The organism is Mycoplasma zalophi, assembly GCF_018914005.1.
GTDB classification, from domain to species: Bacteria; Bacillota_I; Bacilli_A; order Mycoplasmatales; family Metamycoplasmataceae; genus Metamycoplasma; species Metamycoplasma zalophi_A.
This window is the reverse complement of sequence record NZ_JAHMHI010000001.1, coordinates 576,717-634,387: the sequence shown is the minus strand read 5'-3', so window position 1 is coordinate 634,387 and position 57,671 is coordinate 576,717. Positions and strand designations below refer to the sequence as shown.

The following is a 57,671-nucleotide window of genomic DNA, read 5'->3' as shown; positions in this document are numbered from 1 at the left end:
AAGATTTAAATCATACACTAGAAATAGTTCATTCACTTGCAAAATGAAAAAGACAAGCATTAGCAAATTACAACTTTAAAATGCACACAGGTTTATATTGTGATATGAATGCAATAAGAAGAGAAGAAAAATTAGATTTCTTGCATAGTATATATGTAGACCAATGAGATTGAGAATTGATTATTGCAAGAGAAGAAAGAAATAAAATAACATTGCAAAAAATAGCAAAAGATATTTTTGAATGTCTAAAAACAACTGAGAAAAAAATTAGATCTGAATACTCTCAATTATCTAAAAAACTTCCTAAAAACTTATTTATTATTTCTTCATCTGAATTACAAAATTTATATCCTCATTTATCACCTGAAGATCGTGAATATGAAATAGTAAAAAAACATAAAGCAGTATTTATAACAGAAATAGGTTATCCTTTAGCTGATAAAAAACCTCATTCATTACGTGCAAAAGATTATGATGATTGAACACTTAATGGAGATTTAATTGTTTATCATGCACCTAATGATTGTGCTTTAGAAATTTCAAGTATGGGAATAAGAGTAGATGATATAGCGATGCTAAATCAATATAAAACAAGCAAACAAGAAATTGAAAGTATCAGTGAATATCATAAAAATATTATTAATTCAAAACTCCCTTACACAGTTGGTGGTGGAATAGGGCAAAGTAGAATTGCGATGTTTTTATTAGAAAAGCAACATATCGGAGAGGTTCAGGTAAGTATTTGATCCGATGAATACAGACAAAACCTACAAACTAAGGGAATTAATTTACTATAAATAATTATAAAAAATGCCAAACAAAGGCATTTTTATTTATTTTTTATAATTATTAATTTACTATTTTTAAATATATTTACTGAAATATACTCAAAAAACACTGAAAAAAAATTTTTTTGTAAATTTAATTACTTTTTAGTATAATTTTGTAAATAATTTTTAAATGCTTTAAATTCGTTAATTTTTACAATTTATTTTTTGTTTTTAAAGTTTAAAAATTATTTTAAAAATATAAATTACTAATATAAAAAAGGAACTATATGAAAAAACATAAGTTTTTTATTTTGTTATTGCCTTTGTCAATGACTATACCGTTTATAGCGATTTCTTGTACTCAAAATAATCCAAATTTACAAGAATCAAAAAAAAGCGATAAGACAAATAAAAATCAATTAAAACAAAAAAATAACAAACAAATTATTATACCACAACAACCAAAAACAAACAATACAATAAACTCAACAGATAAAAATAATAAAAGCCCACAAAATACTCAAAATCAAACAAAAAATACTAAAATGGGCAAATCTAAAACACCAAATTCAAATAGTAATTTAAAACAAACCCCAAAACTAGATCAAAATCAAAATTTAAATAATAATTTAAATCAACCACAACAACCTAAGCAAGATTCAAATTCAAATAATCAAAATAATGGGCATATCGATAAAATGGCAAGTGATAAACAATTAGACAAACCTAAAAAACAGGAAAATTCTACACAGCAAACTGGGCCAGAAAATTCTTTATCAAATAAATCCGAAAATAAATTACCCAAACCGAACATTGAAAATGATAAAAATACTCAAGAATCTCCAAGTACACAAAAAGAAAGTACAGAATCTTCAAATCCAGATAATGTTCAAAAACAACCCCAAGAACCAAAAACTAAAGAAAATACAACTCAAAAAGATAAAAAACAAATAAGTGATGAAAAAAATAAAACACAAAATTTAAATCAACAAAAAGGGGAGTCAATAAATCAAAATGTTAATGGCTTTCAAAATGGCGAATTTAAAGTGGACTACATTTATGCAAATGCAAAGAATTTAGTATTTACAATAAAAGGTGTTAATTCAAACGAAAACTATAAAAATTATGAGTTTTATTTATCGGTTGCAAAACCAGGTACAGGTTTTTGACCTATTAAAGCCATTGTAAATGCAAAAGAAGATTATGCTAGTATAACAATAACTAAATTAGATTCAATACTAAAACATAAAGATTCAGAAGATTTAATAATTACACTTTCATATAAACCACAAAATGGTCAATCACAAAAAATTGAATGACCAGGACATAGATTAATAGTTAAGGGGCAAAGAATTGTAGTTGAAAAAACAAACTAATTAAGAATTTAATTGCAAAAAATTTTTAATTATGTTATAATAATCTAGCAAAACATTCAGAGTTGCGTAGCTTAGCAGCGATGACGCATGCCAACCTGTTAATTCAAGGTGGATAGCAAGGGATCAAAATTTTGATTCAACATGTATTACAAATCTAAATATGTAATGTACCTCTCTTTTTCGTTTAATAAGAAAAAGAGAGTTTTTTTATTTAAAAAAGTAATAAAAAAAGCCATTGTTATGGCTTTTTTTAAACTTAACTTAAAATCTTAAATTGTTTAAAAAGTACATTAGAGTTAAATTGATTTTTTAATAAAATAACTAACTTTACTTGATCTGTTTTTTCAACATTAAATGCTAAAATAGTATCATGAGGGCGTTCTAATGATGGTAAACTAAAAGTTACTCTATCGCCTAATTCTTGTGAAAATAAGTTATAAATATAAGAAGAATCATCTAATTTTGTGTCATCAATTTGTTGTAATACTTCTGATATAGATATATTTTCTTTTAATTTAAAAATTAAATTATTTACGTAATTATCAAGAAACTCTTTTTGTAATCTTTTGTCATTTTCTGAAAATAATCTAAACTCACCTTTTGCTATTGTATTATTGCCTTCTTCTTTTCCTTCAATGTATCCACCTTGAATATGCATAACTTTTATATTTAATGCAAACTGTTTAGTTTTTGAATTAAAAACAGGTTTAATAATTAATTTATGCCCGGGTTGCATTTTGTTTATATCCATTAATTTCGAAGAAACGATATTTGATATTTCAGAATCTTTTAGGGTTTTATAAATATCATTATTATTTTCTTTATATTTTTGTTGAAATAATTTTAAAAATTCTTCATATGAAGTTTGTGTATCGTTTTTTATATTTAATTCAAATGAATCATAAATTTGTTGAATTTGACTTAAAGGCAAATCACTTACATTAGTTTCTTGATTTGATGTGTCTTTAGCACAAGATACAGAAGGTATTACAACCAAAGAAACCGCTGAAATTGAGGTTAATAAAATTCACTTTTTTTTATTTTTTGTCACTCTCTGTCCTTTCAATTAAAATCAATATATCTTGTAAATATTCTAAATTGTAATATGAAGCTGGCTTAATTATGTATTTTTGTAGTAAATTTTTTGAATAATTATTAAGTGAAACATAATTACCGACTCCTATTGTGTAGCTAAGCGCATTTGCTATCTCATTTATTAAATTAACAATAGTAAAAGTTATGTTTCTTTTTGAATAATTTGTAATAAATGATAATAACATACTATTAAATTTTTCTATATTTCAACTAAAACTATTTGTGTTAAATTTTTGAATAAATTGTTCAAAATTTTCAAAATCTGAATACTTAAATTCATCAAACATTTTATTTGTATAAGAATAATTGCTAAATCCAAATTCTGTTTGTAAGTTTCTTATGAATTGATTAATTTCTGGATATGCTTTTGTATTTTTTACAACATCTCAAATATATATTAATTGCAATAAATTTTTGTAATTGTTTTGAGTTAAATATTTATATAAAAAACCGTTTGTATCTGTTGTAGAAATTTGGAAATTATTTTCATTATAAATACTATTTTGATTTTTAAAATATAAATTATATTGATCATCATTTTCAATTAATTTTATTTCTACTTCAAGCCTTGTGTCTAAATTTTTAAAGGTATTTTTAATAAAATTGGTTAGCTTTGAAACTGAATAAAGACCTTGTCTGTTATCCAATGGAATTGTTCAATTTACATTATCTTGGTCTTTATTAAGATTAAAATAATTATCTAAAATTGGTTTTAAAATTTGTTTAATTTGGTAAAAATCAACAGATTCTAAAGCTTTATTGTAATTTGTTATGTTATCTAATTGTTTAGCTTTTTGTTTATTTTCAAAACTTGTTGTTTTATTGATTTTTTGTAAATTGTTATTAAAAATTATTTGTTTTGATAATTGTTGCGCTGCATCAATTAAATTTTTATAATTAGTATTTTCATTATCATTAGCAGATATAAAAATTCCACTTGGTGCTTGTGAAAGATAAACATCGGCATTTTTTAAACTGCTTAAAACATAAGGATTTATTACATTATTAATTAAACTTCTAAAAACAACAGTGTCTTTTGTAACTGTTTGTTTAATCAGATAATCATTTTTTAATTCATTTTTATTTAATCCGAAATATAACTCACTAAATGCATTATTAAAAAACAATGTATCAGAATGAGGAAATAAATTGATAATTAAAGGAATTTGATTATTATACATTTCATAGTTTTTAAAATAATTAAGATTGTAATTTTCAAAATTATTCATAATATCTTGTTTTTGTAACTCATCTAAATTATTAAAATTAAGACTACTATTTAAATTTTGATTAAAAGCGTTAAATGCCTGAATATTAAAAGTTTGTGAATTAATTGGTAAAACATTAAATTTGAAATTAATTTCATTTAACCGGTATTGATTTTGTCAGTTTGTATTATTAATATAATGTTTATTTTTATATAGTTTTATATTATCTAATGTATTATTTGTTACAAAATAATAACTAGAATAAAATAAATCTTGATATGTCTTGCCATATTCATATAAAAAATCATAGTTTTTTAAATCACTTGAATAAAAATCTAAGCTAAATTTAAAACTTGGAATAGCATCCGTTACATTATCTAATAAAAATAAATTTCTAAAAACATCTGACCAATCTGAAGTTAAAAAGCTTCCATCTGTTTCTAATTCAAAAGTAAGTGGTGTGTCACTTTTTACAAATTTTGGATCTAAAAATGAATTTATATTAATATTATTAGATTTTAAGTATTCTAAAATATCATCTTGATTGAAATGATTTAGATTTTGGGTAACTTGTATATCTTGTGAAATTAAACTAGGATTTTTTAATATTTTTTGCCTACTTGTTTTAGATAACATAATTGATCTTAAAAATCCTAGTTTAAAATCCTGAATTTTAACATTTTCATTTGTTTTATTACCTTGTGAATCTAATCAAGGATTTTTATTATCTAAAACAAATATTTCAATTTTTTTTGCATTTTTTAAAGCTTTTTTAAATGTTTTACTATTAATTGAACGAGGGTCATCACTTTCAATAAATTTATATAAATTATCATATCCAGTAGTTGGATTATCTTCTTCAATAAAAGTATCAGGGTTAACAGGATCTCCGCTTGGTAATTTATCAAACGATACGTCTTTAATTGTATCTTTATCAAAAACTGAAATTTCTTCTTGCATAGCATCATTTTCATCACTATTTCAAGTTATTTGTATTCTTGAAGCTTGCTCAAATTTTAAAAACATTTTTGAAGGCTTTAAAATTTTGTTATTTACAAAATCAATTACAGGTTTGTCTTGTGATACTATTCTAAATAGTTTAGTAGAAATTAAATTATTAATTTTTTTAGAAATATTATTTTTGTTATAAATTGAAAAATTGCTGCTGTCATTAGGAAAATTATATGTTTCAATATATTGATCATTAGTTTCTAAAAAATTATTAATTTTACAACTAACTGCAAAAAGCCCCACAATAGGAGCTGATAATAATATGCTACTTAAAAATATTTTTTTTAACTTCATGGTAATATCCCTTGAATTTCTATAGACTCACCTGAAATTGTTGGTGGTTGTAAATGTGTATGGAATGAAAGCATTACAAGTGTTAAGATAACACTTGTCGCAAAATAAGCAAAGGTAGTATAAAGGACTTTGACAGAAGAGTTTCTATTGTGAATAAATTCAGGCACTAATTCAAAAATAGCAGTAAAAACTATAATTACTCCACCGATAATTTGAAGTGATGGTATAACTCATTTTTGATAATCTAAATACTTACCTAAAAATGCTCCAAAAAACAAAATTGGAATTATTAATAACATTGTATATAAATTATATCTTATTGCTTTTCATTTAGTTTGACCGTACTGAGTTTGGCGATAATAAATAATAATATTTTCAACTAAAATATGGATGTTAAATGTAACTATTAAACCGATATTAGGGTTTGTATAATTTATACTCGTCATTTGATAAACGCTTAAACCTAAAACAAGTCCATCTATTATTCTATGAATTAATAGCATTAAAATAGCTATTCAAGCAGCTTTAGGATTATCTATATCTGTAAAAGAAATAATATGATCTGAATGTCCGTGTTCTTCATGAGATTCATGAATATGTCCTTTATGTTTTTTAATAGAAATGTATCTTCAAAGAATAACTAAAGTTAAACCAATTAAAGCGCTTATCCCAACAATAACCGCCATATATAATTGTTCTTTAGTAACATCACCATTCGTTAATATTAATCCACCATTTTCACCACTTGTATGAAGTCAGGTTTCCAGACTTAAAACAGCTTCTTTAATAAAACCTGCTGAACCAATTATTAAAAACATTCCAGTGCTAAATGCATAAAGATAAATCATTTTGTGTTTAGAAAATTTTGGTTTAATTGCACTTAGTACTAGTGACACAACAACAGGAGCCGCAAGTAATATAAATGAATAAATTAATAAGTTTATTAAAATCGTTAATTCAAGATTATTATTAAAATCAATTTCCTTAAAAAACATAACTCTCCTTTATATAATTTTTGACAATAACTTACAATATTTTACCAAATTTTTTTTAATTATATTATAATAATAATTGCAAAATTAATAGTTGCAAAAATTATAGCAAGGAAATATCATGTGGAAAAAAAATAAGTTATTTTTAGGTTATATTTTACCATTATCTAGCATCGGTGTCTTTGCTTGTATGTCATGTAATCCAGTAAATAAAGATGCTAAAGATATAGATGAGTCAATAATAGATAAAAATTTATTAATGTCATTTAATAACAAACAAATCAATATTTTAAATGATTTTTATCCTTTTTTAAATAAAGAAATAAAAAATTTAAATAATGATAATACTTTTTACAATATTATTGAACAAACAAAACCTAAAACAAATGATTTAGGAATTGAAATAGGACAAGAAAAAATTATTGATGCGATAAAAACTCAAGATGCACAAAAAATAGACATAAATGATTTTTTTATACAATTTGATAAAAATATAGTTAAAACCACAAAAAACTACTTACCATGAATCACAAATACTTTGCCAACTGTTTATAATATAAAATACTCTGAAATAGGTTTAAAACCATTTCCAGATATTCAAACATTAATTTATAAAATAATAGATGACATGGAAAATGGAACATGAGCAAGTGTAACTAATTTAAAATTTTTTGACGGTTATTTTTATAACCTAAATACAATTAGATTACAATCATGATTAAATAATCCCTTGCAAAAAAAAATTTTAGAAACCCTTTTACTAACATATATAAATTATTTTAATACTGACGTTTATAGAGTAAATATTAAAATTAATCAAGATGATTTTTTAGAAGATAAAAATGATAATATGATTAGTTTTTCTTTAGAATGTTTTGATAAAGATAACAATAATTTATTATCAGAAGAAAACAAAAATAAAAAATTTTATTTATTTGGCTTTAAAAATTATTTAAATGATCCTAAGTTTGGAGTATTTGAAAATATTGATGATCTAAAACTCTTTAATGAATATTTAGTTAGTCCAATTTTAAAATTTAAGCTTAATAACATTTATTCAGTTAGTGATATAAATAGTTTTGTAAGTGATTTATATAGCCCAGAGTTTGTAAGTGCTGACGGTTTAAATTATTTTTTAAACACACATAGTGATTTAATTGAATTAGAGGTTCCAGAATACAAAAAGACCACTGACAAAGCATATCGATTTGTTTCAAGTGAAATTGCTGAATTTTTTGGAACACGGCAATTGTTAAAAATTAAAATCGAAGTTATTCATCAAGATAATTCAAAAGAATATTTCTGATGAATAAGTAGTGATTTTGATGATCATGGTCACAAAATGAAACCACTAATTAATAAAATAAAAAACCAATTAATATTTGAAAGTTTCAATCCCGAACTAGAAAAATTTAATTTACAAAATGATACATTTCAATTAAAAGTAAACAATCAAGATAAAAGAGATTTTACAGGTATAAATGCAAATGAATTTTTTGAATCAGACTTATTTAAAAGTATTTTAAAATCAATTGATCAATCAGCAATTAAACACATTAAAATGCCTTACAATTTGAGTTTATGAAATAATAATATTAAAAGTAATTTTGAAGCAGGATGATTAACATATGATTCAGAAGCATTTAAATACTTTCAAACATGATTAAATTTATTTGTTTTACAGTATGCAATAAATACAAAGAAAGATGACATTAACACAATGTTAAATCATATAAGAGTGGAAATTGCTGATACACCATATTCAGCGGGTCAAGTTGCTTTAAAATTTCACTTTATTGCTTATGAAAATTCAAAAGAAATAGAATTACTCAATGAAAAAAATCAAAATAAAATAATTTTATGAAATGGTTTTAAGGGTTATGATCAAACAAAGAAAGAACCATTTACATTTTAAGGAGAAAAAATGAAAAAAACAAACAAGAAACTTTTTGCTTTTAGTTTACTAACAATAAGTACAATTGCAGCTATTTCAGTTCCTGCAATTGCTGCTTCTTGTGCACAAGAAAATACTGAAAATAAGAAACAAACAACAAGTGAATTTAAAAATTATGAAAATTTAAAAGAAAATTACAATGTAGCAAAAAATTTTGTTATTAATAAAATTAAAGTTAATGCAGATAAATTTATTGTTAAAGCGCAAGCTTTTACAAACTCATTAAAAGATTTAAATAATAGTTTAACAGAAATAGCAAAAAGTAATAATTTAAATGAAGAAGAAAAACAAACAATTACAAATTATGTAAATACATGATTAACTATTCCAGAAAAAGTTAAAAAAGACCAAACATCAGAATATGCAACTTCATTAAATAAATTAGCAGATATATCTGAAGATTTAGAGTTAGTTATGGGAACACATATAAGTGCTTTAAATAACAAAAATAATGATTTTTTTGAAAATTTAAAAAATATACAAGATAAACTAGAGGAAAAAAATATAAAAAATGATACATTACAAAGTAGTTTAAGAAATATTTGAATTTTCTTTACTCACACATTAGTAGATCCGGATCACTTTACAGAAGAAGAACATTTACATGAACAAGATGTTAATCCACAAAATTCAAATCAACATAATCATTCACATGCTGCTGCTAATTTATACTATGAAAGTCTTGAATGAGTAGATGATTTTATTAATGTTATAAATAAACAAAATAACAACATAACAAATAAAGATATTATAATCAATACATTTAATAACACAGTTAAACCACTTATTATAAAAGCAAATAATGAAAAATCAGAAGAAATAAATACAAAATTTACATTATTAAAAAATAATTTAGAAACATTAATTTCTCAAAATTCTGAATCTATTTCTTCATCGCTTGACTTTAAATTACAAAAAGATTCGACCGCTATTTTAGGGCAAATAAAAACAAACTTAGAAGCACTTGTTAATGAATTAGGATTATCTAAAAACAGTGTTGAATTTGAAGATTAGATTTTAATATAGAAAAAACCAAGACAAAATATGTTCTTGGTTTTTTATTAAGATTTAACACAGTGCGAAAATAAAATATTTTTGTTTTTTCTCAATTTAACTTATATTAAAATTAATTATTTATTTTTAATGAATTCTAAAACCTGCATCTCCACTACCTTCGTAGTAATCTAAAGTAGGAATATTTAATACAATACTCTTTGCATCAGAACTCTTTGCATCTCAAAATACTAACTGTTTATAGTCATTTGGTTTGTGATTTAAAGCATCAAAATGCTTATCAATGAATGAAAAATAATTTTCTATAGTTTGAGCAATTTTGTATTGTAATTGGTTTGGATTTTTACTTCTGCTAAACGAAGATACTCTATTTAAATCTTCATAATCTTGTTTTAATCTTTTGTATTCTATACTTTGTGAGACTTGTCCACTGCTTGGATTAAATTTTTGAAAGACAGCTCACAACATTTTTCTCACATATTCATTTATCGCATATCAGGTATTATCACCTTTTAATTTCATATATGCATTTTGATAATCACTTATAAAATACCCCACATTTTCACCTACAGTAGTTTTTTGGTTTTTATACCTTGCGTGTAATTTATGCCACTCTGTAGTTACTTGATATAAAACATTATTAATATTATAATCTCAACCGTTATCAGCTGGTTTAGGTTGAACTTTAGTTAAATAATCAGCTAATGTATTGTATGTTAAATTTAAAGTTTGTGCTCCATTATTATATTGGAAATAATCAAATTGATAATACATATTAGTTGATGTAAATAATATTTTGTGCATATCCTTAAGTTTATTTTGTCATGATTCATAACCCGCTATAAACGGTAAATAACCATATAATTCTCTGAATTTTTTAACAAAAATTCCTGGAGTTCCATCTTCATTATAATCAATATATTTTTTTAGAACTTCTTTTAATCCATACATTTCTTGTTCATAAAAATTAACAGAGTTATAGAAAGTATTTCTATAATTTACATAATCACTAATTAATTTCTTTTTATCGCGCAAGTATACACCTTTGTTTGCATTATAGTCATTTTTAAATTTATCTAAATTTCCACTTAAATTTCTAGTTGATTCAAGTCGTGAAAAACCTTCTATATTTGTTTTGTCACTTTGACGTCCATTAAAACCGTTGCTATCTAATTGTGTAACATTTATAAATTTATTTGTATCATCAACAAAAATATCTAAATTATCAGTCATAAATTTAAGATTTAAATTATTTAATATATCTACAGATTTTGAATTTTTATTTCTTGCTATTGATTTACTATTAACATCATTTTCTAAATCATTATATTCTTTAGTCATTTTACTAGACATTTTTGCAACTTCTTGCTTATCTTTTCTAATTGAATAATTTATATCTGTTGGAACTAAATAATTTGAATGATCATTTCTAGGAGGGATTGGATTAAAACTTTTTCCTCAAGAAGAATCAACGGGTTTAAGGTTAGTTTCTGCTGATTTTAATAAATCTTTGTATTCTTTTTGTTTATTAAGATTTTCAACTGCTAATTTATGTTCTTTTTCATATTCTTTTTTATTATCGTTAATTTTTTTAATATTTTGTATTGCTTCATCATAAATATTTTTTATAGTGTCTGCATAATTTGAACTATTGTAATCTACTTGAGAAAGTGAATTTTTTAATTCTGATAATTTTGAATAGTTTGATTGACTTTCAACTATTCTATCATTTTCAAGATCTGAAAGAACTTCTTCAATTTTTGTATTTAATTGTTTTGCTATTTCTTGATATGCTTCTTTTTCTAAATTATCATATGCTTGTTTAGCACTAGTAAATGTTTGATCGCTTAATGTACCATTATTAACTGCGCTTGTAACTGAATTTTCTATGCTCTGAATTTTTTGTTGTATTCAACTATCTATATTAATATTCTTATTATAGTGAGCAGATATTAAAGATTTTTTTGTTTGGAAATTATTTCTAGAAGCATTCATTTGATTTATAGCATTATCGCGAGATTGTTTTTTTGTTTTTATATTATTAAATTTAGTATCTAATCTTGAATATGATCCTTCAGATTGTTCCTGTGTTGGATTATGTGCAGGAATAAGAGAAATACTATCTTCTGTATTTTTTGTTCTTGCAAGTTCTTCTTTTAAATCTTTGTAATAATTGTTGCTTAAATCATTATTTACATAACTTTCTACAGTCTTACTTAATTTTTGATATCTTAATGCAGACACATCTCTCATTTTCTTCTCTAATTCTGATTTAGCTGAAGAAAAATCAGTTGAAAGAATTGTATTATTGTTTTGTTTTTCAGTTAATGAATTTTGTTTGTTTGATAAAAATGTTTCTAAATCTGATTTATATTCAGCATATTTTGTATCGTTTTTAAATGTAGTATATTTTGTAACTGTAGCATCATATGCTTGTTTATTAGTGTTTATACTTGCAACTTCAGCTTCAACTGCTTCTTTTGAAGATTGTAATGAAGAAATTTTACTTCTAATTACAGTGACATCTCTACCATTATAATTATTATTTCTATTTACTTCTGTATCAGCATTAGAAATAGCATTTGTTAAATCAACATTTTTAACTTTATTATATTGAGGTCCAGTTAAACTATTTTTATAGTTTTCAACTTCTTCTCTTTTTCTTTCATATTCTCCAATTGCTTTATATCAATCTATTCTGTCTTTTAAGTTATTTAAACTTGTAGTTGCATTACTATATGCATCTTTTAATTTTTTAGGATCATTATTTGCACTTGTTATGTCTGAATTTAATTTATCAATAATTTTTTGTTTTTCAGCATTTAATAATTCTTTTGATTTTTGACTACCAGATCCTGTTATTTTATTTATTTCTGATTCTAAAGAACTTAAAGAACTAGAATAAGTATTTTTATTATTTTTAATATTTTGTGCTTCTTGGATTGCTTTTTCTATTATTGTTTGTTTGTCTGTATATGAGTTAACAGAAAGTGAATCATTTCCAGTGATTGAAGTATGTAAATTATTATTGTTATTAATTATGCTATCAATATATTTTTTAATTTCTTCATCGCCATTATAAGTATTTGTTTTTGAATTTTTAAGTTCATTTTCTTTTGAAATTAAATTATTTAAAGCTGATTTTACTGAATTTATAGTTGCAATAGTATTATTTTTTTGTAAATCACTTGTAGCTTTGTTAATTTGATCAACTGTAGAATTTGCATTACCTTTTATATCTTTTTGTGGTTTTAATTTACTTATTACAGCAGATTTTATTGCTGAATATTTAGCATCATTTGTTACTGCGTTTAAAATGCTATTATATTCTTTATCAAAATTATCTTTAGCATTAACTTTATCTAATGTTGATTGTAAGTTAGTTACTTCTGTGTCATAATCACCAGATTCAATTGTTTTATTTTTTTGTTTTTCTGACAAGCTAGAATTTGAACTATTTATAGCAGTTTGTAATTCATTTGAATAACTTGGATATGTATTTTTTGCTGATTCCAATTCACTAACTTTAGTATCATATGTTGCTTTTGCTAATCTTATTTTTTCTTGTTCTTGATTAGCTTTTGTAACTGCATCATTTAATGCTTTTGTTTTTGTTTCTAAGTCACTAGTTGGTGTTGAATCAATTACAGATTCTTCAATTGTATTTGGAGTTATTACATCGCCAAGATCTTTTTTGATTTTACTTTCTTCTGAATCATTTAATGAAGTTTTTTTATCATTTGCAGCTCTTAGAGCTTTTCTATATTTATCTGATGCTATTTCTTGCTGAATGTTTGCATCAGAATTTGCATTTTCTAGTGCTGATTTTGCTTTGTCATATGCTGTTTTAATAGATTCTAATGATTTATCTTCAGAATTTAATGCTTTTGCTAATTCTTTTTTAATTTTTGATACTTTATCTAAATATTTTTGTTTAGCTTCTTCGTTATCACCAAATTTTTCATTTAGTTTATCACCTGAAAGAACTTTATCATTTTCTTTTTCATATTCAGTTTTAGAATCATTAGCTTGAGTAATTTTATTGGCTATATCTTGGTTTTTTAGATTTTTTGTTGCTGTTTTAATTTCTTCAGTTGTTGAATTTGTATTATCTCTAACAGCTTTTTGATCTGAAACCGCTTTTTCAATGGCTTGTTGAATAGCTTCATTAGCACCTTTATTTCTTAAAGTGTTATATTCATCGTCAAAGTCTTTTTGTGCTTTTTGTTTTTTAACCTTATCAAATGCATCTTGAAGATCTTCAATTGCTTTTTTAATTGTTTCAGGGTTTGGATTGCCTTGACTATCTCCGGGGTGAACAATTCCATTTTGTGTGTTTTTTGTATTTTCTAAATTTGTTTTTATTTCTGAGTATTTATCGTTGTTTAAATCTGAATTTATATATTCTTCAACTTTTTCTTTTAATTTATCAAATTCTTTAGTTTTTGCTAATTTGTTTGCATCATCTAATATTTTTTTAGCTTCTGCATATTTAGCAGCAGTAAGAGGTTCAGTTTTTAAAATATTATTTGCATCTTCTTTAGCTTTTTCTAATAAAGTTTTTATTTCATTTTTTAAGTCTTTATCACCAATATTTTCAGCTTCTTGAAGTGTTTTTTCAAATTCATTTACTGATTCTTCATACTCTGCTTTATTTTTATCAAGTTCTTCTTGTTTTTTAGCTTCTAAAGTTTCATTTAATGCTTCAATTGCTTCTTTAGCTGCATCATATGCTTCTTTTTGTTTTTGTTTGTCTTCTTCTGCTTTTTTAAGTTTTTCATCTAATTCTTTTTGGATTTCACCTAATTTACCATCATAATATTCTTTTGTTTCAGGATAATTTCCCTCAAGTTCATTAGAAGTTGCTTCAGCTTGTTGTTTTGTTTTTTCATAATCATTTTTTGATTTATCTAATTTTGCTTTTAATAATACATCTTCTAAGTTTTTCTTTTGAGTGTTGTAATCTTCAATTGTTACAGAAGGTGGATTAGTATTTGTTTTTGCATCTATAGCATTTTTTGCAGCTTCTTTTGCTTTATCTAATGCATCAATGATTGCTTTTTCATTTGCATCTTTATCATTTAATTTTTCTTTAAATTTATTTATTTTATCAACAGTGTTTAAATAATCTTCTTCAGCTTTATTTAGAGCAATATCATTTTTAGCTTGTTTTAATGCTTCTGTTGCATCATCATATGCTTTTTTAATTTCTTCAGGAGTTTTTGCAGCAGCTAAAGCTTGTTTAAGTGAACCATTGTCACCTGTAATGTTTTTTACTGCTTCTTTATATTTTTCTAATGCTTTTGGATAATTATTAAAATCTGAATCTGCTACAATGCTATCTTTTTCAATTTTGTAATTATTTTTAGAAGTTTCAACTGATTTAGCATCATTAATTGCTTTGTCAAGTTTATTTTTAAATTCTTCATATTTTGTTGGGTTTAAAATATCGTCATTTGAAATATTACTTTGTTTATATGCTTCTAAAGCATCAGCTAATATTTTTTTAGCTTCATCTTGATCATCTGATAATTTATTTTTATAATCTAATGCTTCTTTAAATTTATTTTTATACTCATTAAAATTAGAAACAACATTTTCAAGATTTGTTTTTAATTCATTATTGTTTTCTGTTAATTTATTTTTAGCAGAAATTATGTCATCAGTTGTTGAATCAGCATTATCTCTTGTAGTTTTTTGTTCTGACATTTTTTTAATCATTTTAGCTTTTATAATATCAGCTTTTGGAATTGATTGTTCTTCTGCTGCATCATCTTTAGGAACTACACTTAAAATATCAGAATATGTATCATCAAAGCTTTTTTGTGCTTTAGCTTTTGCAAAAGCTTTATTTAATTTATCAAAAGCATTGTCTATGTCTTCTTTTGATGATGATTCTGTAATCTGTGAATTTATTGCATTTTGTAATTCAGTTTTTATATCATTGTATTTTTTATCATTTAAATCATTATTAATATAAGGATTTACTTCTTCAGTTAATAATTTTTGATATTTATCATATGCTGCTTTTTGAATTGCTTTATCAACATTATCAGAAGCTGTTGAATAAGAACTAGCATCTATTGTAGGTGGATTAGCATTAATTTTTTCATTTAATTTTCTTACTTCTTCATCATAAGAATTTTGAAGTTCAGTAGCTGAATCTGGATATTGTTGTTTTGCTTGTTCAATTTCTGCTGCTTTTTTATCAAAAATGTCTTTTTGAGTTTTTACTAGTTTATTTTGTTCTTTTGCTAGTTTTAAACCATCTTCTAAGTTTTTAGTTGCTTGTTTAATTCTTTTTAGCGAAATAGCTGCATAATTTTGTTCTTTATTTATATGTTGGGTATCATTGTTATTGTCTTTTATAACAGTTGATAAATCATATAATATTTTCTTTTGATAATCTTCTGTTAATAAATTTTTATAAGTATTTGTATCAGTTAATGCTTTTTCATAATCATCAATTGCCTTGTTTTTTTCTACATTAGCTTTTGCTTGTTTTAAAGCTTTTTGTGCTTTTCCATATGCTTCTATTTTTTCAGTAAATGTTTGTGCATTTTGAAGATCTTCAGCTAAAGTGTTACTTATTGTTTCTAATTCTTTATTGTATTTAGTTTTAGCTCCATTGTGTTTTTCTTCAAAATCATTATCTGTATATTTTTTAGCTAATTCTAATTCATAATCTTTTTTAGCTTTTTTAACTTTAGCATCTTCTAATGTTTGTTCAAGTTGTTTTTTATATTCAGTATATGTTTGAATTGATAATTTTTGGTCATCTTGTATTGTTGATTCTTTATAGTCATTTAATTTTTGAACTATTTCATCAATAATTTCTTTGTAATCATTATTTTCTTGAGTAGCCTCTAATTTTGATTTATAGTCATCTAAAACTTTATATGCTTTTAAATATTCATCGAATTTTTCTTTAATTACATCTAATTGTGAAATTTGTGATTCAAGTGCTTCAGTAGCTACATTAATTTTTTCTGCTGATGAATCTTGATTATCTCTTATAGTTTTTTGTGGTTCTAAATGTTTTATAACTGCATTTTTTAGATTTTGATATTTTGTTGAACCTTCTGTATCTTTAAATTTATTTAAAATATCACCATAAACTTTATCAAAATCTGATTTTGATTTAGCTAAAACAGCATCATCATATGCTTTTTGTAATTTTGGAAGTGATTCTTTTAAAATCTCGATTGTTGGTTTAGGTATAGATGTTGAAAGTGCTTTTGGATCTTCTGAATCTATAACTGCTTTTAGTGTGTCATAAATTCCTTGATATTCGGGGTGTTTGTTTGCCACTTCTATATTAGTTTCATCTAATTCAGTTAATAATGATTTTGCTTTTTGAGATAAATTATCATAAGCATTTTGGAAAATGTCTAGTTGTTGTTGTTTAGCGTCTTTTAATGCTTTATCTAAATCTTTTGTAGCTTTAGTTATTGATTCTTCAGTTGCATTTGAATTTGTTTTATTTGATTTTTGTAATTCAATAGCAGAATCTAAATTTGCTTTTGTTGTATTAATCAATTCTTTTTGTGAATCTGTTGATAATAATTCTTTGTCTTTTTCAAGAGAATCTATAAATTTTTCAGCTTCTAAAGCTTTTTTATCAAAAATTTCTGATGCTTTTAAAACTTTTTCATCTAAATTTAATTTATCTAATGCATCAATTAAATTTTGTTCAGTAGATGAATTACTATCATTAACACCTTGTGCTGCTGCTAATTCTTTTAAAATCTTATTAACAGTATGTTCATGTTCAGGTTTTGTAACAAAAGTTCCACCTTGACTTTCTTGTAAATTATCTTGAACATATTTTGTAATTGAATCAATTTTTGCTTGTAAATCGGTTCTTGCTTTTGCTCTTTTTGTTTTATTTTCATTGTATTCTGCATCAGCTTTAGTTATGGCCTTTGATAATTTTGTTGTTTTTTCATCAAAATTTTCTTTTGTTTTATTATCGTTATTTTTGAAAAATTCTTCACTTTTTGTTAACAGATTTTCTAAAGTATTATAAAGTTCTTCATCATCCTTATTTAAAACAGGTTTTTGAATTTCACTTAATTTAGCTTTTGCTGCTTTAACTTGCTTGTCATAATTATCTTTTGAATCTTTTAAAGCCGTTGATGTATTGAAAATTTTAGTCAATCTGTCAATTGATTTCTGAATGTCTTCAACTTCAATGTCTTCTTTTGGTTCAAGTGGGTTAGCATTAGGATTTTTTTCAACTAAATTAGATTCATCTGTAACTGATTTTGTTAAAGGATTTTTAATAAAATCAAAATCATTATTGTTTTCTAAATTTTTGTCTATATAATCATTAACTTTATTTTTAAGAGTTTCAAATTCTCTAAATTTACGATTTTTATCTGTTTCTTCTTTTTCTTCTTTTGCTGTATCAAGCGCTTGTTGAACTTTTAAAGACGCAGTGTTTGTTGCTGTGATTTTATCTTTTAGTGATGCGTTTGCATCATCAAGAATTTCTTTAAGATCTTTTTGAATTTTTATTATTGCTTCATCTAATTTTTGTGTAACTTCAGGGTATTTATCGGTTAAAGTATCTTTTTTATATGTATCAACTTCACCTAATCTTTTTTTGTATTCTTTAGTCGCTTCATCTAAGTCAATTTTATCTTTTTTGGTAGTTACTTCATCTAGTTTAGCTTTTAATTCTTCTTTTGCTTTTTTTATTTGATCACTTGTTGATTCAGTATCTTTTTTATCAACAACTTTATCAGTTTCTGTTTCTGTTGTTGTTAATTCATTGGCTAAACCTGGATATTTTGAACTGTTTGCATTAATTAATTTAAGTAAATCATTAACATCTTCAACAACTTCATCATATTCAGTTTTTTGTTCTTCACGTTTTTCAAAAGTTGCATTTACTTCTTTTTTAACTTCTTCAAAAACTTTTTCTAATTTACTTTTTTGATCTTGAATGTCTGAAGAATTGCTTGAATTTTTTACATCTTCCTGTGTTTTTTCTAAAGCTTCTTGTAATTTTTGAATTGACTCTGCGTCTTCTGGGTGATTGTGTTCTTTTATATAATCTTTGATATTTTTAAATGAAGCATTGATGTCATCTTTTGCTTGTTTTTTGTTTTCAATTTCTGCTTCGTAATTTTTTAAAGCTTCTGTTGCATCTAAAATTTGTCTGGTTGTTGAATCTGGATTATTTCTTATTAAATCTTTATTTTCAAGAAGTTCAGTAATTTCTTGTTTAATTGATTCATATTTAGGATCTGTTAATTCATCTTTTATTTTGTTTAATTTTGCTTTTTGAGCATCATAACCAGCCTGTGCTTCAGCTTTTTTAGCTTCTAAAGCTTCAATTATTTTATCTGCAGATTCATATATTTTATCAAATGTTTTTGATTCAGTACCTTGACTTTCAGTTGCTAAAATATCAGATACATATTTTTTAATATCTGAATATTTTCCATCACTGAAATCATTTATAAAATCATTTGCCAAGTCTTGAGATTCTTCAAGTGTCTTTTTAGCATGATTTCTTAAAGTATCACTTACTTGTTTTTGAATTTTTGCTGCATTTACATAATCTAAAATATTATTTATATTTGCATATACTACTTCAAAATCTTCATTATTTATCCCAGCATCATATTGTTGCTTTGAATATTCTAATAATAAATCCTTAGTTTTTATATCATCTGGAGTGGTTAATGTTTCATTAGCATATTTTATTGCTTCATCATAAACTTTTTGAAGTTCTTCTCAAGATATTTTATGAGCTTTTGTTTTTGCCGTTTCGAGTTCTTCTATTAATTTGTGTTTTGCTTCCAAAATATCAGTTAATGAAGAAGTTTCTACCGAAATATTTTCAATTATTTTATTTCTGTTATTTACCTCTTCTTTATGTAAATCGTTATAAAAATCATGTACTGATAGTGGATTTTTAATAAAATCATTTAATTTTCTTAATTCTTTTTCATAATCTGCAAAAGCCATTAATCTTGTATCATTATCTTTAATAGCCTTCTCTTTTTTAGCTTTTTCAAAAGCTTCTTGAAGTATTTTTACTTGTAAATCAATCTCTTTTTGAGTTGATTCATAATTAACATGTCTATCGGTTTGTGATTTTGTATCTTCAAGTTCTTTTTTTATTTCTTTATATTCTTCAAAATGTAAAGTATTTTTTAAATATTGTTCCACTTCTTCTTTTAATGAATTATATTTTTCAAAATTTAATTTTTTCATATCATTAACAACATTTTTAAAATTACCTAAAGCAAATTTTAGGTTGTCAATTTTAGTTTGAACTTTTGAAAAAGTATCATAAAAAAGATTTAATACAAGGTTATCATCTAAAATATTTTGAACTATTTTTGTTAAAAATTCACTATGTTTTAACTCTTGGTTTTTAAAGTCATCAAGCTCATTTCATAGTTTCTCTTGTATCTTTATAAGATTTTTTAATCTTGATTCTTCCAAAATAAAAGTACTTGTAGTAACAGTTAATGCAGTTGCAGAAACAGCTAAAAATGAAAGCACCTTACGTTTATTATTTTTCTTCATATTTCTCCTTATGTCAACACTTATTTAAAGTAGCAAAGTAAGTTGTAAATGATAATAATGAATTATGTTAAATTTATAAAAAATATCTTATTTTATGTACTATTTTAAATTAAAAAGTGTATTCCTATTATATCAAAAATTGTTATTTTTCTTTGCTTTTGATGATTGTGTTTGACGAATTAAAAATAAAAAAGAAAATCAAGCAACCTATTTTTGTAAATATTTGCTTGATTTTTTTTAATTAATTTATGTTATTTTGTTAAACCTGCATTGTCTGAATCTTCATAATAATCTAGCGTTAAATTTACTTTTGTATTACTTGCTTTATCACCTCTTGCATCTCACATGATTAATTGTTTATATACACGATGTTCTAAATCATCTTCAAAGTAATAATCTATTGCTTCGAAATATAATTTAATTACATTATTTACTTTATCCCTGTAAGTTTTATAACTTAAATCATCTTCTCAATAACGACTATTTGTATTTGAATATAATTCTTTAGCCCCTAAATGTACTTTATTATATTTATCGAAACTTTTACCACCACTATTTAATATATTTTCATTAATATTATTAATTAATGAATCCACCATCTTATTAACATAATCATAGAAATTATATTTTTTATTTGATGAATCATCTTTCATTTTTATTGAAGGTCAATTTTGTTTATCTGAATGATATAATTGTCCTTTTTTTGATAATTTATATTGTGGTCTCATACTTCTTGCATATAAATTACCATCATCGCGTTTAATTTCTGTAACAAAATCATAAATTCCTCTTTCGGGAGCTCATTTATCTCTAAAATTAAACCCTGATTTTTGCATCTCTACAACATTGTCGTATACATCTTTAAAATGTAAATGTTTATTTTCTCCATTCATATGGTCTACGATGAAATAGTCAAATTGAATGTATTGTTCTGTAGAATTACGTAAAAGATCATAATATTTGTTTAGTTTATCTAATCAAGGTTTATATCCTGCTATTTCAGGTAAAAACTCATATGCTCTTCTAAATGCCTGAAGATATTCTCCGGCTTCGCCTTGCTCATTGTATCCAACATATTGTTTTAATTTTTTCTTTAATTCAAACATTTCTTTTTCATATCAATTAACTGTTTCATACAGTTTTTCTTTGTAATCCTTATAGTTTCTAATTGTTAGTCTTGTATTACTATTTATTTTATTTTCATAATCTGTAATAAATCCATCATGTAAATCACTATATAGATTTTTTGATGAAGGATTTAAATGTAAGTCTTTTATTTCACTAAATTGATTACTTTGTCTATTATTAAACCCGTTTTCAGGATTAGATAAATCTGAATTAGCTATAAATGTTTGTGCTAAAACTTTTAAACCATCAATATATTCTTTTATTTGTTCTTGAGTTAAAACTGGTTGAATTTTAAAATCACTTACTTCTTTGTTAGAAGCTATTGATTTTTTATTAGTTTTTTCTTGTAATCCACTCATTTCACGCAGAATTCTATCTCTAGCATCTTGAAAAACTTTTTTATCATTTTTTATAAAAACATTATCCCCATAAGCTTTTGAACCAATACTTTTTCCTCAACTTTGATCAATATCTATTCAAGAACTTATTGCATTAGATAAATCTACACGCTCTGCACCCAGTATTGCTAGTTTTTCAACTGCTTTTTTATGCTCAGCATTGTATTTTTGTTTATCTGATTCAATTTTTTGGATATTTGTTTGTACTTGATCATAAATATTTTTTAGTGATGTTTTGTATGAATCACCAGAATAATTAAAGTTTGTAAGTTGATTTTTTAGTGATTCTAGAGATTCGTAATTTGAATTACTTTCTTCTATTCTATTATTTTTAGGTTCGTTTAATGTTTTTTCTATTTGTTTATTAATTTCTTTTACAACTTCTTTATATGAATTTGTAACTAAATTATTATAAGCAACTTTAGCATCAGTAAATGTTTTATTATTTAAAGAATTATTATTAATTGCTGTTGTTATATTTCCTTCAATTTTATTAATTTCAGCATTAATTCAGTTCTCTATATTTATATTTGAGAAGTTTGTAGATATATTAGATTTTTCTGTTGTAAATGTATTTTTTGAACTATTTAATTGTTCAATTAACTGTTTACGTGTTGTGTATTTACTTTTTGTTTCTGTATATTTTGAATTTAAAGTATCATATGATCTTTGGGCTTGTTCTTGTGTTGGATTATGTGTTGGGATAAGAGATTTATTATCTTCAGTATTTTTTGTTGTTGCAAGACTTTGTCTTAAATCTTTATAATAATCATCATTTCCTGATAATGTATCATTTACATAATTTCCAACTGTTTCACTTAATTTTTTGTATTTTTTACCTGAAACTTCTTTTAATTTGTTTTCTAAAGCGTTTTTTGCATTTACATAACTATTTGAGCTGATTTGATTATTATTTGTCTGTGATTTTAAAGAATTAGTTTGATTAGTTAATGTTTGTTCTAATTCTGGTTTTCATTCACTGTTATTTTCATCATTTTTAAATGTGTTATATGTTTGGACTACTTTTTCATATTTAGCTTTATTTTCATCAATTTTTCTTATTTCGGCTTCTGCTGCTTCCTTAGAATATTGTAATGAAGAAATTTTATTTCTAATTTCTTCAGCGCTTCTACCATTATAATTTTGATCTCTATTTACTTCTGTATCAGCACTAGAAATAGCAGTTGTTAAATCAACATTTTTAACTTTGTTATATTCAGGTTTAGTTAAGCTTTTTGCATAATCTTCAACTTCTTTTCTTTTTGTTTCATATTCTCCGACTGCTTTATATCAATCTATATTATTTTGTAATGCATTTAAGCTTGTAGTTGCTTTATTAAAAGCTTCTTTTATTTTTGTAGGATCATTATTCGCACTAGTTATATCTGAATTTAATGTAGTAATAATTTGATTCTTTTCAGCATTTAATAATTCTTTTGCTTTATTATTTCCAGTTATAGCATTAATGTTTCTTTCTAATGTTGTTTTTGAATTTGTATAACTATTTTTAGATGCTTTTATATTACTTGCATTAGTGATTGCTTCTTCAATTTTGTTTTGTCTTGATGAATATGCGTTGTCAGTTAATGCTTCTTCATTTGTAATTGAATTATGAAGATTATTTTCATTACTTAAAACACTTTGAATGTAGCTTTGAATTTCAGGGTCATTGCTATATAAAGTAGTTTTTGAATTTTCAAGTTCAGTTTCTTTTTCAATTAATCTATCTAATAAATTTTTATAATTAGAAATTTTAGTAATATTTTCTTGTTTATGTAAATTATTTTTAGCTTGACTAATATTTGAAGCGCTAGAATTTGTGTTATTTCTAATTTCTTTTTGTGGTTTTAAATCCTTTTCAATTGCTTCTTTAATTTTTTGGTATTTTGATTCAGAACCCACAGCGTCAGTAATGTCTTTATATTCTTTATCAAAACTATCTTTAGCTTTAACTTTATCAAAAATTACTCTTAAATAATCTGTTTCACCAGTATAATCACTTGCTTGTATTGTTTTTGCTTTTTGATTTGTTGATATATTTGAATTTGAATTATTTATAGCGGTTTGTAATTCATTAGCAAAATTTGGATATGTTGTTTTTGCTGACTCTAATTCACTGACTTTAGCATCGTAAGCTGCTTTTGCTACTCTTATGCGTTCTTGTTCTTGATTAGCTTTTGTGACTGCATCATTTAATGCTTTTGTTTTTGCTTCCAAGTCACTAGTTGGTGTTGAATCAATTGCAGATTCTTCAATTGTGTTTGAAGTTATAACATCCCCAAGATCTTTTTTGATTTTACTTTCTTCTAAGTCATTTAATGAAGAATGTTTATTTTTTGCTGATTCAAGTGCTTTTCTGTATTTATCTGCAGCAATTTGTTGATTTATGTTAGCATCAGAATTTAATTGTTGCAATCTTTCTTTTGCTTGATTATAAGCTTCTTTTATACTGTCTAAATCAGCATCATCTGAATCTAAAATACTATTTAATTTTTCTTGTGCTTTTTCAATTTCATTTAAATAATTTTGTTTTGCTCTTTCATTATTTCCAAATTTTTCTTCTAATTTTTCACCAGAAAGACTTTTTTTAGCTTCTTCATCATATTCTGATTTTTTATTGTTTGTTTCAGTAATTTTATTGCTTATTTCTGCATCATTTAATTTAGTTGTAGCGTTGTTAATTTCTTCAGTTGTTGAATCAACATTATCTCTAACATCTTTTTGATCTGAAACTTCTTTTTCAATTGCTTTTTTAATACTATCATTTGCACCTTTATTTTTTAGTGCATCATATGCATCATCAAAGTCTTTTTGTGCTTTTTGTTTTTTGGCATTATCAAATGCTTCTTGAAGAGTGTCAATTGCTTCTTTAATTGTTTCAGAACTTGGTTTGTCTAGATTTTCTGCTGTATGAACAATTTCATTTTCTGTATTTTTTGTATTTTCTAAATCAGCTTTTATTTGATCATATTTAGCATCATTTAAATCTGAGCCTATATATGTTTCAACGTCAGTTTTTAATTTATCAAATTCTTGAGTTTTAGCCAAATTATTTGCAGCGTCTAAGATTTTTTTAGCTTCTTCATATTTAGCAGCGGTTTTTGGATCAGAATTTAATATTGCATCAGCTTTATTTTTTTCATCATTTAATTCAGATTTTATTTTTTGTTTTAAAGCTTCATCTTTAATATTTTCAGCTTCTTGTTTGGTTTTATTAAACTCTTCTAATGATTTTTCATATTTAGCTTTATTATCATTTGTTTCTTCTATTTTTTTAGCTTCTAAAGTTTCATTTAATGTTTCAATTGCTTTTTTAGCTGTATCATATGCTTCTTTTTGTTTTTGTTTATCTTCTCCTGCTTCGGTAAGACTAGTTGTTAATTTTTTTTCAATTTTTAACAGTTCTTCATCATAATATTGTTTTGTTTTAGGATAATTTCCGTCAAGTTCATTAGAAGTTGCTTGTGCTTGTTGTTTTGTATTTTCGTAATCTATTTTAGATTTATCTAACTTAGCTTTTAATATTGCATCGTCTAATGTAGTTATTGTTTTTGTATAGTCATTTACTATAATAGTTTTTGAATCTTCTTTTGCTTTTATTGATGATGTTGAAGAATGTTCAATGTTTTGTAATTCATCTATAATTGCTTTTTCAGCTTGATTACTTGGATTTAAAGAATCTTTTAATGTTTGTAATTCTTTTACTTTTTTATCATAATCTTCTTTTGCTTTATTTAAAACTATATCTTCTTTTGCTTTTTTAAGAGCATTTGTTGCATTGTCATATGCTTGTTTAATTTCTTCTGGAGTTTTAGCTGTTTTTAAATCTTGTGCAAGTGAACCATCTTCTTTTGTAATATCTTCGATTGCTTTTTTATATTTTTTTAATGCTTCAGGATAATTTTCAAATTCGTCATCAGAAGTTGTGTTTTGTAGTTCATTTTTATAGTTTGTTTTTGAACTTTCAATATCTTTTGCGTCTTTAAGAGCTTTTTTTAATCCTGTTTTAAATTCACTATATTTTTCAGGATTTAAAGCATTATCAGCACCTATATTACTTTCTTTATAGGTGTTTAAAGCATTAGTTAAAATGTCCTTAGATTCATTATTTTCAGAAGTTAAACTATCATTGTAATCTGAAACCTCTTTAAAAGCATCTTTATACTCATCAAAACTTTCTTTTATTAAATCTAATTGCGAAATTTGTGATTTAAGTACTTCAGTAGCTTCATTGATTTGTTGTGCAGTTGAATCATCATTATCTCTGATATTTTTTTGTAATTTTAAATGTTCTATAACTGCATTTTTTAGATTTTGATATTTTGTAGAACCTTCTGTATCTTTAAATTTATCTAAAATATCGCCATAAACTTTATCAAAATCTGATTTTGATTTAGCTAAAACAGCATCATCATATGCTTTTTGTAATTTTGGAAGTGATTCTTTTAAAATCTCGATTGTTGGTTTAGGTGTAGATGTTGAAAGTGCTTTTGCATCTTCTGGATCTTTTATGTCTTTTAATGCTCTTGCAATTTCAGGGTATTTAGAATGTTTATTTGCATCTTCTCCATTAGTTTCATCTAATTCAGTCAATAATTGATCTGCTTGTTTAGATAAATTATCATAAGCATTTTGGAAAATTTCTAGTTGTTGATTTTTTGCAGCTTCTAATGCTTGATTTAGATTTTCTTTTGCTTGATTTATTTGATCAATTGTTTCATCAATAGTTGCTGTATTTTTTGTAAAGTTATTTGCTACACTGATTTTATTATCAGTTTCATTTGTTATTGCTAAACCTAATGTATTTTTTACATTTTTATCTAATTTATCATCTAAGGTATTGTAAAAATCTGAAGCTTCTTTTGCTTGTTTATCAAATGCTTCTGATGCTTTAAGAATTTTTTCTTGATCATTTAAAGAATTTAAAGCATCAATTAAATTTTTCTCAGTTGAAGAAGCACTATCATGAATTGTTTTTGCTTTTTCTAATTCTTCTAAAATTTTTCTTTCAGTAGCTATATGTTCGGGTTTTGTAACAAAAGTTCCATCTTTATTTTCTTGTAAGTTGTCTTGGACATATTGTTTAATTGAATCAATTTTTGCTTGTAAATTAGTTCTTGCCTGTTTTCTTTTGGCTTTATTTTCAATGTATTTGTCATTTGCTTGAGTTATTGCACCTGATAATTCTTTTGCTTTTTGATCAAAATTGTCTTTTGTTTTATTATTATCATCTTTAAAAAATTTTTGTAATTCTGTTACTTTATTTTTTAAAGTATTATAAAGTTCTTCATCATCTTTATTTAAAACAGGTGCTTTAATTTTTGATAATAATGTTTCAGCATCTTCTACTTTAAGATCAAAGTTATCTTTTGATGTTTTTAGTTCTGTATTAGCTTCAAATATAGTTGTTAAATTATCAATTGATGCTTGAATTTGTTCATCAGTTACTGAATCTTTTAATGTTGGTTCAGCAGCATCTGGATCATTTTCTAATAATTGTTCATTTGTGTCAATTGCTTCATTTAACTTATCTTTTATAAACTTAAATTTAGAATCTTTTAAATCAGAATCAATATAATTTTCAATTAAATGTTTTAGTGCTAAATAACTTTGGAATTTACGGTTTTTATCTAAGGTTTCTTTGTCGTGTTTAGCTTTATCAAGAGCAATTTGAATATTTTTAATTGCTTCTTTAACGTCAACATTTTTTTGTTTATCATTTTTTTCTTCGCTATTAATACTTGTTTCATATAACTCATTAATTTCTGCGATTTTGTTTTTTAATTCTGTTTTAATTGATGAATATTTTTCTTCATCTAATGAAGTTTCATAATTAGATGCTTCAGAATATTTATTTTCATATTTAGCTTTTGATTCCTCTAAATCAATTCTGTCTTTTTTGGCTTCTATTTCATTTAATTTTGATTCTAAATCATTTTTTGCTTGTGTTATTTGTGTACTTGTTGATTCAGTATCTTTTTTAGCAACGACTCCATCAGTTTCTGATTTTTTAATTTTTAATTCTTCAGCTAAATTAGGATATTTTTGTGGATTTTCTTCTAATTCTGCTATTAATTTATTTGCTTTATTTGCAATTGTTTCATATTCTGTGCTTGCTTGTTCACGATTTGTTGCTGTTTCATTAACCATTTGTTTGGTTTTTTCAAAAATAGTTGATAATTCATTATTTCATTGTTGAATTTCAGCAGTATCTGAAGAGTTTTTAGTTTTTTCTTTAATGTTATTTAAAGCTTCTTGTAACTCGCTTATTGATTTAGCATCTTCTGGGTGTGTATGAGTTTTTATGTAATTTTCAATATCGGTAAATGTTGAATTTATATTGTCTTTAGCTTGCTTTTTGTTTTCGATTTGATTTTCAAAGTTTTTTAATACTTCAGTTGCATCTAAAATATCTCTTGTTGTTGAGTTTGGATTATTTATTATTGCATCTTTTTCAGTTATTAAATTAATTATTTCTTGTTTAATTGACTCATATTTAGATTCTGTTAATTCATCTTTGATTTCATTTAATTTCGCTTTTTGTGTATTATAAGCAGTAATTGCTTCACCTTTTTTGGTTTTTAAAGCTTCGATTATTTTTTCTGCTGATTCGTATATTTTGTCAAATGTTTTTGATTCAGTGCCTTGACTTTCGGTTGCTAAAATATCAGATACATATTGTTTAATATCTGGATATTTATTATCAGTAAAATCATTTAAAAAAGTATTTGCAAATTCTTGTGCTTCTTTTAAAGTATTAATTGAATGATTTCTTAATACATCGTTTAAATATTTTTTAACTTTTGCAGATTCTATGTAACTAGTAATTTTGCTTATACTGTCATAAACAACTTCAAAATCATCACTTTCAATTCCTAAGTCATATTTTTCTTTTGAAAAGTTTAATAAATCTTCTTTTGTTTTAGCATCATCTGCAGTAATTAATGTTTCATTTGAGTATGCTTTAGCTTCATCATACACTTTTTGAAGTGTTTGTTTAGAAACCTCATGAGCTTTTTTAGTTGCATCTTCTAATTCTTGAATTAATTTTTGTTTTGCTTCTAAAATTTCACCAACATTAGAATTTTCAAAACTAATATTTTTTGCAATTTCATCACGATTAGTTTTTTCATTTGAATATAGTTCGCTATAAAAATCGTGTAATGATAAAGGGTCATTAATAAATTCATTTAATTTTCTTAAAGCTGTTTCATAATCAGAAAAAGCCATTTGTTTAATATCATTATCTTTAATTGCTTTGTCTTTTTTTATTTGGTCAAAAATATCTTGAAGAATTTTTGTTTGATTGTCTATTTCTTTTTGACTAGAATTTGAATTTAAATTATTATCTGAGTTTTCAACTGCTTCTTGAAGCTTGTTTTTTAAATTTTCATACTCTGTAAATCTCAATTCATCATCAATATAGTTTTTTATTTGGCTTTTTAATGAATTATATTTTTTACTGCTGTTTTCTTTGTTGTTTGAAATTATAGTCGCAAATTTTTGTAAGGAAAATTTAAGGTTATCAATTTTTATCCTAACTTTTGTAAAAGTGTCGTAAAAAATATTTAACACAGGGTTATCATCTAAAATATCTTGTACTAATTTTGATAAAAATTCATCATCTTTTAATTCAGTATTTTTAAATTCATTTAAATTGTTTCATAATTTTTGTTGAGTCTGAATTAGATTTTTTAATCTAGCTTCTTCAACAATAAATGTTGTTGTAGTAACCGCTAAAGTAGCAGTAGATACAACCAGTATTCCACTTATTTTCTTTAATTTTTTTTGATTTAAGTTCATTTCTTTCTCCTAACTGCAAATAGCAAAAATTTGTACATAAATTTAATTATTAGTATGCTAAAGCAATGTTTTACAAATTATACAATCAAAAAAAAAAAAAAAAACGAACTTTTGCTTGGAATTTTACTTGTTTTTTAGGTTTTTTTATTTTTCAAAGTTTTAAAAGCAAAAAAATATTAAAAAAATCAGTTTTCTGATTTTTAAAAAATTTTAGATTTCTTATTTAAAAATTTTGATTTCTGATTCATTATTAATTTTTAATTCAGCTTCTAACCCTAATGGAATTACAGATAAAGGCATAGAATGACCAAAATCTAAATTGGCAATTATTGGAATATTTTTTAGTTCTGGTTTTGTTGTTAACATGGTAACTAAATCTTCTTTTGAAATGTTTGAACCTAAACAAAATCTACCTATCATTAGCCCCTTTACATGTTTAAATCACGGTGATTGAATTAATGAAACTAGCATTCTTTCAAAATTATCATAATCATATAGTGAAACTGTTTCAATTGCTAAAATAGTATCTTCTTTTACATCTGGAAAATTTGAAGTTGGATTTATTAGCAGTAGTGTAGATAAATTACCACCTAATATTTTTCCTTTTGCTTTTCCATCTTGAATATTTCATCATCCTGTATTTTTTTCTAATTTACGATTTTCTTGATCAATAAATCATAAATCGTCACTTCATAATTCTGATGATTCTAATTGCACTTCTTTATCTTCACTTAAAAACATATTTCTAAATTGTTTTTCAATATATTCTGAGTTTTTTAGCATTGCAAATGATGAAAAATGTGGTCCATAAAATACAGGAAATTTAGCATGTTTTAAAATAGCTAAATGTAACGATGTAATATCACTAAATCCACAAAAAATCTTAGGATTATTTTTTATAATTTCTCAATTTATATATGGTAATAACTGATGTGAATTAAATCCACCAATAACTGTTAAAATAGCTTTAACATTTTTATCCAAAAAAGCTTCATGTAAATCTTCTACCTTTTTTTCAATTGAACCAGATAAGCGATTTTCTACTTCATAAACATTTTTACCAAAAGTTACTTTAAATCCCATAGATTCCAATTTTTTTATAGCTAAATCAGTATTTATTTCACCTATTAATTTTAAACTCCTTGCAGGTGCAATAACTCTAATTTCATCACCAGGTTTTAAAAACATAAATTTATTCATTTTTACCTCTTTTGTTTATATCTTTAAATTTCATAATAATAAATTATACATTTGACTTAAAAATTTAAAGTTACAAATTTAAAAGAAAAATCAAATAACAACTTTAAAATACACAAAATTTTGTTTTTGTTGTTGAAAATATTTTTTTCTAAAATTGACTGTTTTGCAGTATTTTGGGGGCTAAAATAAGGAATTTAACTAAATTTTTTGGAATTTTAGATAAAATTAAAATATGTATAATCACAAATTAATTGAAAAAAAATGACAACAAAACTGAGATGAAACTCACGCATTTAAAACCACTGATAAAAGTGATAAAAAAGCTTATATTTTGGACATGTTTCCATACCCTAGTGGATCTGGTTTACATGTTGGTCACCCTGAAGGATATACTGCCACCGATATCATAAGCCGTTACAAAAGACTAAATGGTTACGATGTTTTACATCCGATGGGTTGAGATGCATTTGGGTTACCAGCTGAACAATATGCATTAAAAACAGGAAACAATCCAGCTGATTTTACAGCCAAAAATATTGCAAACTTTAAACGTCAAATTAAAAGTTTAGGATTTAGTTATGATTTTGATAAAGAAATTAATACATCAGATCCCAATTATTATGTAATGACACAGTGAATTTTTAAAGAACTATACAATCATGGTTTAGCAAAAATTGAAGATGTCGATGTTAATTGATGTGAGGCTTTAGGAACTGTTTTAGCAAATGAAGAAGTTGTAGAAGATGAAAATGGTAATAAAGTTTCTGAACGTGGACATTATCCGGTAGTAAAAAAACCAATGCGTCAATGAGTTTTAAAAATAACAAATTATGCAGAAGAATTACTAGAAGGATTAAAAGATCTTGATTGAAGTGATAGTTTAAAAGCGTTACAAACTAATTGAATAGGTAAAAGCGTAGGAACAGAAGTTTCATTTAAAGTTAAAAGTAAAGATATTTATATAAGAACATTTACAACTAGACCTGACACAATTTTTGGTGTGTCATTTATTTGTGTTAGCCCTGAATACAAAAAATTAAAAAAATTAGTAACAGAAGAACATAGAGAAGAAGTGGAAAATTTTGTAGAAAAAGCTAAAAATCTTTCACAAATTCAAAGAAATAATGTAAACAGAGAAACAAGCGGAGTATTTACAGGAAGCTATGTTTTAAATCCTTTAAATGACGAACTAATTCCTATTTATGTAGGTGATTATTTAGTAGAAGGATATGGTACCGGAGCTGTTATGGGTGTACCTGCTCATGATTTAAGAGATTGAAAATTTGCAACTAAATATAACCTTGATATAAAATGAGTTATTCAAACAGAAGATTTAACTAAACCTTATGAAGGTGATGGAGTTCATATAAATAGTGAAATGTTAAATGGTTTAAAAACCGACGAAGCTATAAAACAAATAAATGAATTTTTTGAAACCAATATGATAGGAAGAGTTGAAACAAACTACAAATTAAGAGATTGAATTTTTAGTCGTCAAAGATATTGAGGTGAACCATTCCCTGTTTTATTTGACCAAGAAGGTAATATTAGTTTAGTTGATGAATTAGTGCAACTTCCTGAAACAAACAACATTAAACCTTCAGGAACTGGAGAAAGTCCACTTGCAAACCTTTCAGATTGATTATATGTAGAAATAGATGGTAAAAAATATCGTCGTGATACAAATACAATGCCACAATGAGCTGGTTCTTCATGATACTTTTTAGCTTACATATTAAAAAATACTGATGGAACATATGAAAAATTAAATAGTATAGAAGCTAAAAAACGTTTTAAAAAATGATTGCCAGTTGATTTATATATTGGTGGACAAGAACACGCAACATTACACTTATTATATGCTCGCTTCTGAAATAATTTTCTTTTCAATCGCGGAATTGTACCTGTTAAAGAACCATTTTTCAAATTAGTAAATCAAGGTATGATTTTAGGAACCGATGGACAAAAAATGTCAAAAAGTCTTGGTAATGTTATTAATCCCGATGATATTGTTGAAAATTATGGAGCAGATACTTTAAGAATCTATGAAATGTTTATGGGTCCATTAACAGATACAAAAGCTTGAAACGATTCAGGTGTTAACGGAATTAGAAAATGATTAGATAGAGTCTATAATCAATTTGAAAGACTTCAAAAAAATAAATTAACTGATGAAGCTACAAAAGAAGAAGAAAGCGAATTAAATAAAGTTATATTAGAAGTTACAAATAATATTGAAAAATTAAAATTTAATATTGTTATTAGTAAAATGATGATATTTATTAATTACTTAGCTCAATTACAACAAGCATCACTTGAAACTTTAAAAACTTTTTCTATACTATTAAGTCCTTTTGCTCCACACTTAGCTGAAGAGTTACTTGAAAAATTATCACAAGAAAATATTATGAACCAAGCATGACCTATTTATGATGAAAATAAAATTATTGTTTCAAAAGTATTTATAGGAATACAAGTTAATGGAAAAATAAGAGGTGAAATCGGTATTGAAGACGATTGAACCGAAAATGAAATTATAGAAAAAGCAAAAGAAATTGAATCAGTTAAAAAATATTTAACAAATAAGAATATAATAAAAGTAATTTACAAAGAAAATGCAATAATAAACTTTATCTGCAAATAAGATAAGCTTATAAATTGTTAAAATAAAGGGAGAAAAAATGATCAAATTAATTAACCAATTAAATGGAAATTTAGTTTTAAAGGCTGCATTTGAAGACACATTAGTGCCTGAAGAAACTTTAAAAGAAAATAATCAAGTGACAGATTTTTTTGCTACAAAAGAATCATTTGTATATTTAGGAGAAAAAGGTAAATTTACAACAAAAGATTTAAGAAGTTTTGCAATGTCATTTACTGCAAATCAAAAAAGAATATATACAGTAGATATTGCTTCTTTTGTAACTCAAAAAGTAAATATAAATGAAGTTTTAAAAGCTTTTTTAGATGCTTATGAATTTAATAACGCTGATGTTTTTAGTTTAAAAACAAACAAAAAAGATACTTCTAAAGACTTATTTTTATACACAACACAAGATTTAGAAAAAGTTGCACACGATCAAGATGTTTTAAATAAAAGCATTACATTTGCAAGAAACTTACAAAGAATGGTTCCAAATATTGCAAACAGTGAATTTTTAGCTAACGCATATTCTGAAGAACTTTCAAAATATCCAAATTTAAAAGTAACAGTGCTTGATAAAAAAGCAATAGAAGAACAAAAAATGGGACTTTTACTAAGTGTAAATAGAGGAAGCACATACGAACCTCGTGTAGTAGTTGTTGAATATAATGGAAACCCTAATTCAGATACTAAATTAGCATTAGTAGGTAAAGGAATTACATTTGATAGTGGTGGATATAGTTTAAAACCTTCAAGATATATGTTAGGTATGAAATATGACATGTCAGGTTCAGCTGCGGTTGCTGCTACAATGAAAGCTATTGCAGAATTAAAACCGGGAGCAAACGTTGTTGCAGTTATGCCTTTAACTGACAACCGTGTAAATGGTGATGCTTCTACTCCCGACAGTGTTTGAACATCAATGAATGGAAAAACAGTTGAAATCAACAACACAGATGCTGAAGGTAGATTAGTGCTTGCAGATGGAATAACATATGCAATTAAAAATTTAAAAGCTACAAAAGTTTTAACAATCGCAACATTAACTGGAGCAATATTAGTAGGATTAGGTCACACATACACAGGTGCATGAGCAACTAATCCAGCAGATTGAAAAGCACTTGATATTTCAGCTAAAAAACAACATGAACTAGTGTGAAGAATGCCACTTCATGAAGAATATGCAAAAGAAATCAAAAACACAAAAGTTGCTGACCTTAAAAATACTGACTTGACAGGTGATGCAGGTTCTTCATCTGCTGCAATGTTCTTAAAAGAATTTGCAGAAGATGTTGACTTTATGCACTTAGATATAGCGGGAACAAACGACATAGCAGATGTTCCTCAGGGAGTAATGATAAAGACCATGTATGAATTGTCTAAAAATATAAAATAATACAATAAAAACCAGTTTTTCTGGTTTTTATTTTGTTTTTTTTTTTTTTTTTTGTTTGTCTTTTTTATTTTTTCAATCTTAACAATGTGTTATAATGACGTTTCGCGTTTAATTCAAATATCACATTAATAATTTATATTTTTGACAATGAATGGAGGAAAAATGAAAGAAGTAAATCAAGAAAAGAAACACAAAAAAACATTTATTTGAATAATTGTTATTTTTCTATCTATTTTAATTGGTGCCACCATTGCATCAATTCCAACTTATTATTCAATCAAAAATAAAAATGCAAATTTAAGCAAACGAAATGAAAATAACAAAAATTATTATTTAGCACAATTAACGTCTTTAGAAAATCAACTTATCAAAAAACAATCTCAACTTTCTAAGTTAAATGACAATTTGAAAAAAATTAATAATGAAAATAATAATGCAAAAAGTGATTTGGAAAAAGAAATTAAAACCTTAGAATCTGAATCGAATATTTTAAGAGAAAGAATATTATCTATAAACTCAATATTAAAAAGCAAAGATATGGAAATTTCAGAACTTCTTGAAAAATTAAAAGAATTTAAGGATAAGTATCTTCCGAGTGAAGACGTAGATCATGAAGATTTTAAAAATGATAATTTTGATATAGTATTAAGTACAACTTATGAGAAATCGTATGATACCGACCCTTTAAAGCCATTTACAAAAGATGATTATTCAACAAAAATAAGTTTAAAAAGAAATTATAATAAAAATAATTTTACAGAGAAAGAAATTTTATTTGAATTCGATGATAATTTCTATAAAAAAATGCTGGAATATGCAAAACATATGGCTAATCAAAATAACCAAGACGATATATCTTTATATTGGGAAGATTTATTTGTATATTTTCTTTCATATTTAGGGGCAAATCAAGCTGGAGCATATAGTGTTAACACTAAGTTATTTTATTTTTTAATAGATGAGGGGGATTTAATAGATATTCATTACCTAAATAAAAATTTAGATTTACAAACAGTGTCTTTTAATCTCCACTATTTTTATGATTCAAAAAACGTATTAAATATTGATAAAATCTATAAATCTGGCAAACATTATAGAGTTGTAATAAAAATAAAAACAGGAACAAACAGACAACCATCACATAAATATTACCATGATAAAGATATAAATAAGTATTTAAAATATTATATAAATAATGATTGAAATATAGCAAACTACTCAATAGATGAAAAATCGCAAAATAATGAAGATATTAAATTCTATTGAAAAGAATACAAAACAAGAGATGAAGAAGATAATATGCCTGCCCACGTTGATTTAATAATTTATTTATCCGCTAAAAAGCAAAAAGAATTATTTCAAAATTTAGAAAGTGATATTAACGAAAAAGCAGCTATATTAAAAAATATTCTTAATGAAGAACTAAAAACAAAACAGTGATATTTAGATTTAGATAAAACATATGAAAAAGAAATAACTTCATGAAATGTAGACAATAATAATTTTTTACTAGAATACCAAAACAGATTTACTAATAATTCAGATAAAATGCCTTTATACTTTAATATGTTAAGACTTAATTTTTTAGAAAAAAAAGATTATCATGATAATTACGATATATTTGACTAGTTATTATCTTAATAATTTAATTAATTAAAAAATAATGAAATAATATTATATTTTTCAGTGATTGGGGGTCAAATGGAAAAAGAAAAACAAAAACAAAAGAAAAAAACACTTATTTCAATAATAATTATCTTTTTGTCTATTATATTCGGTATTGCTGTTTCATCAATTTCTGTATATTATATAACTAGAAATCAAGGTATTAATTTAAATAAACAAAAAGAAAAAGATAAAAATTACTATTTATTAAAATTACAATCTTTAGAAAATCAGCTAATTGAAAAAGAATCTGAAATTTATAAATTAAATAACCAAATGGAAAATTTCAATGACAATAATAATGATGTTCTAAAAGAAAGAGTCAAAACCTTAGAATCTGAATCAAATACTTTAAGAGAAAGAATATCATCTATGAATTCAATATTAAAAAGCAAGGATATTGAAATTTCAGAACTTCTTAAAAAATTAAAAGAATTTGAAGACAGATATCTTCCGAGTGAAGACGTAGATCATGAAGATTTTAAAAATGATAACTTTGATATAGTATTAAATACAACATATGATAAATCATATAGTACTGACCCTTTAAAACCAGTTGAAAAAGATGATTATTCAACAAAGATAACTTTAAAAAGAAATACAAATCATAATAATTTAACAGAGAAAGAATTTTTATTTGAATTTGATTATGATTTTTATCAAAAATTATTTGACGAAGAAAAAAGACATACACAATGAGAAAATATGAATAACGAAGTATTGGTAAAATGAGAGGAACTTGTTTTAGATGCCATTATGTATGCGGGAGCTACTGTAGGACCAGGTTGAAATATTGATAATAATAAAATATTTTATTTCGCTATTGAACCTAAGGATTTAATAGAAATTAATTTTTTAAACAAAGAATTAAAATCTAAAAAAATATCATATGAATTTAATTACAATTACCAAAAAAATCATATCTTGAATATTGATGAAATTTATAAATCAGGAAAACATTATAGAGTAATAATAAAAATAAAATCAGGAATTAATAGAGATGCAAGATATAATTATAAAAACGATGAAGAATTAAATAAGAAAATAAAATATTATATAAATAATGATTGAAATATAGCAAACTACTCAATAGATGAAAAATCACAAAATAATGAAGATATTAAATTCTATTGAAAAGAATACAAAACAAAAGATGAAGAAAATAATATACCCGCTCACGTTGATTTAATAATTTATTTATCTGCTAAAAAGCAAAAAGAATTATTTCAAAATTTAGAAAGTGATATTAACGAAAAAGCAGCTATATTAAAAAATATTCTTAATGAAGAACTAAAAACAAAACAGTGATATTTAGATTTAGATAAAACATATGAAAAAGAAATAACTTCATGAAATGTAGAAAATGAACATTTTACATTAGAATATAATAATTTTTCATACGGTGAATCTAATAAAACTCCACTATATCTAAATATATTAAGATTAAATTTTTTAAATAGCCAAGACCTTTCTGATAATTAATAAAAAATCACCTAAATTAGATGAACAAAATTTGACGCAAAACTCATATTGATTTTTATTGATATGAGTTTTTTTACTTTAATTTATTAGATTATATATTATTTATGTGTAAAGATATAGCATAGTATATTTCAAATGTCTTCATATTTTTTTCATATTATTGATGCTTATTTTTAAAATAAATAATTATAAAGCAATTCAGTTAAATGATTTTTTGTGTTTTAAATCATTCTTTTTTCAAGAATTTGAAATAGTTTATTATAATATGAATTTTTTGTAATTCTGTTTAAATATAATAAATATTTGGATCACATTTTTCTAGTGAATTGTCTTTAGTAGTCATTGATTGAATTATTTTATTTTTTACTAAGTAATTTTTCACATGAAAATCTGCATATTCTACACCATTATTAGCATGAAAATATTGATGTTTAATCTTGTGTTTTTTACGCAAACTTGATTTTCATTTCTAAAAACTTTTAAATTAATATAAAATTTTAATAGGAGAAAAATGGAAAAAGAAAATAAAAAGAAAAACAAAAAACAGCTTTTGTGAATTCTTTGATTGTTTTTATTATTATTTTCAATTACTTCAATTTCGGCTATTTCTACTTACTTTTTAACAAAAAATAGCAATAAAAATTCAGTAATAAAACAAAAGATTAATAAAAATTACTACGATTCACAATTAAAATCTTTAGAAGATGATTTATTAGATAAAGCAGCCAAAATTTTAGAATTAAAAAATAAATTAAAAAATAATAGTGAGGATGATTCTGAAAATCAAAAACTTACCAATGAACTTAAAACTTTGGAATCAGAATATGAAACTTTAAAACAGCGAATTTTAGAACTAAATTCTATAATAGAAAATAAAAATCAAGAAATTTCAGAGCTTACTAAAAACATAAAAGATTATGAAGAAAAATATATCAAAAAAGAAGACATAGATAATGAAGATTTTAAAAATGAGAATTTTGATATAGTTTTACTAACGACATATGAAAAATCACAAAGCATTGACCCGCTAGACCCTGTAGATGTAAAAAATTATTCTTCAAAAGTTACATTAAAAAAGGGCATTACTTCAAATAAGCTTACAGAAAAAGAGTTTTTATTTGAGTTCAACAAAGAATATGTAGAAGAAGTAATGAAAAATAGAAAACTAGGAGTTAGCAATGAAGTGAAATATGGAAATATTAAATGAAATAAACTAATTTTTCAAGCACTTATAAATGCAGGGGTAACATTTATAGAAGATTCTAGACTAGAAATAACAAATAAAAGAATATTTTACTTTGGTTTAGATGATGAAGATTTAATCGACGTAATTTACCTTGATAAAAATTTAAATACACAAACAATGACTGCAAAAAATGAAGATGATGCATGAAATAAATTGGTAAATTTAGACGATATTCATAAAACTGGTAACCACTATAGAATTATAATAAAACTTAAATGAGCACCTAATAGAATTGAACGCTCGCGTGTGTTAATTCCAACTAATTCAGGAGAAGAAATGGAATTTACATATTATAAAAACAAAGATGTTAATTTAAAAAATTACGAGGTTGATAAAAAATATCAAGACAATCCAGACATTAAATTCTACTGAAAAGAATATAAAGATAGAGATGATGAAAATAATATACCAGCTCACATTGATTTAATAATTTATTTATCCGCTAAAAAACAAAAAGAATTATTTGGATCTTGAGATGCAAAACTAAGTGATAAAAGAGATAAAATAAACCAAATTTTACAAGAGGAAATAGAGCAAAAAGAATGATATATCAAATCATTAGAAGAACATAAATTAAAAGTAACTTCTTGATTTATCAATGATATGAATAACTACAATTTAGAATATTCAGATATTCAAAGTTATGATTATAATAATAAAATTCCTTTATTTATTAATGTATTAAGAATTAATTTTTTAGGAAATGAAGATACTAATAAAAATTAATAGGAGAAATAATGACAAATAATAATGATAAAGATAAACAAAAGAAAAAATCAAAATTATGAATTTTAATAATATTTTTAGCTTTTTTATCTGTTGTTTCAATCGCTACTATTCCAACTTATGTTGTTACAAAAAACAAAAACAATAGTTTTAATAAGCAACAAAAAATTAATGAAAATTTTTATAAATCTCAATTAAAGTCCTTAGAAAATACATTACTTGATAAATCTGCTGAAATTTCTAAATTACAAAGTCAATTAAAAAACAAAAACACAGATCAAAATAAAAATCAAGAAATTTCTAACAAAATTACCTCTTTAAACGCAAAAATCAATGAAATAAGAGATCAAATTTTAGAATTAAATTCGATATTAAAAGATAAAGATATTGAAATAGAACAATTGCATAAAAAAATAACTGAATATCAAGAAAAATATTCATCAAAAGAAGACGTAGACAACAAAATGTTTAAAAGTGAAAATTTTGACGAGGTTTTAATAACAAATTATGAAACCAACAATGAAACAGACCCACTAAAACCTATTGACCTTAATAACTTTTCGTGAAGAGCAACTTTAAAAAGAGATACTAACTCAAATAACCTTACTGCCAAAGAATTTTTATTTGAATTTGATGATCTTTTTTACGAAAATAGATTATCAGAAGAAAGAAAATACGGTAATTTGGCTGACGATGAAGATTTAGCGTGAGAAACTCTTACATTTTATGCCCTTATGTATTCTGGAGCAATACCTGGAGGGCCTGGATTCCATATTGATAATAATAAACTATTTTATTTCCAAATTTATGATGGTAACCTTATGGATATAACTTTTTTAAAGAAAGATTTAACAACTGAAACAATAAACTTTGTATATGATTATAGAAAAAAAGGTACACAACCAATAAAAAGAGATGAATTATATAAACATGATAACCACTATAAAGCCATAATAACAATAATACCCGGAACTAGTAAATATGAATTTATAAATGATTATCCTTATACATATTATGTAAATAGAGATTGAAATATAAAAAATTACTCAATAGAACAAAAATATCAAGATAATCCAGATATTAAATTTTATTGAAAAAAGTATGAAGAAAAAAGTGAAGATAATAACATCACTATACCTGCACACGTAGATTTAATAATTTATTTATCTGCTCAAAAACAAAAAGAATTATTTGGTGCGTGAGATGGTGATTTAGATCACAAAAAAGATAAAATTAAAGAAATCTTGCAAAAAGAATTAGAAACAAAAGAATGATATAAAAACTTAGATAAAACAAATAAAAAAGAAGTAATTACTGAATCTTCTGATTATTGATCATTTATAGTTAATACTCCTGAACCTTGAAAAAACGATCAGAAAAATCACTTGTTTTTATATTTTAATATTTTAAGAATTAACTTCATGGAAAATGAAGATAATTAGTCAAAAAAAATTAACGTTTTAAAGCGTTAATTTTTCTTCTTGTTTTTTAAATTATTTATTATTTGTTCTGAAATGATATTTAATAAAAAGATTGTTAAGGTTGAACATCAGAAATAAACACTAGCAATATTAACTTGTAAAGATCTTTCATTTAGTGCATCCATCAAACCTCTACCCAAATACAAACTGTTTTGAGAAGTTGTAAAAACACTATATATTATTGCATTTCTAATTGCCATTTCAAAGTAAAAAATAGCTAAAGTAATAAAATCGTATTTTATTGTAGGAAGTATAAATTTAAAATATATTCGAAATTTAGAATTACCCATCAATTGCAAGTTTTTTATTTTTCATTCATCAATATTATCTACAACTTCTGATATTTGTTTTATAAAACCAGAAGCCTCATGAATACCCAAAACAAATACAATCAATGTTATTTTAGATGGAGTTGAACTAAGAGCGCTAAATAAATAAATTAAAACAACAGTAGGAATTAATCTATTAACACTATTTAATCCTCTAAATATTATAGTTGACTGAAATTTATTAGTAAACATAGAACAAAAAGGAATAATAAGAATGGATAAAATTATCGTTATAGTCATTGTAGATATAGCAAATATTATTATCTGTAAAATTTGTAATAAAGGATTGGTTTTTATATCTAAGCTACTTCAGTTAAATGCTTGTCAATCAGGACTTAATAAAGCCCTAAAAAATCTTGTAGATGATTTAGATAAAATGTATGATTTATCAGTAACGGAAATTACATAGATACTAAATATCCCTAAAATTAAAACAATAAATAATTTTATTCAAAAACGGATATTTATTGTTTTACTTAATTTGTTTATGTCTGTTGTTTTTAGTTTTCTTGTATTAATTTGAAATAAATATTTATTTAAAAACATATTTAATATTTCTAATAATATAATAAAAATTAATAAAACTAATAGTGGAATGGCTAATTGTTTAAATCTTGAAGTTGTTTGGCTTGCATAATTGACTAAAATACCTATTCCAGGTGCTCCTATGCTTGATAAAATAGAACCTCATCGCATGTTTGATTCAAATGAATAAATAAATAAGCTTATAAATCTATTAATTAATCTAGGTAGTATTTCTTTATAAAATGATTTAATTTTAGAATTACCTTGATTAATTGAAACATAAAATGGTCTTGTGTCAATAGATTCAAGAGCTTCAATGTAATACTTATGAAGTCATAATCAAGTAAATCAAATAAAAATTAACATCAAACTAAATTCAGCTCTATAAATAGAAGTAAATAATGTAATAAACAATAATTCAGGAATACAACGTAAAAATAAAATTATATTTCTTGAAAAAAATGACCAAATTTTATTAGTAAAATTTCTATTTGTCAAACTAGAAGTCAAAAGCGCTAAAAGAAAACCAATAAAAGTTCCTGAAATAGTATATTTAATAGTAAACCATAAAACACTTAAACTTCTTATAATTAAATTTTGTTCATAATCTAATGTGCTTATATTTGAAAATGAAAAAATGGCCAAAAATTTTTTTTTAAAAAGTTCAACTCCAAAATGATTTGTAGTTTTATAACTATATGTTGAAAATAAATAAATAATAAAAACCAAAACACAAATAGTTAATAAATGTTTTCAAAAGCTTCGTAATTTTTTTTGTGTTTTTTGTTCGCTAGATGACACTTGATAAAAGAAAATATTTTTTCAAATTTTTATTTTTGTACTGTTTGAAGTAGCTGTCATTGTTCAATATCTTTTGTTTCTTTATCTAGTGTTATTGTGTTGTTTTTAAATGCTATAACTCTATCAAAATATTTTTTTACTAAATTTAAATCGTGAATTATAACAATTATTGTTAATCCATATCTTTTATTTAAATCTTTTAAAATTTCTAATACCTCTAATGAAGTTTGAAAATCCAAACTACTGGTTGGCTCATCAGCTAAAATAAGTTCTGCTTTTTTTATTAAAAGTTTAGCAATTTCTACTCTTTGTTGTTGTCCACCACTTAATTCAGATACACGATAAAAAGATTTATCTAAAATATTTAAATTTGCTAATTGTTCAAAAATATTTATTTTTTGTTGTCTAGTTATGATAGAAAATAAACTATAAAATTTATTTTTATATTGTGAAATAGATCTAATAATATTGTTATAAACATTGTCAGTAAATATTAAATTCGGTTGTTGTGTTAAAAAACCAATTTTTTGAATTGTTTGTTTTCATTTTCTTTTATTTAATAAATAAATATCTTCATTATTTAAAAGAATTTGCCCTTTTGATGGTTTTAAATTTCGTACAATTGATTTAAAAACAGTGCTCTTACCCACTCCACTTTGACCAATAAAAGCAACCATTTCTCCTGCTTTTATTTCAAAATTTATATTAGATAAAATAGCATTTTCATTTTTTTTATATTTGATATCAACTTTTTTAAACTTTAAATTCATCATATTATTTATTCTTTGTATCTATTGTATTTGTATTATAAATATCAATATATTTTTTAAACGTATCGACATCACCGGCAACAAATTTATTAAATCCGGTGTAAATTCCTAATTGATTTTCTTCAATTGAAAGGCTTTGTAAAGCTTTCATAACTAATGAACTTTGTTTTTCTGAAAGCCCTTTTCTTCTAAAAACTCCATTATAAGGAGCAGGATCTGTCAGAGTTAAAACACGTATTTTTGCATTTGGATCAGTAGGTGTAAAATGATCTTCATTTTCAATAGATTCCGTTCAGTTTAAAACACCTTCATCATCAAAACCTATGTGAAATACATGACCTAGACTGTCTTTTTTACCTAATCTAATTGAAACTTGACTATTTTGCTCCACTTTTTTGTTATTTTTGTTTTCTTGATCTGTGAAATATTTATTTACTTCAATTGAGCTTAAATTAAAGTTTTTTGCAATTAAATTTGCTTGTAATCTATATCCACCTAAACTTGAGGTACCTTGGAAAATAATCCCATATTTTGAAAATTCTTCTCAATTTTTTGATTTTCAAGAATTTTCAATTGCTTTTAATTCATCATCTGTTCCTGAAATGTAAATTGCTCCACGATAAAATTGTGTAGTTTTATCTGTGTTATCATAAAATACTTTATATTTTGAGCCATCTCACTCTAATTGTTTTTTAATTTTTCATCAATCAGGATACTCTCCATTTTCTGAAAAATATATTTTATTATTTTCTTTTGCGGTTTTAATAAGTGGATCATTATCACTTCCATCTAAATATTTAGCATTATCATCGAGCGTTCATTTAAATGCTAATGTTTCAGTATTACCCACATAATTTGGATACTGGTCTAAATTATTTTTATCAATCTTATCTCCAAGTATTTTATATGGAATAATTGAAATATCATTATCTATTTGGTCGATTAATAAATTGTCCCTTGCATTATCATTTGAAACTTCAGCAGTTTTAAATATTACATCAGGATATTTTTTTAAATCATTATCAGCATTTTTTAATTCATTAAATTTATACTGTAATTTTTCTAAAAACACATCATTAGGTGATTTTTGAGTATTTTTTTCTGGAGAAAGAAAACCTTTATTTGCCCAGTTATATGTAATGGTTATCTCTGTATCTCAATTTTCATCTGTTTTTGTATTTTTAATTGTGTGGGGATTAGTTTTAGTATTAGTGCTAGTATTAGTGTTGGGATCAGCACAGGATATTGCAAAAGTACTGGTTCCTGCTAATAAAAAACCAGTTATAAATATTTTTCAAATTAATTTTTTGCTTATTTTTTTCAAAAAAATTCCTCCTTGTAACAGAGAGGAAAAGACTATATAATTAACTCGCTACGCATGAATTACCATGATCAGCTTTAAGAGTATATTCTCAGCCATTTTAGCACCTCTGTTAATTAAATTATACTTTATAATGGTATTAAAATGGCTAAATTTATTTACTATCAAAAATACATTTTTAAGAATTTCATTTAAAAGATGACAGTAAAGATGTTCAATTTTTGTTATAAATAATGTTGTTTTCTTGACACATTTTTTTAACAACTCTATCTCAAAATGCTAAATCAGTTTGCATTAACATTCCATCATTAGGTGATGTTTGATTATTACAAACAATTAAATAATGTAAAAATAAATGTTCTTCATTTGAACAAACTACACTTAATCCCTGAGCATATTCTTTTTTCATAGATGCTAATATTGCTCCTGAAATTCACATTTCGTCAATATGATGTCTTTGATATTTTCACATTTTGCTAGTTACTTTGTAATTTTTGATTTTAATAAAATCAGAAATTTTTAATTTTTCAAATGGAGTAGGTATTTGGTTATACTTAATACATAATTTTTTAATAAATTCTACATATTTATCTACAAAATAATCTTTTGGTATTTTTTCCATATTATTTAAACATTTTTAAAGCAAAATCATAAATTTCTTGTGAATTATCATAAAAAGTTGCATGTCCTGCATTTTTTATTATTTTAAAATTTTTATTCATTTGTTTAGCGACTAATTGAATTTCTTCAGGATATGTATATTGATCAAATTCACCAACACATAATTGATATTTATCAGTTGCTTTGTATCAATCATAGTAATTTTCATATATATATTCAATATTTAACATTTGTTGATCAACTAAGTAATGAAATTTTTTAAATCTTAAATTTTTATTATTAACTATCATATTTGCATACATTTCAGCTTCTTTTCGAAATGCTTCTGGTGTTGCTGTTAATTTTAAATATGATTCAATAGCATTTTCTTTAGAAATAGGAATTAAATATTTTTTTCCAAATTCTAATTTTTGTTTGTGTATTAAATAATGTGCAGCTCCTACTAATGTTGCATATTTAGCTTTGTTTTTTCTTAAAAGATACAACGCACTTAATGATCCAAGTGAATGACCTATAACATAAACTTCACGACCTTTTAAAACAATATCAACAAATTCCTCAGCAACTTCAAAATAATGTTCCAAAGTAATTGGTCTAATATTTCAAGAACTTTTACCACAACCAGGCATATCAATAGCAACAATCGAGAATGGTTTGTTTTGCATGTTAATAATTGGTCTAATAGTGTTTAAACTATCTCCAAATCCATGCAAAAACAATAATATTGGTTTTTTTGAAGTTTCAAAATCATCTTCTAAAAAAGTATTTATATCTTCATTTGCAATTTTATATATTTTATTCATACATATTACCTACCTTTTTAATATAGTATATTTTATTATTTTTGAAATTTATAAATATAAAAATATTTTTTTAATTTTTTATTATCAGTTAAGTTTTTTATAAAAAAAGAAATTTCAAAAAAACTTGATTAAAAATAAAAAAATGGTATTTTATTTATGATAAAAAGTCATTACTAAAGTTGTTTAGGTTTGATAAAAAATGAAAGGTAAGAGATAAAAAAATGGTTTATTGTTCTTAGTTTTTTTACATTTTTTTATACAGAAAATTGAAGAAAAAAAACATTATATTTTTTTAGGTAAATGATCTTTTTTGTTGTTAAAATAAAAAGCACGAGGTAAAAAATGAAAAACAAATATTATTTTAATTCTAACAATCCATTAGGTTACGTAAAGGAAAATTTACAAGGTTCATTACGTGCTATTAATTGAAATGTTATAAACGATGATAAAGATTTAGAAGTATGAACTAGAGTTACGCAAAACTTTTGATTACCTGAAAAAATTCCTGTATCTAATGATTTAAAATCATGAAATGAAATGGATAAAAGTTGACAACAACTTCTTACAAGAACATTTACAGGTCTTACTTTATTAGACACTATTCAAGCGACGTTAGGAGATACTGCACAAATTCCTAATGCACTAACAGATCATGAACAATTTATTTATGCAAACTTTGCATTTATGGTTGGAGTGCATGCTAGAAGCTATGGTACAATTTTTAGTACTTTAAATACATCAGAAGAAATTGAAGAAGCTCATGAATGAGTTATAAATAATGAAAAACTGCAAGCAAGAGCAAAATTTTTAATTCCTTTTTATATTTCAGATGATCCACTAAAATCAAAAATAGCAGCAGCACTTATGCCAGGGTTTTTACTATATGGAGGATTCTACTTACCATTTTATTTATCAGCAAGAGGTAAGTTACCAAACACAAGTGATATTATTAGATTAATTTTAAGAGATAAAGTATTGCATAACTATTATTCAGGTTACAAATACCGTAAAAAAGTTGAAAAACTTTCTCCAGAAAAACAACAAGAATATAAGGAGTTTGTATTTGATATATTATATAAATTAATTGATTTAGAAAAAGAATTTTTAACTGAACTTTATGACGGATTTGGACTAGCGGAAGATGCAATTCGTTTTAGTTTATATAATGCAGGAAAATTTTTACAAAATTGTGGATATGATTCACCATTTACAGCTGAAGAAACAAAAATATCACCAGAAGTTTTTGCGCAACTTTCAGCAAGAGCAGATGAAAATCATGACTTCTTTTCAGGTAACGGTAGTTCATATATTATGGGAGTTACTGAGGAAACAGAAGATGAAGATTGAGAGTTTTAATTATGGATATTAAAGATAATTTACACGCAGAAATGCCAAAAGCATCAGGAGAAATTCACGTAGTTTATTTCTCATCTAGAACAGAAAATACAAAACATTTTGTTTCAAAACTTGAAGTTGCAAACACAAGAATTCCACAAGACGATCCTGAAACTTGTTTAGTAAATCAACAATATGTTTTAGTTTCACCAACATTTTCAGGTGGATTAGGAGAAACTAAAGGAGCTGTTCCTAAACAAATAATTAAATTTTTAAACATAGAAAGCAATAGAAAAAATTGTGTTGCTGTAATTGGTACTGGAAATACTAATTTTGGTGATACTTATGGTTTAGCGGGTTATGTTTTAAGTAACAAATTAAATGTTCCTCTTTTAACCACAATTGAACTAAGAGGATCAATAGCAGAGGTAGAAAAAGTAAGAAAAATATTAAAAGAAATTTGAAATAAATAGAAAGAGAAAATATGTCGTCAAACACAAAAGAATTTAAAGATGCAGATTTGTATCTTGCTTTTAATGCACTAACAAAATTTTCAAAAGGTAAAGATGTTTATGAAAATGACCAAAAAGCCATTGAAATTTATATGCAAAAGACAATTAGACCAGCAATGAAAAAATTTGATAATATTCATGCTAGAATGGACTATTTAGTTAAAAATCATTATTATGAAGAAGAAGTTGTTAATAATGTAAATAAAAAACAATTAGAAGAACTATATGAAGTTATCAAAGAATATAACCACCATTTTCGTTCATTTATGGGAGCTGTAAAGTTTTATAATTCATATTGTTTAAAAAGTTTTGATGGAAAAGAATTCCTTGAAACCTACAGTGAAAGAGCATTAATGAATGCATTATTTTTAGGAAATGGAAATTTTGAAGATACCAAAAATATATTAAAAGAAATTTTAAGTGGTAGATTACAACCTGCTACTCCAACTTTTTTAAATGCAGGTAAAAAGCAAAGAGGAGAATATGTAAGTTGTTATTTAATTAGAATTGAAGACAACATGGAATCTATTGCAAGAGCAGTATCTACAAGTTTACAATTATCAAAAAGAGGTGGTGGGGTTAGTTTATTATTAACAAATCTACGTGAATTTGGTGCTCCTATTAAAAATATTCAAGGTCAAGCAACAGGGGTAGTTCCTGTAATGAAAATACTTGAAGATAGTTTTAGTTATGCAAATCAATTAGGACAAAGACAAGGTGCTGGAGCAGTTTATCTACATGCACACCATCCAGATATCATGCAATTTTTAGATACAAAAAGAGAAAATGCTGATGAAAAAATCAGAATTAAATCACTTTCTTTAGGTGTTGTTGTTCCAGATATAACTTTTGAATTAGCAAAAGAAAATAAAGATATGGCTTTATTTAGTCCTTATGATGTTGAAAAAGTATATGGAAAACCTATGAGTGATATTTCTGTAACACAAGAATATTACAATATGTTAAATAATGATAAAATTACCAAAAAATTTATTTCAGCACGTAAATTTTTTCAAACAGTTGCTGAATTACACTTTGAAAGTGGTTATCCTTACATTCTTTTTGATGACACCGTAAATAGAAGAAATCCAAACCAAGGTAGAATAGTTATGTCTAATTTATGTTCTGAGATAGTTCAATCTTCTTCAGAAACAACATATAATGCAGATTTAAGTATTAATAAATTAGGTCAAGATATTTCATGTAACTTAGGTTCTTTAAATATAGACAAAATGATGGAAGCAGGAGCAAGATTTGAAGAATCAATTTATTATTCAATTAAAGCACTAGATCATGTTTCAAGATTTTCAAATTTAGATTCTGCTCCTTCAATAAAAAATGGTAATTCCAAAAATCATGCTTTAGGTTTAGGTGCTATGAACTTACATGGATTTTTAGCTTCCAATGGTATATATTATAATTCACCAGAAGCATTAGAATTTACTGATTTATTTTTCTACACAGTTGCTTATTACGCATTCAAAGCATCAAATAAACTAGCAAAAGAATACAACAAAACTTATGACAACTTTACTACATCAAAATATGCTAATGGATCATATTTTAAAAAATATACTGAAAACGATCCTCAAGAATACATGTTTAAAACTGAAAAAATTAAAAACATATTTGAATCAAGAAATATAAAAATACCCACACAACAAGATTGAATTGAATTAAGTAATGAAATACAAAAAACCGGTCTTGCTAATTCTCATTTAATGGCTATTGCACCAACAGGTTCAATTTCATATTTGAGTTCATGTACCCCTTCTTTACAACCAGTAGTTGCTCCGATTGAAATAAGAAAAGAAGGAAAATTAGGTAGAGTATATTCTTCTGCTTATAAATTAGATGAAAATAATTACAAATATTATGAACAAGGCGCTTATGAATTAGGACCTGATCCAATTATTGATATAGCCGCAAAAGCTCAAAAACATATTGATCAAGCAATTTCACTAACTTTATTTATGAATGATAAAGCAACAACCAGAGATTTAAACAAAGCTTACATTAGAGCATTTAAACAAGGTTGTTCAAGTATTTACTATGTTCGTATAAGACAAGAAGTTTTAGAGGGTTCAGAAAACATAGATTGAAATGAACAAACAGCAAGTCTTTTAGAGTGTGAAAGCTGTACGATTTAACAAAAAAATAAATAAAATCTAAAAAATCAAGAATTTAAAATAACTTGATTTTTTTAATCTTTAAGGTCAAAAGACAAAAAATAGATAAAAATCATTTATAATTTTATTATGCGAGGGTGCTTTTAAAAGCTGAGATTAAACCGTTTGAAGCAGATCATGGTAATTCATGCGTTATGGTTTTGAGAAGAGAAGTGCCTTAGGCACCTCTCTTTTTAATTGCTCTTGCTAAAAGGAACATTTATGAACAAAAAAACTAATAAATTCTTTTATCTATCTATGTTATCAACACCATTTTTGATAACTACATTTACTTTGGTATCTTGTGCAAAAGACAATCAAATACAAAATATAAATAAAGATCAAATAAATGAAGAAATAAATGAATGAAAAAAACAAGTAACTGATGATGAAACATTAAATATGATAATCAATCTAGAAACTAAATTAAAATCTAATTCACTCACTGAAAATGAATATAAAAATTTAAAAAATAATTTAATTTCTAAAATTAAAAGTAATTTAGATAAATTAGCTTTTTATAGTGAAAAAGATATTCAAAATATTGAAGACCCCGAAGAAAACAATGCAAATATCCTAACAAAAAACAAAGTAATAAAAACATTTTCAAAAGATTTAAAAGAAATTACTATACCTGAAGGAATAACTAAAATTTCAGATGGGGCTTTTGAAAATTATTTTAATTTAGAAACGATTCATTTACCTAATTCTTTATTGTACATAGGACAAAGGGCATTTAATAATAGTTCTATAAATAATTTATCTTTACCTGAAAATTTAAAAGTATTGGGTGGGTTTGCAAATACTAAAATAAATAAATTGATTTTACCTAATAACCTAAAAAAAATTTTACCTAACTCGTTTGATAACACAAAAGTAGCTGAACTTATTTTACCAAACGGTTTAATTGAATTAGGTGGGTTTGCGAATACAGGAATATCAAATATAAAACTTCCTGATAATTTGGAAATAATTCACAAAAATACATTAGATTTAACACCAATTCAAGAATTATCACTTAATAAAAATTTAAGAGTATTGGGTGGGTTTTCACACACAAATATATCAAGTATCACTTTTAATAATAATTTACAAGAAATTTCAGATGATGCTTTTGAAGAACCTAAATTTAAAATTTTAAACCTTCCTACAAGTCTTAAAAAAATAGGTGGGTTTAAAAATTCACAATTTGAATCTGTTTCTTTTCCTGAAGGAATAATTGAAATTTCAAAAGATGCTTTTGCATTTTCTAAAAATTTACGAAGTATTTCACTGCCTTCAACTTTAGAAAAATTAGGTGGGTTTCAAACAACTTTAATATCTAGTTTAAATTTACCAGCTAATTTGCAAGAAATTGCACCTAACTCATTTGATGCAACAAGAATTATTTCCATTTCTTTTCCAGATGGAATTAAAAAAATAGGTGGGTTTGCAAAATTAGATCTTACAGAAGTTACTTTACCAGATTCAATAACATATATCGCACCAAATACTTTTGATTTAAATACTGATATTCAAATTCAACCAGTTAATATAAATTTACCTTCTAAATTAAAATCATTAGGTGGGTTTGCAAACTGAAATATTTGAAACATAAACATACCATCTACGGTTACTGAAATTTTTGCAAATACTTTTGATGCAACTAATATTTCAAAAGTATCTTTACCTGAGAATTTAGAAAAATTAGGTGGGTTTGCAAATACAAAAATAAGTGAAATTAATTTACCTAAAAACTTAAAAGTTATTTATCGACATTCATTTGATGAAACTGATATTAAAGAGATAAATTTACCAGATTCGCTTGAAATATTAGGTGGGTTTGCAAATACAAAAATAACAAAGGTTAAAACTCCAGATAACTTAAAAGAAATAACTGAAAATGCATTTGATGCTACATCTGTTAAATATTTATGATTAAATTCTGGATTGACAAAACTAGGTGGGTTTGCAAATACTCCTCGGCTTGAAAATGTTATACTACCTGAAACTTTAGTGGTTATTGAACCAAATTCATTTGCTAATTCTGCTTTAAAAGAAATTAAATTGCCAGAGCATTTAGAAATATTAGGTGGGTTTTCTGGGGAAAAATCACAAATTTCTTCTATAAATTTACCATCAACACTAAAAGAAATTACATCTGATGCATTTAATTTTAATAAATTAATAACTGAAATTAATCTTCCTGAAGGACTAATAAAATTAGATGGATTTGGTTTTACTAATATTTCATCAATTAAAATACCATCAACAGTTACTAAAATAGGGGGATTTAATGTAACTCCAATAGAAGAACTAGTTTTACCTGAAGGCCTTGAATATTTTGCTGGTTTTACTGAAACACAAATTGAAACATTAGTATTACCTAAAAATGTAAGATATGCTGAAATTAGCAAAGACCATTGAGCATTACTTAAAAAAGTTGTTGTTTATAACAAACACTTAATAAATAATGAAAAATGATTAACTATGATGAAACAAGATAATCCAACAATTTATATCGAAGATAAAACAAAGGAATAAATATGAAAAAATCTAAAAAAATATTAACAATTACATCACTAGGATTATTACCAATTTCTGCTATCCCTGCAATTGCTGCTTCTTGTGAAAAACAAGATCCAGAAAATAATGATCAAGAAAATAACGCTTTAAATGAAAAAATTAATCAATTAGAAGAATTAAAAGGACTTTATACAAATGTACTTGACTTTTTATCTTTACAAATAATAGAAAGCGCTATTGAACAAGCAAAAACTTTTCGTGATGATACCGCAAAGCAAAAAGAAATAATGCAATTATTAGATGATGCAATTAAAAAAGCTGACATTGAATCAAAAACTAATAATGACCAACAAAAATTTGAAAAAATTAAAGCTAAATTAGGTGAAGAAAGCGCTCAATGACAAACAATAAAACCTAAATTAGAAAAGCAAATTAACTTAAATATTTTAGAACAAACAATATTTGCAGCACAAAGAAAAAAAGGCCCTTACTCAAATGACGTTGATGATGTTGCATTTAATTTAATTGCGCAGGCTATATCAGATGCTGAAGCAAGTTTTCATGATTCAGAAGCTACAACTGAAACAATTAAAGCAGCCGTTAATCAATTAAACCTAAAAATTAAAGAAGCTGATGATTATTTCAATTTATCAGTTGCTCAAAAACAACAAATTCTTGAAGATAAATTCAATTCTACACTTAATGAAGCTAAAGAATTAAAAGAAACTTTTGAAAAAGATGATGCAAAAGAATTAATGACTGAAAAAATTCAGGAAGCTGAAAACATTAACAAAATAGATAGCCAATTTTATAGAAAAATAAAAAATATGATTTCTGAACTTAAAGAAACAGAACACAAAGCTAAAAGATTAGAATCATTAACTGATCAAGAATTGTTTGAAACTTACTTGTTAAAAGAATTTAAGATTTTAAGTAATCTTGAACAACAATTTGGAAATGATCCTGCTTTCTTAGAAATTCAAGAAAAAATTAAAAAATCTTTCAAAGAAGCAAGAGAAGATACAAGTAATCAATATAAAGAAAAAGAGCGAAACTTAAAACGTAAAGTAAATGAAATTATAGAAAGTGCAACAGCAATTTCTATAACCCCTGAAATTGCAAATAATTTATACAATCAAGAAACTCACCAAGTACAAATACCTTCAAAAGTTCTTTATATTCAAGCAAATTCATTTAGTAATTTTGAAAACCTTGAAAATGTGCAATTTAATGATAAATTAGTATCGATAGGTGCTCATGCTTTTGACAATACAAATTTACAAAACATTACTTTTCCTAACACATTAGAAACATTAAGTGGTTTTGAAAATACTCAAGTGACACAAGTAACTATACCCGCTAATGTAACAGAAATAAATTTTGCTTTTGATAATGCATCTAATTTAACAACATTAAATTTAAATGACAAATTAGTTGAATTAAAAGGATTTAATAATACTAAAATAGCAGAATTATCTTTACCTGAAACATTAGAGGTATTTACAGGATTTAGAAATACTAAAGTAGCAACTTTAACATTAGGCTCAAAAATAAAAACTTTTATTACATCATTACAAGAATTAACAGAATTAACTTTTGCAGCTGATACAAACTTTGACTTAGTAACAACTAATCAAAGTGCTACAAGTGGAATTTTAATTTCAAAAAATATTTTCCCAAAACTTCAAAAAATCTATGTTCATAGCGAAGAAGATAAAAATAAATTAATGAAAGTTTTAGGATCAGATATTGAAATTAGTGATGATAGTGAATTAGAAAATCAAAAAGAAGCAAATAATAAAAAAATTGAAGAGAGAAAAACACAATTTTATACTTATTTAGATTTCTTACAAAAAATTGCACGTGCAGCTACAAAAGATTTAACTAAATTAACAGAAGATCAAAAAACAAAATTAAAAGATTTTGTTTCAAATACTAACGAAGAAAAATTAGCAGAAGATGTTGAATGAATAATAAATAGATACGCATATAACTTAAAAGCAACAATAAAAACACTAAATGAAAATGTTGCTAAACAAAAAGAATTATTAAATATTGTTGGATATGTTATAACCCAAGAAAAACTAAATAATGATGAAAATATTGAAGATCAAAATGTAAAAGCAAAATTCATTGAAACTGAAAATAATTTTAATAATTCAAAAAATGAATATGATAATTTAGAAGATAAGAATAAAGAAATAGAAGATAAAATGGCAAAATATCGTCTAATTGTTCGACAATCTGAATACTACATACAATATTTACAAGATATATACAAAAATCACTTTTTAGACTATAATTCTTTATCTGAAGAAAATCAGAAAATTGTAAAAGAAATCTTAGAAATTAATGATAATATGCCAATAGAAGAAAAAAATAATTTAATTTCTGGATTCCCATATAAAAATAACTATGCAAGTAGAAATACATTTAAAATGACTGAAAACATGATTCAAAACTACATAAAATTAATTAGTACATTTGGATATGATTTATCATTTGAAAATGTTCAAAAAGATGAAAAACTTGATGGTGAAACAAGAAGTGATTATTTACTTGAAAAAACAAACTATGAAAAAGCTAAGGGAAATGAATGAGAAAATATAATACAAATAAAAAATTCATAAAAAACTTAATAGTCATTTCTTCTTTATCAATTTCTTCAGTCACAGCAATCTCAGCAGCTGTTTCTTGTTCTATACCCACAATTTTTAGAATAACTAATTCAAGCCCAAATAATTTAGATTTAATAAAATCATATGCATTTGAAAATATTTCTAACGAATTCAATATAGAAAATAACAATTTAAATCTTTTTAAAGAAAAAAATACGCAAGAAATTTATGTAAATATTAACGAATTTATAACAAAATTAAAAGGCTTATTTTTAGAAAATGTTTTTAGATATTCAGGGCAATCAGAATTAGGACATAAATTTACTGTCTTTGGAAGGGAAATTATATTTGATGATAAAAATCACAAAATATTATTTGAATCAACTGATGTATTTGTGTTTTTAAAAAGTTCTTCAACTAAAAATTATTCAAATAAAATAAAATACTTAGAAGATTCAGTTAAAAGTTTAAATAATGATGAGTATGCTGAACTAGATCTAAAAAAATACAACTTTAGTGTGTTAGAAAAAAATCAAAATATTTTTCTTCCTTTATCAGTATTTAACTTATTATTTTTAAGTCAAAGTTATTACAACATTTATTTTAATGGTGATAAATTAATAGGAATTACTTCAATAATTAATAAAGATATTGATGCATCTGAATACAATAAAGTTATGAATAATTCTTACAATAATACTCAACAAACACAGCAACAAAGACTAAATAACTATAATTTCTTATTATTTTTATTTGATAATTTTTATGGTTTAGAAAAAGCATTTTTAAAAAAACATAATGTAAATTCTTTAGACGAGTTTTTTATAAAAGTAAATTTAAAAGAAAAATTAATGTCACCTGATGCTACAGTTAACGCTAATGCATATGAAGAATTTATTTATAAATATTTAAATGAATTGCATACTTCAATTCAATCAGGCTCATATTTTCACCCTAAAAACTATCGTGCAAATCCTTATGCATCTGCTGATAGTTCAAGATTACAAAGTTATATAGAAACATATAGAATTCTATCAAGAATAAGAAGTGCAAAAAACATGCAAAATGATTTAAATAATGGTGACGCTAACATCGTATCCTTCCACAACGACATTGCAATCATTTATTTAAATTCTTTTACTGTTGGAACAAATGAAGAAATAAACGGTGACCAGCCTTATAAATATGATAGTTACTTTTTAATGTTTGAAGCAATGAAAAGAATTCAAGAGCACTCAAAAACACAATCAATCAATAAAATTATTTTAGACTTATCATTAAATGGTGGTGGTTCAATTGCTGCAATGGAAAAAGTTGTTGCTTTTATGACAAATAAAGATCAAAAAATTTATTACTATGATATTTTAAATAAATTACTTAACTTCAGTAAATATCGTGTTGATATCAATAATGATGCTGCATATGATGCAAGAGATGGATACACAGATTATAATTGATATATTTTAGTGGGTAAAAACACATTTAGTGCTGCAAACCTACTTACTCATATTGCTAAATTAGGAAATTTTGCAACAATAATAGGAAATACAAGTGGTGGTGGAATGTATTCTGTTCTACCTGTTGTACTACCTGATGGAACCAGTTTGGATATGTCTTCAAATAATGCTTGAGTTGGTGTTCCGGATGAAATAATAACAAATGAAAATGATTTACCTTACACTGAAGATGGTATTGAAGTAGATTTAGAAATTCCATATTTTGCATATTATGAATATGATATCATTGAAGCATATTTAAAAGATCCTGTATTAGGAGAAAAAAAATATAACCAATACTTAGCAAGCATAAAACAAAAAGCTTGAGATAAAGTATATAATGATATTCAAAAATATTTACCGCACATAAAAGACAAACGCAAGAAAAGAGAATATACAAATAAATTACAAGAATATGCAATTCATGAAAACGATT

Annotated in this window: 27 protein-coding genes and 1 riboswitch (2 of these 28 cut by a window edge); of the genes, 16 read left to right on the top strand and 11 right to left on the bottom strand. The window is 24.5% G+C overall.

Annotation, left to right across the window (positions count from 1 at the left end; translation table 4 throughout):
• Together KQ877_RS02450 and KQ877_RS02445 are read left to right on the top strand one after the other, a co-directional pair.
• Positions 1-797 carry the 3' portion of an aspartate--ammonia ligase gene (locus tag KQ877_RS02450; RefSeq protein WP_216535957.1) on the top strand. 184 nt of this gene lie to the left of the window's left edge, so only the last 797 of its 981 coding nucleotides appear in the window; the start codon falls outside the window, past its left edge; its stop codon occupies positions 795-797.
• A gap of 260 nt (positions 798-1,057) precedes the next feature.
• Entirely contained in the window at positions 1,058-2,146 is a 1,089-nt protein-coding gene (locus tag KQ877_RS02445; protein WP_216535956.1) for a variable surface lipoprotein, read from the top strand.
• Positions 2,147-2,402: 256 nt separating this feature from the next.
• On the opposite strand, the gene KQ877_RS02440 is transcribed toward KQ877_RS02445, so the two are convergent.
• The 3 genes from KQ877_RS02440 to KQ877_RS02430 are packed head-to-tail and all read right to left on the bottom strand — an operon-like array spanning position 2,403 to position 6,749.
• Positions 2,403-3,197: a hypothetical protein gene (locus tag KQ877_RS02440; RefSeq protein ID WP_216535955.1), complete on the bottom strand. Its 795-nt coding sequence runs from the start codon at positions 3,195-3,197 to the stop codon at positions 2,403-2,405.
• Entirely contained in the window at positions 3,184-5,754 is a 2,571-nt protein-coding gene (locus KQ877_RS02435) for an OppA family ABC transporter substrate-binding lipoprotein (protein ID WP_216535954.1), read from the bottom strand. The genes KQ877_RS02440 and KQ877_RS02435 overlap by 14 nt, the downstream gene beginning before the upstream one ends.
• Positions 5,745-6,749 (bottom strand): ZIP family metal transporter, encoded by a 1,005-nt coding sequence (locus KQ877_RS02430; RefSeq protein WP_216488300.1) that lies wholly within the window; start codon positions 6,747-6,749, stop codon positions 5,745-5,747. Before KQ877_RS02430 ends, KQ877_RS02435 begins: the two co-directional genes overlap by 10 nt.
• Before the next feature lie 118 nt (positions 6,750-6,867).
• Here KQ877_RS02430 and KQ877_RS02425 point away from each other — a divergent pair, with 118 nt between their 5' ends.
• Together KQ877_RS02425 and KQ877_RS02420 are read left to right on the top strand one after the other, a co-directional pair.
• Positions 6,868-8,661 (top strand): MAG3240 family lipoprotein, encoded by a 1,794-nt coding sequence (locus KQ877_RS02425; protein ID WP_216535953.1) that lies wholly within the window; start codon positions 6,868-6,870, stop codon positions 8,659-8,661.
• 9 nt (positions 8,662-8,670) lie between these two features.
• Positions 8,671-9,714 (top strand): MAG5150 family histidine triad lipoprotein, encoded by a 1,044-nt coding sequence (locus KQ877_RS02420; protein WP_216535952.1) that lies wholly within the window; start codon positions 8,671-8,673, stop codon positions 9,712-9,714.
• Positions 9,715-9,840: 126 nt separating this feature from the next.
• On the opposite strand, the gene KQ877_RS02415 is transcribed toward KQ877_RS02420, so the two are convergent.
• The 3 genes from KQ877_RS02415 to KQ877_RS02405 all read right to left on the bottom strand — a co-directional run bounded on the left by KQ877_RS02415 (position 9,841) and on the right by KQ877_RS02405 (position 30,791).
• Positions 9,841-20,262 carry a hypothetical protein gene (locus KQ877_RS02415; protein ID WP_216535951.1) on the bottom strand — a complete coding sequence of 3,474 codons (10,422 nt, stop codon included), beginning with the start codon at positions 20,260-20,262 and terminating at the stop codon, positions 9,841-9,843.
• Between the two features lie 251 nt (positions 20,263-20,513).
• Entirely contained in the window at positions 20,514-29,591 is a 9,078-nt protein-coding gene (locus KQ877_RS02410) for a hypothetical protein (protein WP_216535950.1), read from the bottom strand.
• 219 nt (positions 29,592-29,810) lie between these two features.
• Positions 29,811-30,791: a S66 family peptidase gene (locus KQ877_RS02405; RefSeq protein WP_216488314.1), complete on the bottom strand. Its 981-nt coding sequence runs from the start codon at positions 30,789-30,791 to the stop codon at positions 29,811-29,813.
• Between the two features lie 232 nt (positions 30,792-31,023).
• Between KQ877_RS02405 and leuS the strand changes: the two genes are divergently transcribed.
• From leuS to KQ877_RS02375, 6 genes are all read left to right on the top strand, one after another.
• Positions 31,024-33,435: a leucine--tRNA ligase gene (gene leuS / locus KQ877_RS02400; RefSeq protein ID WP_216535949.1), complete on the top strand. Its 2,412-nt coding sequence runs from the start codon at positions 31,024-31,026 to the stop codon at positions 33,433-33,435.
• A gap of 37 nt (positions 33,436-33,472) precedes the next feature.
• The gene (locus KQ877_RS02395) at positions 33,473-34,831 is read left to right on the top strand and encodes a M17 family metallopeptidase (RefSeq protein WP_216535948.1); all 1,359 of its coding nucleotides are present in this window, start codon (positions 33,473-33,475) and stop codon (positions 34,829-34,831) included.
• Positions 34,832-34,993: 162 nt separating this feature from the next.
• Positions 34,994-36,460, top strand: a complete 1,467-nt coding sequence (locus tag KQ877_RS02390; protein WP_216535947.1) for a hypothetical protein — start codon at positions 34,994-34,996, stop codon at positions 36,458-36,460.
• A 72-nt stretch (positions 36,461-36,532) separates the two neighbouring features.
• Positions 36,533-37,978, top strand: coding sequence for a hypothetical protein (locus KQ877_RS02385; RefSeq protein ID WP_216535946.1), 1,446 nt, complete (start codon positions 36,533-36,535; stop codon positions 37,976-37,978).
• A 511-nt stretch (positions 37,979-38,489) separates the two neighbouring features.
• Positions 38,490-39,950 (top strand): hypothetical protein, encoded by a 1,461-nt coding sequence (locus KQ877_RS02380; protein ID WP_216535945.1) that lies wholly within the window; start codon positions 38,490-38,492, stop codon positions 39,948-39,950.
• Between the two features lie 11 nt (positions 39,951-39,961).
• Positions 39,962-41,392, top strand: a complete 1,431-nt coding sequence (locus KQ877_RS02375; RefSeq protein WP_216535944.1) for a hypothetical protein — start codon at positions 39,962-39,964, stop codon at positions 41,390-41,392.
• A gap of 26 nt (positions 41,393-41,418) precedes the next feature.
• Here the strand turns inward: KQ877_RS02375 and KQ877_RS02370 are convergent, their stop codons facing one another.
• The 5 genes from KQ877_RS02370 to KQ877_RS02350 all read right to left on the bottom strand — a co-directional run bounded on the left by KQ877_RS02370 (position 41,419) and on the right by KQ877_RS02350 (position 46,601).
• Positions 41,419-43,146: an ABC transporter permease subunit gene (locus tag KQ877_RS02370; RefSeq protein WP_216535943.1), complete on the bottom strand. Its 1,728-nt coding sequence runs from the start codon at positions 43,144-43,146 to the stop codon at positions 41,419-41,421.
• Positions 43,116-43,859, bottom strand: coding sequence for a phosphonate ABC transporter ATP-binding protein (locus KQ877_RS02365; protein ID WP_373422490.1), 744 nt, complete (start codon positions 43,857-43,859; stop codon positions 43,116-43,118). The genes KQ877_RS02370 and KQ877_RS02365 overlap by 31 nt, the downstream gene beginning before the upstream one ends.
• 1 nt (position 43,860) lies before the next feature.
• Positions 43,861-45,180: an ABC transporter thiamine pyrophosphate-binding lipoprotein p37/Cypl gene (cypl, locus tag KQ877_RS02360; RefSeq protein WP_216535942.1), complete on the bottom strand. Its 1,320-nt coding sequence runs from the start codon at positions 45,178-45,180 to the stop codon at positions 43,861-43,863.
• A gap of 28 nt (positions 45,181-45,208) precedes the next feature.
• Positions 45,209-45,298: riboswitch (TPP riboswitch) on the bottom strand.
• A gap of 57 nt (positions 45,299-45,355) precedes the next feature.
• A complete protein-coding gene (locus tag KQ877_RS02355) occupies positions 45,356-45,799 on the bottom strand; it encodes a hypothetical protein (RefSeq protein ID WP_216488331.1) in 444 nt (147 codons plus the stop codon).
• Between the two features lies 1 nt (position 45,800).
• Positions 45,801-46,601, bottom strand: a complete 801-nt coding sequence (locus KQ877_RS02350) for an alpha/beta fold hydrolase (protein WP_216488333.1) — start codon at positions 46,599-46,601, stop codon at positions 45,801-45,803.
• Between the two features lie 342 nt (positions 46,602-46,943).
• Here KQ877_RS02350 and nrdF point away from each other — a divergent pair, with 342 nt between their 5' ends.
• From nrdF to KQ877_RS04220, 6 genes are all read left to right on the top strand, one after another.
• Positions 46,944-47,957 carry a class 1b ribonucleoside-diphosphate reductase subunit beta gene (nrdF, locus tag KQ877_RS02345; protein ID WP_216535941.1) on the top strand — a complete coding sequence of 338 codons (1,014 nt, stop codon included), beginning with the start codon at positions 46,944-46,946 and terminating at the stop codon, positions 47,955-47,957.
• A 2-nt stretch (positions 47,958-47,959) separates the two neighbouring features.
• The gene (nrdI, locus tag KQ877_RS02340) at positions 47,960-48,409 is read left to right on the top strand and encodes a class Ib ribonucleoside-diphosphate reductase assembly flavoprotein NrdI (protein WP_216488337.1); all 450 of its coding nucleotides are present in this window, start codon (positions 47,960-47,962) and stop codon (positions 48,407-48,409) included.
• A gap of 11 nt (positions 48,410-48,420) precedes the next feature.
• Complete coding sequence (gene nrdE, locus KQ877_RS02335) at positions 48,421-50,598, top strand: class 1b ribonucleoside-diphosphate reductase subunit alpha (RefSeq protein ID WP_216535940.1); 2,178 nt, start codon at positions 48,421-48,423, stop codon at positions 50,596-50,598.
• A 240-nt stretch (positions 50,599-50,838) separates the two neighbouring features.
• Positions 50,839-53,139, top strand: coding sequence for a leucine-rich repeat domain-containing protein (locus KQ877_RS04230; RefSeq protein WP_216535939.1), 2,301 nt, complete (start codon positions 50,839-50,841; stop codon positions 53,137-53,139).
• A gap of 2 nt (positions 53,140-53,141) precedes the next feature.
• The gene (locus tag KQ877_RS04225; protein WP_216535938.1) at positions 53,142-55,751 is read left to right on the top strand and encodes a leucine-rich repeat protein; all 2,610 of its coding nucleotides are present in this window, start codon (positions 53,142-53,144) and stop codon (positions 55,749-55,751) included.
• Positions 55,718-57,671, top strand: partial view of a S41 family peptidase gene (locus tag KQ877_RS04220; protein ID WP_216535937.1) — the 5' portion only. Its footprint extends 95 nt past the window's final position; only the first 1,954 of its 2,049 coding nucleotides appear in the window; the start codon lies at positions 55,718-55,720; the stop codon falls past the right edge of the window. The genes KQ877_RS04225 and KQ877_RS04220 overlap by 34 nt, the downstream gene beginning before the upstream one ends.